The organism is Acinetobacter sp. YH18001 (assembly GCF_013416975.1).
GTDB lineage: Bacteria > Pseudomonadota > Gammaproteobacteria > Pseudomonadales > Moraxellaceae > Acinetobacter > Acinetobacter pseudolwoffii.
On the sequence record NZ_VPEU01000016.1, the window covers coordinates 1 to 57,256 of the forward strand.

48 protein-coding genes, 2 tRNA genes and 4 pseudogenes are annotated in these 57,256 nt (G+C 42.6%); 29 read left to right on the forward strand and 25 right to left on the reverse strand.

What is annotated here, in order from left to right; genetic code table 11:
• The 13 genes and pseudogenes from FTV48_RS07060 to galE form a co-directional block, all read left to right on the forward strand.
• A pseudogene (locus FTV48_RS07060) lies at nt 1–273 on the forward strand (hypothetical protein); the annotation flags it as partial.
• Between the two features lie 18 nt (nt 274–291).
• The gene (locus FTV48_RS07065) at nt 292–1,368 is read left to right on the forward strand and encodes a glycosyltransferase family 4 protein (RefSeq protein WP_179999804.1); all 1,077 of its coding nucleotides are present in this window, start codon (nt 292–294) and stop codon (nt 1,366–1,368) included.
• A gap of 46 nt (nt 1,369–1,414) precedes the next feature.
• Nucleotides 1,415–2,389: an EpsG family protein gene (locus FTV48_RS07070; protein WP_179999805.1), complete on the forward strand. Its 975-nt coding sequence runs from the start codon at nt 1,415–1,417 to the stop codon at nt 2,387–2,389.
• Nucleotides 2,390–2,402: 13 nt separating this feature from the next.
• A complete protein-coding gene (locus FTV48_RS07075) occupies nt 2,403–3,485 on the forward strand; it encodes a glycosyltransferase (protein WP_179999807.1) in 1,083 nt (360 codons plus the stop codon).
• Nucleotides 3,475–4,623 carry a glycosyltransferase family 4 protein gene (locus tag FTV48_RS07080; protein WP_179999810.1) on the forward strand — a complete coding sequence of 383 codons (1,149 nt, stop codon included), beginning with the start codon at nt 3,475–3,477 and terminating at the stop codon, nt 4,621–4,623. Before FTV48_RS07075 ends, FTV48_RS07080 begins: the two co-directional genes overlap by 11 nt.
• Entirely contained in the window at nt 4,624–5,235 is a 612-nt protein-coding gene (locus FTV48_RS07085) for a sugar transferase (RefSeq protein ID WP_179999811.1), read from the forward strand. It begins immediately after the preceding gene.
• Complete coding sequence (locus tag FTV48_RS07090; protein ID WP_179999813.1) at nt 5,228–5,884, forward strand: NeuD/PglB/VioB family sugar acetyltransferase; 657 nt, start codon at nt 5,228–5,230, stop codon at nt 5,882–5,884. The genes FTV48_RS07085 and FTV48_RS07090 overlap by 8 nt, the downstream gene beginning before the upstream one ends.
• A gap of 31 nt (nt 5,885–5,915) precedes the next feature.
• Nucleotides 5,916–7,085, forward strand: a complete 1,170-nt coding sequence (locus FTV48_RS07095; RefSeq protein ID WP_179999815.1) for a DegT/DnrJ/EryC1/StrS aminotransferase family protein — start codon at nt 5,916–5,918, stop codon at nt 7,083–7,085.
• 130 nt (nt 7,086–7,215) lie between these two features.
• Entirely contained in the window at nt 7,216–9,090 is a 1,875-nt protein-coding gene (locus FTV48_RS07100) for a nucleoside-diphosphate sugar epimerase/dehydratase (protein ID WP_179999817.1), read from the forward strand.
• Between the two features lie 13 nt (nt 9,091–9,103).
• Nucleotides 9,104–9,979, forward strand: coding sequence for a UTP--glucose-1-phosphate uridylyltransferase GalU (galU, locus tag FTV48_RS07105; RefSeq protein WP_179999819.1), 876 nt, complete (start codon nt 9,104–9,106; stop codon nt 9,977–9,979).
• A 25-nt stretch (nt 9,980–10,004) separates the two neighbouring features.
• The gene (locus FTV48_RS07110; protein ID WP_179999821.1) at nt 10,005–11,261 is read left to right on the forward strand and encodes a nucleotide sugar dehydrogenase; all 1,257 of its coding nucleotides are present in this window, start codon (nt 10,005–10,007) and stop codon (nt 11,259–11,261) included.
• Nucleotides 11,261–12,928: a glucose-6-phosphate isomerase gene (pgi, locus tag FTV48_RS07115; RefSeq protein WP_179999822.1), complete on the forward strand. Its 1,668-nt coding sequence runs from the start codon at nt 11,261–11,263 to the stop codon at nt 12,926–12,928. Before FTV48_RS07110 ends, pgi begins: the two co-directional genes overlap by 1 nt.
• The gene (gene galE, locus FTV48_RS07120) at nt 12,921–13,937 is read left to right on the forward strand and encodes a UDP-glucose 4-epimerase GalE (RefSeq protein ID WP_179999825.1); all 1,017 of its coding nucleotides are present in this window, start codon (nt 12,921–12,923) and stop codon (nt 13,935–13,937) included. The genes pgi and galE overlap by 8 nt, the downstream gene beginning before the upstream one ends.
• A gap of 72 nt (nt 13,938–14,009) precedes the next feature.
• Here galE and FTV48_RS07125 read toward each other — a convergent pair whose 3' ends face one another.
• The 10 genes from FTV48_RS07125 to FTV48_RS07170 all read right to left on the reverse strand — a co-directional run bounded on the left by FTV48_RS07125 (nt 14,010) and on the right by FTV48_RS07170 (nt 25,395).
• Nucleotides 14,010–15,380, reverse strand: coding sequence for a phosphomannomutase CpsG (locus tag FTV48_RS07125; RefSeq protein WP_179999827.1), 1,371 nt, complete (start codon nt 15,378–15,380; stop codon nt 14,010–14,012).
• 59 nt (nt 15,381–15,439) lie between these two features.
• Nucleotides 15,440–17,278 (reverse strand): glutamine--fructose-6-phosphate transaminase (isomerizing), encoded by a 1,839-nt coding sequence (glmS, locus tag FTV48_RS07130; protein WP_179999829.1) that lies wholly within the window; start codon nt 17,276–17,278, stop codon nt 15,440–15,442.
• A 12-nt stretch (nt 17,279–17,290) separates the two neighbouring features.
• Nucleotides 17,291–18,655, reverse strand: a complete 1,365-nt coding sequence (gene glmU, locus FTV48_RS07135) for a bifunctional UDP-N-acetylglucosamine diphosphorylase/glucosamine-1-phosphate N-acetyltransferase GlmU (protein WP_179999831.1) — start codon at nt 18,653–18,655, stop codon at nt 17,291–17,293.
• Nucleotides 18,656–18,675: 20 nt separating this feature from the next.
• Nucleotides 18,676–19,197, reverse strand: a complete 522-nt coding sequence (locus tag FTV48_RS07140; protein ID WP_159516583.1) for a phosphatidylglycerophosphatase A — start codon at nt 19,195–19,197, stop codon at nt 18,676–18,678.
• Complete coding sequence (gene thiL / locus FTV48_RS07145) at nt 19,175–20,092, reverse strand: thiamine-phosphate kinase (RefSeq protein WP_179999833.1); 918 nt, start codon at nt 20,090–20,092, stop codon at nt 19,175–19,177. Before thiL ends, FTV48_RS07140 begins: the two co-directional genes overlap by 23 nt.
• A gap of 18 nt (nt 20,093–20,110) precedes the next feature.
• A complete protein-coding gene (gene nusB, locus FTV48_RS07150; RefSeq protein ID WP_004728813.1) occupies nt 20,111–20,560 on the reverse strand; it encodes a transcription antitermination factor NusB in 450 nt (149 codons plus the stop codon).
• Between the two features lie 4 nt (nt 20,561–20,564).
• On the reverse strand, nt 20,565–21,035 hold the full coding sequence (gene ribE / locus FTV48_RS07155) for a 6,7-dimethyl-8-ribityllumazine synthase (RefSeq protein ID WP_004280926.1): 471 nt from the start codon (nt 21,033–21,035) through the stop codon (nt 20,565–20,567).
• An 18-nt stretch (nt 21,036–21,053) separates the two neighbouring features.
• Entirely contained in the window at nt 21,054–22,169 is a 1,116-nt protein-coding gene (gene ribBA, locus FTV48_RS07160; protein WP_100535343.1) for a bifunctional 3,4-dihydroxy-2-butanone-4-phosphate synthase/GTP cyclohydrolase II, read from the reverse strand.
• 404 nt (nt 22,170–22,573) lie between these two features.
• Nucleotides 22,574–24,085, reverse strand: a complete 1,512-nt coding sequence (locus tag FTV48_RS07165; RefSeq protein ID WP_005094691.1) for an aldehyde dehydrogenase family protein — start codon at nt 24,083–24,085, stop codon at nt 22,574–22,576.
• A gap of 347 nt (nt 24,086–24,432) precedes the next feature.
• Nucleotides 24,433–25,395 (reverse strand): alpha/beta hydrolase, encoded by a 963-nt coding sequence (locus FTV48_RS07170; RefSeq protein ID WP_179999835.1) that lies wholly within the window; start codon nt 25,393–25,395, stop codon nt 24,433–24,435.
• Nucleotides 25,396–25,761: 366 nt separating this feature from the next.
• Here FTV48_RS07170 and FTV48_RS07175 point away from each other — a divergent pair, with 366 nt between their 5' ends.
• Nucleotides 25,762–27,462 carry an NAD-dependent malic enzyme gene (locus FTV48_RS07175; protein ID WP_005094687.1) on the forward strand — a complete coding sequence of 567 codons (1,701 nt, stop codon included), beginning with the start codon at nt 25,762–25,764 and terminating at the stop codon, nt 27,460–27,462.
• Between the two features lie 269 nt (nt 27,463–27,731).
• On the opposite strand, the gene FTV48_RS07180 is transcribed toward FTV48_RS07175, so the two are convergent.
• Both FTV48_RS07180 and FTV48_RS07185 read right to left on the reverse strand, forming a co-directional pair.
• Nucleotides 27,732–27,968, reverse strand: a complete 237-nt coding sequence (locus FTV48_RS07180; protein WP_179999837.1) for a VF530 family DNA-binding protein — start codon at nt 27,966–27,968, stop codon at nt 27,732–27,734.
• 115 nt (nt 27,969–28,083) lie between these two features.
• Nucleotides 28,084–28,273 (reverse strand): annotated as a pseudogene (locus tag FTV48_RS07185) (type II toxin-antitoxin system HipA family toxin); the annotation flags it as partial.
• 346 nt (nt 28,274–28,619) lie between these two features.
• Here FTV48_RS07185 and FTV48_RS07190 point away from each other — a divergent pair.
• The gene (locus FTV48_RS07190; protein WP_074383713.1) at nt 28,620–29,711 is read left to right on the forward strand and encodes an ATP-binding protein; all 1,092 of its coding nucleotides are present in this window, start codon (nt 28,620–28,622) and stop codon (nt 29,709–29,711) included.
• Nucleotides 29,712–29,759: 48 nt separating this feature from the next.
• Here the strand turns inward: FTV48_RS07190 and FTV48_RS07195 are convergent, their stop codons facing one another.
• A complete protein-coding gene (locus tag FTV48_RS07195) occupies nt 29,760–30,068 on the reverse strand; it encodes a helix-turn-helix transcriptional regulator (protein WP_005173768.1) in 309 nt (102 codons plus the stop codon).
• 376 nt (nt 30,069–30,444) lie between these two features.
• Between FTV48_RS07195 and acnA the strand changes: the two genes are divergently transcribed.
• Nucleotides 30,445–33,201: an aconitate hydratase AcnA gene (gene acnA / locus FTV48_RS07200; RefSeq protein ID WP_179999839.1), complete on the forward strand. Its 2,757-nt coding sequence runs from the start codon at nt 30,445–30,447 to the stop codon at nt 33,199–33,201.
• 268 nt (nt 33,202–33,469) lie between these two features.
• Here acnA and FTV48_RS07205 read toward each other — a convergent pair.
• From FTV48_RS07205 to FTV48_RS07225, 5 genes and pseudogenes are all read right to left on the reverse strand, one after another.
• Nucleotides 33,470–33,732 (reverse strand): annotated as a pseudogene (locus tag FTV48_RS07205) (helix-turn-helix domain-containing protein).
• Nucleotides 33,692–34,054 carry an MbcA/ParS/Xre antitoxin family protein gene (locus FTV48_RS07210; RefSeq protein ID WP_179999841.1) on the reverse strand — a complete coding sequence of 121 codons (363 nt, stop codon included), beginning with the start codon at nt 34,052–34,054 and terminating at the stop codon, nt 33,692–33,694. The pseudogene FTV48_RS07205 and the gene FTV48_RS07210 overlap by 41 nt, the downstream one beginning before the upstream one ends.
• A 128-nt stretch (nt 34,055–34,182) precedes the next feature.
• Nucleotides 34,183–35,340 (reverse strand): annotated as a pseudogene (locus FTV48_RS14920) (site-specific integrase); the annotation flags it as partial.
• A 155-nt stretch (nt 35,341–35,495) separates the two neighbouring features.
• Nucleotides 35,496–35,571, reverse strand: a tRNA-Gly gene (locus FTV48_RS07220).
• Between the two features lie 48 nt (nt 35,572–35,619).
• Nucleotides 35,620–35,692: transfer RNA gene (locus FTV48_RS07225), tRNA-Gly, on the reverse strand.
• 233 nt (nt 35,693–35,925) lie between these two features.
• Between FTV48_RS07225 and FTV48_RS07230 the strand changes: the two genes are divergently transcribed.
• From FTV48_RS07230 to FTV48_RS07250, 5 genes are all read left to right on the forward strand, one after another.
• Nucleotides 35,926–36,234, forward strand: a complete 309-nt coding sequence (locus tag FTV48_RS07230; RefSeq protein WP_005094610.1) for a BolA family transcriptional regulator — start codon at nt 35,926–35,928, stop codon at nt 36,232–36,234.
• Nucleotides 36,235–36,243: 9 nt separating this feature from the next.
• Nucleotides 36,244–36,636 carry a SirB2 family protein gene (locus FTV48_RS07235; RefSeq protein ID WP_005094609.1) on the forward strand — a complete coding sequence of 131 codons (393 nt, stop codon included), beginning with the start codon at nt 36,244–36,246 and terminating at the stop codon, nt 36,634–36,636.
• A 96-nt stretch (nt 36,637–36,732) separates the two neighbouring features.
• Complete coding sequence (locus tag FTV48_RS07240) at nt 36,733–37,569, forward strand: ParA family protein (protein WP_005094607.1); 837 nt, start codon at nt 36,733–36,735, stop codon at nt 37,567–37,569.
• A 13-nt stretch (nt 37,570–37,582) separates the two neighbouring features.
• A complete protein-coding gene (locus FTV48_RS07245; protein WP_179999843.1) occupies nt 37,583–37,975 on the forward strand; it encodes a hypothetical protein in 393 nt (130 codons plus the stop codon).
• A 194-nt stretch (nt 37,976–38,169) separates the two neighbouring features.
• Nucleotides 38,170–38,763: a hypothetical protein gene (locus FTV48_RS07250; protein WP_005094603.1), complete on the forward strand. Its 594-nt coding sequence runs from the start codon at nt 38,170–38,172 to the stop codon at nt 38,761–38,763.
• Between the two features lie 21 nt (nt 38,764–38,784).
• On the opposite strand, the gene FTV48_RS07255 is transcribed toward FTV48_RS07250, so the two are convergent.
• Entirely contained in the window at nt 38,785–39,423 is a 639-nt protein-coding gene (locus FTV48_RS07255; protein WP_074383709.1) for a DedA family protein, read from the reverse strand.
• A 271-nt stretch (nt 39,424–39,694) separates the two neighbouring features.
• On the opposite strand from FTV48_RS07255, the gene FTV48_RS07260 reads away from it, so the two are divergent.
• Complete coding sequence (locus FTV48_RS07260; protein WP_005173783.1) at nt 39,695–40,057, forward strand: NirD/YgiW/YdeI family stress tolerance protein; 363 nt, start codon at nt 39,695–39,697, stop codon at nt 40,055–40,057.
• A gap of 191 nt (nt 40,058–40,248) precedes the next feature.
• Complete coding sequence (gene guaA, locus FTV48_RS07265) at nt 40,249–41,817, forward strand: glutamine-hydrolyzing GMP synthase (protein ID WP_005094597.1); 1,569 nt, start codon at nt 40,249–40,251, stop codon at nt 41,815–41,817.
• A 407-nt stretch (nt 41,818–42,224) separates the two neighbouring features.
• Here guaA and FTV48_RS07270 read toward each other — a convergent pair whose 3' ends face one another.
• Nucleotides 42,225–43,574 carry a GGDEF domain-containing protein gene (locus FTV48_RS07270; protein ID WP_179999845.1) on the reverse strand — a complete coding sequence of 450 codons (1,350 nt, stop codon included), beginning with the start codon at nt 43,572–43,574 and terminating at the stop codon, nt 42,225–42,227.
• Between the two features lie 511 nt (nt 43,575–44,085).
• Here FTV48_RS07270 and FTV48_RS07275 point away from each other — a divergent pair.
• A complete protein-coding gene (locus tag FTV48_RS07275) occupies nt 44,086–45,033 on the forward strand; it encodes a pirin family protein (RefSeq protein ID WP_179999847.1) in 948 nt (315 codons plus the stop codon).
• 163 nt (nt 45,034–45,196) lie between these two features.
• A complete protein-coding gene (locus FTV48_RS07280; protein WP_100358042.1) occupies nt 45,197–45,847 on the forward strand; it encodes a glutathione S-transferase family protein in 651 nt (216 codons plus the stop codon).
• Between the two features lie 39 nt (nt 45,848–45,886).
• Here the strand turns inward: FTV48_RS07280 and phoR are convergent, their stop codons facing one another.
• The 3 genes from phoR to FTV48_RS07295 all read right to left on the reverse strand — a co-directional run bounded on the left by phoR (nt 45,887) and on the right by FTV48_RS07295 (nt 48,908).
• Nucleotides 45,887–47,245, reverse strand: coding sequence for a phosphate regulon sensor histidine kinase PhoR (phoR, locus tag FTV48_RS07285; protein ID WP_005094591.1), 1,359 nt, complete (start codon nt 47,243–47,245; stop codon nt 45,887–45,889).
• Between the two features lie 25 nt (nt 47,246–47,270).
• Nucleotides 47,271–47,981: a phosphate regulon transcriptional regulator PhoB gene (phoB, locus tag FTV48_RS07290; RefSeq protein WP_005094589.1), complete on the reverse strand. Its 711-nt coding sequence runs from the start codon at nt 47,979–47,981 to the stop codon at nt 47,271–47,273.
• A 249-nt stretch (nt 47,982–48,230) separates the two neighbouring features.
• On the reverse strand, nt 48,231–48,908 hold the full coding sequence (locus FTV48_RS07295; protein WP_005173788.1) for a TetR/AcrR family transcriptional regulator: 678 nt from the start codon (nt 48,906–48,908) through the stop codon (nt 48,231–48,233).
• 223 nt (nt 48,909–49,131) lie between these two features.
• On the opposite strand from FTV48_RS07295, the gene FTV48_RS07300 reads away from it, so the two are divergent.
• A complete protein-coding gene (locus FTV48_RS07300; protein WP_074383703.1) occupies nt 49,132–49,980 on the forward strand; it encodes an SDR family oxidoreductase in 849 nt (282 codons plus the stop codon).
• A 97-nt stretch (nt 49,981–50,077) separates the two neighbouring features.
• Here the strand turns inward: FTV48_RS07300 and FTV48_RS07305 are convergent, their stop codons facing one another.
• Together FTV48_RS07305 and FTV48_RS07310 are read right to left on the reverse strand one after the other, a co-directional pair.
• The gene (locus FTV48_RS07305) at nt 50,078–51,442 is read right to left on the reverse strand and encodes an MATE family efflux transporter (protein ID WP_179999849.1); all 1,365 of its coding nucleotides are present in this window, start codon (nt 51,440–51,442) and stop codon (nt 50,078–50,080) included.
• Nucleotides 51,443–51,570: 128 nt separating this feature from the next.
• The gene (locus tag FTV48_RS07310) at nt 51,571–52,725 is read right to left on the reverse strand and encodes a methionine aminotransferase (RefSeq protein WP_179999851.1); all 1,155 of its coding nucleotides are present in this window, start codon (nt 52,723–52,725) and stop codon (nt 51,571–51,573) included.
• Between the two features lie 245 nt (nt 52,726–52,970).
• On the opposite strand from FTV48_RS07310, the gene FTV48_RS07315 reads away from it, so the two are divergent.
• From FTV48_RS07315 to FTV48_RS07325, 3 genes are read left to right on the forward strand one after another with little or no spacing between them, the layout of a single operon-like run.
• Nucleotides 52,971–55,874, forward strand: a complete 2,904-nt coding sequence (locus tag FTV48_RS07315; protein WP_179999853.1) for a type VI secretion system Vgr family protein — start codon at nt 52,971–52,973, stop codon at nt 55,872–55,874.
• Nucleotides 55,875–55,879: 5 nt separating this feature from the next.
• Nucleotides 55,880–56,416 (forward strand): hypothetical protein, encoded by a 537-nt coding sequence (locus FTV48_RS07320; protein ID WP_179999855.1) that lies wholly within the window; start codon nt 55,880–55,882, stop codon nt 56,414–56,416.
• The gene (locus tag FTV48_RS07325; RefSeq protein WP_257222933.1) at nt 56,413–57,252 is read left to right on the forward strand and encodes a hypothetical protein; all 840 of its coding nucleotides are present in this window, start codon (nt 56,413–56,415) and stop codon (nt 57,250–57,252) included. The genes FTV48_RS07320 and FTV48_RS07325 overlap by 4 nt, the downstream gene beginning before the upstream one ends.
• The last annotated feature ends 4 nt before the right edge of the window (nt 57,253–57,256 follow it).

Sequence of the window (57,256 nt, forward strand, 5' to 3'; positions counted from 1 at the left end):
CTTTATCATAGATATTTGCAAGGTAAAGAAATTAGTCCAACTTGGAAAGCAGGCTTAGATAATTTTATTAAAGAAAAAGAATTTGATGCCTGCCGAATGGAGGGTCTATCAGATTTATTCCATACGATTAATGTGAATAGAAAAACTAAAGAAATTTCATCTAATTTTGAAATTTCTGGGTTAATTGATGAAAATATTGTGCTAGAAAATAAACAAGACTATTTAATTTTAGCTAATGAGCTTAAGAAAAAAGTTAATAGTTTTATTAATTAAAAATTATAAGGTGTTATTTTGAAAAACATTTGCTTCTTAATCGGAAATTTAAATAATTCGGGCGGTACAGAACGTGTTACTAGTTTGGTTGCAAATGAACTTTCAAAAAGAAAAGGCTATAAAGTATCTATTGTAAGTTTAGTGGATGGTTTAGAGCCTTTTTTTAAATTAAATGATAATATCTCAATATATTCTTTATATGAAAAGAAAATTTCATTCAAAAAGAATTTTTTTGGTACAATATGGAGTATTCGAACTTTTATAAAGCAGTATGATATTGATACTTTAATAGTAGTTGATACGATCTCATGCTCATTTACAATTCCTGCATTATGGTGGACAGATGTGAATCATATTTGCTGGGAGCATTTTAATTTTAAAAATAATAATGGTGTAAAGTACAGAGAAACCGCTCGAAAATGGGCTGCTAAATATTGTGATTATGTTGTAACTTTAACGTCTAAAGATAAAAAATTTTGGCAGGAGGGTTTGGATACTATTAATGCTAAACTAATACATATTGCTAATCCTGCGACTTATCAGAAAAAATCTCCAAGTGCATGTTTAGACTCAAAAATAGTACTTGCTGTTGGGCGTTTAACGAAAGTTAAAGGTTTTGACTTATTACTACAGACATGGCAAAAAATATGTGAGTCGAATAAAACTTGGACTTTATATATTGTTGGGGGTGGGCCAGAAGAAGAAAGTCTAAAGCAATTAGCTTGTGATTTGGGTATTGAGAGTCAAGTTGTTTTTACTGGTATGACAACAGATGTAACCCCTTACTATGAAAAAAGTTCTTTGTTTTGTTTAAGTTCACGAAATGAAGGTTTGCCAATGGTTCTTTTAGAAGCGCAATCGTATGGTTTACCAATCGTTACTTTTGATTGTGATACAGGACCAAGCGATTTAGTTCAACATAATGTGAATGGTTTTTTGGTGGAGCCAGAAGATATTACATCTATGCAATTTTACTTAGAAAAAGCAATGAACCTTAATGATTCGGAGTATCAAATGATGGTTAAAAAGTCACTTGATAATGTTAAGAATTTTGGTATACAAAATATTGTAAATGAATGGTGTGATATAATTTAAAAAATTATTTTTGATTTTTATTTAATTCTTAAATACAGGCTTTGGTATGGTTTTAGTTGAAAAATCAAAAGTTAAATCTATATTTTATATTTTTTTAAGTATTATTTATGGATATATTTTTACCCTAATACCACATTTTTACTTTAAGGATCGGGTTAATTATCTGTCATATGCAGAGAATTATGATTTTTTCCTTTTTTTAAAATCGGGTGCTTCACTTTTAACAGGTGAGTCTTTATTTTTGTACATGAATAAATTTTTAGCTCTATTTTTTGTTCCTGAAAATATAGTTTATTCTTTTGTTTTTTTTATTAATTTTACACTTTGTTTTTTATTTTTTAGTTATAGTAAAAAAACTATACTTCCGTTATTAGGGTTGTTGGCATTCTTTTTATTACCTTTTGGCTTTTCTTACCAATTAGGCTCCTTGAGGCAAAGTATTGCAATTTCTTTGTTTTTATTTGCTATTTATTATATTAAGAATGTTAATGTGCTTTTAATTTGTATTTCTATATTATTAGGATTAATTCATACTTCGTTTTTAATAGTAACGCCTTTTTTAATTGCAGACTCTGTTTTTCTAAAGTTTTTTTCTGATCGTGATTTATTTTATAGATTGACTTTGCAGTTATCATTGGCATTGTTTTTTGGTTTACTTTTGTCAATTATTTCAGCTATATTTTCTGTAGATAAATTGGATGATTATTTACAATACGAAGCAGGTTCAGGTTGGTTCTTTTTATTTTTTATTCCATTTCTTGTTGCAAATATTTATAGATATTATGTTAATAAAAAAGTTGATTATATTACCTTTTTGGCAATTATTGGAGTTATGATTTATGTTGTTTTTTATTTTCTTACCCCAATCTCTGGTCGTGTAATTACCATCTTTTTCCCATTTATATTTATGTCTATTATTAATAGACTTGATTTCATTAATATATGTTTGCTCGTATATAGTATTTTAGTGGGTGCTTGGTTATTTTATCATGAAAGTTACTTAGCTATTATGACAATATAGATAGGAGTTTTTAATGAATTTATTATATTTAATTACAGGTTTAGGTATGGGAGGGGCTGAAAAAGTTATCACCAACTTAGCTGATAATATGGCAGATTTAGGTCATGATGTTACATTAGTATATATGGTTGGTGAAGTTGTCGTTGTTCCTCAGTCAAAAAAAATAGAAATTATATTTTTGGACTTTAAAAAAAATCCAATTTTTGCTTTTATTAATTTTATTAAAATAATAAGTAAAAAAAATCCAGATGTTGTACATAGCAATATGTATCATGCAAATGTTTTTTCTAGAATTGCACGATTATTTAGTTCATTTCCTAAATTAATTTGCACGTCGCATAGTGATTTTGAGGGGGGGCGTTTAAGAATGTTAATTTACGCGTTAACAAGCCCTTTAATGACGATTTCTACAAATGTAAGTGAGCAAGCAAAAAATAAATTAGTTGCAGCTGGTGCCGTAAACCCGAATAAGATATTAGTAGTTAATAACTCAGTTGATATTAATAAGTTTAAAAAAAATGATGATTACAGAGCACAATATAGAAAACAATTTAATTTAAAAAAAGATGATGTCTGTCTATTAGCGGTTGGACGTTTTCATCCAGCAAAAGACTATCCTACGTTGATTAGAATTTTTGATCAGTTACGATATAAAGAAAAAAATATTAAGTTATTTATTGTTGGAGATGGTGAGCTTAGAGCTTCTATCGAAGCGGAAATTAAGACTTTTGCTTTAGAAGATAAAGTTATTTTATTGGGTATTAGGCAGGATATTCCGCAGCTGATGAATATGTGTGATATTTTTATTTCTACATCTGCGTGGGAAGGTTTTGGTTTAGTACTGGCGGAAGCTATGGCTTGTTCTAAGCGAGTGATTGTTTCTAAGAATGCTGGTTTTACGGAAATTTTGGGAGAAGACTCAGAATACTTAATTGAGGCTGGTAATGTAAATGAGTTTTGCAAAGCGATTGATAGCTTAATTCATTTAAATCAAGAGCAAGTTGAATTTATCGAAGATGAAAATCGTAGAATAATTGAAAATCGTTTTTCATCTGATACTATTATGAGTAAGTGGCTTCAATTGTATGAAAACTAAATTTTTAATAGTTTCTAGCTTCCTCCCTTCCGTCTTAAACTTTCGTGGAAAGTTACTCGAAGCGATCCATCAGCAAGGCTATGAAATCCATATTATTGCACCTGATCTGACGTCTTTCCCTACCGAACATGAAAAACTCCTAGATTTAGGTTATTTCATACATGAAGTTTCCATGCAACGCACAGGCACTAATCCGGTAGCAGACTTAAAAACCTTAGGAAGCATGTATACGCTTATAAAAAAAATCAAACCTGATTATGTTCTATCTTATACGATCAAGCCAGTGATCTATGGAACACTCGCTGCGTGGCTAGCAAAAGTACCGAATCGGTATGCCTTAATTACAGGTTTGGGCTATGCATTTCAAAATGTAGAAACTCAGACTAAGCGTAGTATTTTCCAGAAACTGGTTCATGGTTTATACCACCAGGCATTGTCGCGCAGTCATAAGGCATTTTTCCAAAATCCGGATGACTTAAAACTTTTTCAGGATTTAAAGCTTTTAACCGTTCAAACGCCTACAGTGGTAGTGAACGGTTCTGGAGTTAATGTTGCCGAATTCAATGTATTGCCTTTGCCTCTAACTGCTGATCAAAAAAATAAAATATCCTTCTTGCTGATTGCACGTTTACTGGTAGATAAAGGTATCCGTGAATATGCCGAAGCAGCAAAAATTATCAAACATAAATATCCGCATGTAGAATTTAATCTGGTGGGATGGATTGATGAGAATCCTTCAGCTATTGACCAGCAAGAATTAGATCAATGGGTAGCCAGTAATACATTAAAATACTGGGGAAAATTATCCGATGTTCGTCCTGCAATTGCAGAAAGCTCGGTGTATGTGTTGCCGTCGTATCGTGAAGGCACACCCCGTACTGTCTTAGAAGCCATGGCTATGGGGCGGGCAATTATTACTACAGATGCACCTGGTTGTCGTGAAACTGTTACCGATGGCGATAACGGCTTTCTGGTTGAAGTAAAATCCGTGGAAAGTTTAGTAAAAGCAATGGAGAAACTGATTGTTCAACCAGAGCTTATCGCTAAAATGGGAAGTCGCTCCCGAGAAATCGCACTTCATAAATACGATGTACATCAGGTAAACGCACATATGATGCAAGAAATGGGTCTGATCTAAATGCTAAAACGCCTTCTCGATATTATTATTGCGTCCATCGCCCTGATCCTGCTTTCTCCACTTTATGCATTTGTTGCCTACAAAGTGAAAAAAAATCTGGGTTCTCCGGTGTTGTTTCGCCAGGTGCGTCCCGGTTTACATGGCAAGCCTTTTGAGATGATCAAGTTTCGGACCATGAAAGATGCTGTGGATGAACAGGGTAAACCGTTGCCGGACAGTGAACGCTTAACGCCTTTTGGACAAATGCTGCGCTCCACCAGTCTGGATGAAATGCCAGAACTCTGGAACGTGATTAAAGGCGATATGAGTATTGTTGGCCCACGCCCCCTGCTGATGGAATACCTGCCACTTTACAGCCCTGAACAGGCCAAACGCCATAATGTTAGACCGGGCATGACAGGTCACGCACAGGTCAATGGTCGTAATGCCATTGGATGGGAAGAAAAATTCAAGCTGGATACCTGGTATGTCGAAAATCAGTCGATTTGGCTCGATTTCAAAATCATGTTTAAAACGGTACATAAAGTTTTAGCAAAAGATGATATCAGTGCTGAGGGTGAAGCCACCATGACCAAGTTTACTGGCACAAAAACGGACAATCTCCATGACTGAAATCTATGCAGTGTATGGTGCTTCAGGTTGTGGTCGGAGCTTGATGCCAGTCGCCCGCCAGCAATTACAGCGTCAGAATATAAATGCCGAAATCTATTTTATAGATGACAGTCTGATCGAAGAAACGACGGTTAATGGGCATAGAGTATTAAATTATGCAGCATTTAAAAATCTAAAGGCTGATAGAAAGTCAGTTCTCATTGCGATTGCCAATAGTCAGATCCGTGAAAAAATAGCGATAAAACTTGAACAAGATGCAATTGAGCTATGGACGGTTCAGGCAGATAATGTCGTACGTATGGATGCAATAGAAATTGCCCCCGGTGCTGCTTTAAGTCCGTTTGTGACTCTCACTTCTAATATCAAGATTGGCAAATGCTTTCATGCCAATTTATATAGTTATGTTGAGCATGACTGTGTCATTGGTGACTATGTCACTTTTGCTCCCGGCGTGAAATGTAATGGCAATATTCATATTGAAGACCATGCCTATATTGGTACGGGTGCCGTGATCAAACAGGGCACACCAGATCAACCTTTAGTGATTGGCAAGGGAGCAGTGGTGGGCATGGGCGCTGTCGTCACCAAAAGTGTGCCACCGGGCGTGACGGTCGTTGGTAATCCGGCACGGATTTTAGAGAAAAAATAAGTTTTTAAATTTTAAAAATTCAGGAAACATCATGTTAAATACTGCATTTGAACCATGGCCAAGTTTTACCCAGAAAGAAGCGGATGCGGTTTCCCGGGTTTTATTGTCGAATAAAGTCAACTACTGGACAGGGCAAGAATGCCGTGAGTTTGAAAAAGAATTTGCCCAGTTTGCAGAAACCCAGTATGCAGTGGCTTTAGCTAATGGAACCGTGGCACTCGATGTTGCTTTAAAAGCCTTAGGCATTGGCGCCGGGGATGATGTAATTGTCACCTCACGCACCTTTCTGGCATCGGCCAGTTCGATTGTGACGGCTGGAGCAAATCCTATTTTTGCTGATGTTGAGCTGGATTCACAGAATATTTCTGCTGAAACCATCCAAGCAGTACTGACCCCAAATACCAAAGCGATTATTTGTGTGCATCTGGCTGGCTGGATGTGTGACATGGATCCGATCATGCAGCTGGCTGCCGATAAAGGCCTGTATGTGATTGAAGACTGTGCACAGGCACATGGCGCAAAATACAAAGGCAAGTCGGCTGGTTCCATCGGTCATATCGCAGCCTGGTCGTTTTGTCAGGACAAGATCATGACCACAGGCGGTGAAGGCGGTATGGTCACCACCAATGATGAAGAGCTGTGGAAAAAAATGTGGTCTTATAAAGACCATGGCAAGAATTTTGATAGCATCTATAACAAGCAGCATCCACCGGGATTCCGCTGGTTACATGATTCATTTGGTACCAACTGGCGCATGATGGAAATGCAGGCGGTGATTGGACGTATTCAGCTCAAAATGATGCCGGAATGGACTGCAAAACGCATGGCCAATATGGAAAAAATTTATGCTGCATTTGCAGACAGTCCATATTTTAGCGTGCATCGCCCATCCGATGACTATGTCCATGCCGCATATAAATGTTATGTGCAGGTCAATACAGATCGGTTGCCTGAAGGCTGGTCACGTGACCGGATTATGACAGAGATGAATGCCTTGGGTGTGCCATGTTTTAGTGGATCTTGTTCCGAGGTGTATTTGGAGCATGCTTTTGATGGTACAGCATGGCGACCGACACAGCGTTTGCAAAATGCGCAAAAACTGGGTGAAACCAGTTTGATGTTCTTGGTCCATCCGACATTAACAGAAAATAATATTCAAACAACTGAATCTGCCATCCAGCAGATCATTAGTCGCATATAATCTAATCATGATTCAATCACGTAGAATGCACCAACAGGTGCATTTGATAAATTTACCCAAGTTTCAATTTAGTCATTCTAATACCTAAATTGGATTGAAACTTATAAGTACTATTGAGAAGACATATCACGTGAAGTCCATCATCCTGCCTTTAGTCGAATCTCCACGTTCAGCAAAACTCGCATTTTTAGTCATTTTAGACTTTTGTATTTTCCCTGTTCTAATCTGGCTGTGTTATGCCATCCGCCAGTTTGACCTCGGCGCAGAAGTTGTACCCAATATTCCTTTTGGCTCGATTTGGGTCAGTACGATAGCAGTCCTTATGCTGTTTATTTGTGGTGTATACCGTTTTATTGTACGGACTTTTAATGAGTTTTTTATTGTTAAATTGGGTCTCGCGACGATATTAAGTGTGATCGGATTGTACTTGCTGGCTTATGGCACCCATGCTTTCATCCCGACCTCTATCCCCTTGATGTTCGGCTTTATGATGTTTGCCTGGGTCTGGTTTAGTCGGGGTGTGATTCGTTTTGTCGTACAGTCCTATTTAAAGTCAGGTGTACCTAAAAAACGCATTGCGATTTATGGGGCAGGTTATGCCGGGCAGCAGGTGGCAGCCACTTTAAACCGCTCTAATGAGCATCTACCGATTCTATTTATTGATGATGATCCGTCTTTAAACGGCCAGAATATTGGGGGTATTCAAGTTTATTTGCCAGATATAGCGCTGAAATATCTGACTAAATTAAAAATTAGTGAAATTTTGATTGCACTGCCCTCAGTCGGGCGGATACGTAAAAGTGAAATCGTTAAATTTTTAGAACCGGCACATCTTAAAATTACCGAGATTCCCGGCCTGACTAAACTGGTCGATGGTGAAATTCGCATTTCCGATATTCAGGAAGTGGATATTATTGACCTGCTAGGCCGCGATCCGGTACCGCCAGTTGCAGAACTTTTAGCCAAAAATATTCAAGATAAAGTGGTGATGGTGACAGGCGCAGGTGGCTCAATTGGTTCTGAGCTTTGTCGCCAGATTATTAAAAACCAGCCGGCCAAAATTATTATTTATGAACTGACAGAATTTGCTTTATATAGTATTGATAAAGAATTACGTCTCACAGCATCATGTGACATTATTCCGATCCTGGGTTCAGTGTTGGATGAACGCAAGCTGGAGCGGGTGATTGAACAATATGAGATCCAAACAGTTTATCATGCAGCGGCTTATAAACATGTACCTCTGGTGGAGTGTAACCCATTAGCAGGCCTGAAAAATAACGCGGTGGGAACGGCATTTAGTGTCAATGCTGCGGTGAAAAAAGGCGTCGAAACCTTTGTACTGATTTCAACCGATAAAGCGGTACGTCCGACCAACGTGATGGGTGCGACCAAGCGGATGGCAGAGCTGTATTGTCAGGCCATGGCAGAAGCTCAAGATCAGACCCAGATCAGTATTGTCCGCTTTGGTAATGTACTGGGTTCTTCGGGCTCGGTGGTACCGCTGTTTAAACAGCAGATTGCCAAGGGTGGGCCAATCACGGTAACCGATCCCGAAGTGACCCGTTTCTTTATGACCATTCCGGAAGCCTCGCAGCTGGTGATTCAGGCTGGTGCCCTCGGTACCGGTGGAGATGTGTTCTTGCTGGATATGGGTGAACCGGTACGGATTCAGGATCTGGCACGACAAATGATTTCACTCAGTGGACTTAAAGTCCGTGAAGAAAAAAATCCAAATGGCGATATTGAAATTCAATATACCGGCTTACGTCCGGGTGAAAAGCTGTATGAAGAACTGCTGATTGATGAAGAAAATACAGAAATTACCTCGCATAAGCGTATTTTGAGATCAGTCGAGAAGCATTATCCATTGGCAGAAATCCTGGAGGTCTTTAACCGGATGCATGAACTTTCAGCGACCCAATCCGATATTGAATGGGCATTGGCGCAGCTGGAATACTATGTCGATGGTTATGTCCGTGGTAATGACATTCAAGTGAACTAGGTTATTTATAGATATGATTAAGAAAGCAATTCTTCCTGTGGCAGGCCTCGGTACACGTTTTTTACCGGCCAGCAAATCGATTCCCAAAGAAATGGTCACGGTGGTCGACCGTCCGGCGATTGAATATGTGGTACGTGAAGCCGTGGCTGCCGGAATTGAACAGATTATTCTGGTGACGCATTCTTCCAAGGCATCAATTGAAAATTACTTTGATCGTAACTTTGAGCTGGAAACCACGCTTGCGCAAAAAAACAAAACCGATTTACTCAAAGAAATTACTGAAATTCTGCCTAGCGGTGTAAGTATTATTAGTGTACGTCAACCGCAACCTTTGGGCTTGGGTCATGCGGTACTGTGTGCCAAAGCCGTGATTGGCGATGAAGATTTTGCAGTATTATTACCAGATGTGCTGGTCAAGGATCAGGATCCGGAAAATGATTTGTCTCGCATGATTCAGCGTTATGACGCGTCTCAAGCAGCACAAATCATGGTTGAAGCGGTGCCTGACCATCTGGTGGATCAATATGGGATTGTCGATGTGGCCGCATCTCCGGCCGAAGGCGAAAGCATTGTCATGCAAGGGATTGTTGAAAAACCGGCAGTCGGCACTGCACCATCGAATCTGTCTGTGGTTGGACGTTATATCCTGCCAGCGAAAATCATGCAGCTTCTGGAACAGACACCACGGGGTGCTGGCAATGAAATTCAGCTCACCGATGCGATTGCCATGTTACAGCAGACTGAAGCGGTGGAAGCTTATCGTATGAAAGGTCAAACTTTTGACTGTGGCAACAAGCTCGGCTATCTTAAAGCTGTATTACATTATGGGGTTGATCATCCCAAGCTTGGTCGCGAGTTTAAAGTGTTGATCCAAGAACTCGCTTTATAATAAAAAATAATAACAAAGGAATACTATGAAAGTCGCAGTACTGGGGAAAACCTTATTTTCCGGGGTCATTTCGGCCCTTTTGTCTGAATGTGGTCATCAGGTGGTGTGGTGTAACAGCTTCAGTGCAGATGAGCCGGCCCGGACTTATTTTCAGGATGAATCCTTGCAGTCATTGCTGCACAAACAGGAAAAATCTGGTTTTTTAAACTGTTGTGATTTTCAGCATCTGGATTTTAATCAGGATGTTTTTTTCTTTAGTTTTAATGCCACCGAAGAGCAGCAGGCATTTCAGATGCTGGATACCCTTCGGCATGCCTGTTTTGCTCATCCGAAGCTGATGATTAATGCTTCGACTTTTGGCTTGCATGGCACCCAACGTTTTCAACAACTGCTGCCGAATGATGACTGGATTTATCTGCCCGATATTATTCAGGAAGGTAATGCCCTGCGTAGTTTTGTTCAGGCCACCCAGCTGATCGTGGGCTGTGATCATGCAGATACACAGGCTAAAATCAGAGAGCTGTTACGTCCCTTATTTCCGCGTGCGCAGCAGTATCTGTTTATGCCGGTACTGGATGCCGAATTTACCAAACTCAGTATTTCCGGCATGCTGGCCACCCGGATCAGTTATATGAATGATCTGGCCAGCGTGGCAGAAAAACTCGGGATTGATATTGAACAGGTACGCCAAGGCATGGCGGCGGATAACCGGATTGGTTCCGCCTATTTGTTTCCGGGAGTCGGTTTTGGTGGAGAGAACTTCTCGCATGATATCCGCACCTTAACGCATGCGGTAGCAGATTCGGGGGTGAAAAACCAGTTACTGGAACAGGTCTGGGAGATTAACGAACAACAAAAAGAATTACTGTTCCGCAAACTATGGAATTATTTCCGTGGCGATTTACAGGGAAAAGTGGTGGCGATTTGGGGTGCAGCCTTTAAAGAAAATACCCCGAGCATCCAGCAATCTCCAGTGCATGCCATGCTCACTGCATTATGGGCGCAAGGGGTGACGGTCAAACTGCATGATCCGCAAGCATTGGCCAATATTAAAAAAGTCTATGGGACACGGCAGGATCTAATCCTGTGTGAAGATCAATATCAGGCAGTTGAGGGGGCAGATGCCTTATGTTTGATGACTGCCTGGAAGCAGTATGGTAGTCCAGATTATCCACACCTCATTAAACTGATGCAGCATCCCCTGATTTTGGATGGTCGTAATCTGTATGATCCGGCCTATATCAAGGCGCGTGGTTTTAATTATATTGGGGTGGGACGTTAATGTTAAGTCAGCTTAAACCAGATCTAAATACTGAAACTGTGTGTCAAAAACTCGCCTCGAGCAAAGAACAACTTGATGCGGTGCATCTACGAGAATTGTTTGCTGCAGACCCCCAGCGTTTTAACAAATATTCAATTCAGTTTGAACAGCTGGTCTTCGATTATAGTAAACACAGAATGAACAGCACGGTGATGCAGGGCCTGATTGAATGGGCAGATGCACAAAACCTAAGATCCTGGATCGGGTCTTTATTTTCAAATCAGGATATTAATTATACCGAGCAACGTGCTGCCATGCATTGGGCATTACGCTTGCCAGCACAGGATCAGCAGCATGCGGATCTGGCCGCTGATGTGCATGCTCAACTTGAGCGCATGTATGCCTTGGTCGAGCAAATTCATGCCGGGCAGCGTCGTGGTGCCACCGGGGAAGTGATTCAGGATGTGGTCAATATTGGCGTGGGCGGATCAGATCTTGGGCCCTTGATGGTCACCCATGCCTTATCGGATTTTAAATACCAGTCTGCCCAGCCACTCAATGTGCATTTCGTCTCGACCATGGATGGCAGTCAGCTGTCCGAGTTGTTGCATCAGCTGCGTCCGGAAACCACGCTATTTATCATTTCGTCCAAATCATTTGGCACGATTGATACCCTGACCAATGCCCAGACAGTACGCCTGTGGCTGGAAAAAGCCTTGGGTCAGCATCCCTATATTCTGAAGCATCATTTTATTGGAGTTTCTACCAAGCCGGAGAAAATGACGGCCTGGGGAATTGCTCCGGAAAACCAGCTCTTATTATGGGATTGGGTCGGCGGTCGTTATTCACTGTGGTCCTGTATCGGATTGCCGATTGCACTGAGTATCGGTATTGAAGGTTTTAAGCAGCTGCTGGCTGGTGCCTATGCGGTCGATCAGCATTTTCAGTATCAGCCTTTTGAGCGCAATATTCCGGTGTTGATGGGCCTGTTGGGGGCCTGGAATAACAATTTCCTGGATATTCAGACCCATGCCATCCTGCCTTATGATGGCCGGCTAAAATACTTTGCTTCCTACTTGCAGCAGCTGGAAATGGAATCGAATGGCAAGTCGATCCAGCGCAATGGTGAAAAAGTGCAGCTGGATACCTGTCCAATTATTTGGGGAGAGGTTGGCCCGAATGCGCAACATGCTTTCTATCAACTCCTGCATCAGGGCACCCAGTCAGTCAGTTGTGACTTTATTGCACCGGTCAAGCGCTATAACAGTCAGCAATATACCTATGCCGATAGTGCTGAGGCATTAATCGAGCAGCATCATTTGGCATTGTCGAATTGTCTGGCGCAATCGCGTTTACTGGCTTTTGGTAATGAAGCGCTGGATCAAAACGAATTGGCTAGCTTGCCGGCTTATAAGCAGTATGAAGGCAATCAGCCGAGCAGTACCTTGTTACTGCAAGAGCTGAATCCCTATAGTCTGGGGATGCTGATTGCTCTATATGAACATAAGGTCTTTGTGCAATCGGTGCTGTGGAATATCAACCCATTTGATCAATGGGGCGTAGAAAAAGGCAAGGAAATTGCCAATCAGTTATTGCCGATCCTCAATGGCGAACAGAGCGATCTGGATAGTCTGGATGGTTCAACCCAAGGTTTAATTAAAATTCTGTTAGGAAAGTCACATGGCTAAAATTCTGGTCACCGGTGGGGCAGGCTATATTGGTTCACATACCTGTGTGGAATTATTAAATGCCGGGCATGAGGTCATCGTTTTAGATAATCTCTGCAATAGCGCTGCTGAGTCTTTAAATCGGGTGCAACAGTTGACCCTGAAAAGCCTGACCTTTGTTGAAGGGGATATCCGGGATGTCCAGTTACTGGATCAAGTCTTTCAGCAAAATAGTATTGATGCGGTAATTCATTTTGCCGGGCTTAAAGCAGTTGGAGAAAGCCAGCAAATTCCCCTAGCTTATTTTGACAATAATATTGCCGGTTCAATCAGCCTGGTTCAGGCCATGCAGCGCGCGCAGGTTTTTAAACTGGTGTTTAGTTCCTCAGCCACGGTCTATGGCGAAAATAATCCTTCACCTTTAAATGAAGAGATGCCTACCGGAATGCCGACCAATAACTATGGCTATACCAAACTTATTGTTGAGCAGCTCTTGGAAAAGTTGTCTGTGGCGGATGAACGTTGGTCGATTGCCTTATTACGTTATTTTAATCCGGTCGGCGCGCATAAAAGCGGGCAGATCGGTGAAGATCCACAAGGTATTCCGAATAATTTAATGCCTTATGTAACTCAGGTGGCAGTAGGGCGACGTGAAAAACTGTCGATCTTTGGTCATGATTATGACACTGTCGATGGCACGGGTGTACGGGATTATATTCATGTGGTAGATCTGGCCAATGCACATTTATGTGCCCTCAATAATCGTTTAACTGCACAAGGGTGTCGGGCCTGGAATATTGGTACTGGCAATGGCATTTCAGTGCTACAAGTTAAAGATACTTTTGAACGGGTCAATGGTGTTGCAATTCCATTTGAATTAGCACCACGTCGTGAAGGTGATGTGGCGACCTGTTTTGCAAATAATAGCCGTGCAGTACAAGAGTTGGACTGGGCAGCACAATATGGTTTGGAGGATATGCTGGCAGATAGCTGGAACTGGCAGAAGCAGAATCCGAATGGCTATCGTTAAAATTTTTATAAGAATATAAATATAAAACGGGAGCAAAATTGCTCCCGTTTTATTGTACTTAATACAGCAGCCTTAACTCTGGATCAGCTGGGTCAACTCATCGACATAGTCCTGCATCGGTCGTGGATTGCGGTCCCGACGGCTTTCAATATTCAGACGCAATAAAGGTTCAGTATTGGATGCACGCACATTAAAACGCCAGGTGCCAAAGTCCAGACTGACACCATCGGTCTGATCAATTGCAGGATTTTGATCGGCATAGTGATCAAAGAGTTTTTGAATCGTGGTTTGGGTATCGGCGACTTTAAAGTTGATCTCACCACTACACGGGAACTTGGCGATCATCTCCTCCACCAGAGAAGATAAGGATTTTCCTGTTTCAGACAGTACTACTATCGCCAGTAACCATGGAATCATGCCGCTATCGCAATAGGCAAAGTCACGGAAATAATGATGGGCACTCATTTCCCCACCATAGGCCGCATTATGCTCACGCATCACATCTTTAATAAAGGCGTGACCTGATTTTGACTGAACCGTGATCCCTTGGTATTGCTCTACAATATCCAGTGTATTCCAGACCAGACGTGGATCATGTACAATTTTTTCGCCAGATTGCTTTAGCAAGAAGGCTTGAGCCAGAAGGCCGACAATATAATAGCCTTCAATAAACTGGCCTTTTTCATCGAACAGGAAGCAGCGGTCAAAGTCACCATCCCAGGCAATGCCCATATCTGCGCCATGCTGAATGACCGCATCACGGGTGCTGTCACGGTTTTCAGTTAAAATCGGATTGGGAATCCCATTCGGGAAATTGCCGTCAGCTTCATGATGAATTTTGATAAATTCGACCGGAATATTGAGTTGTTGAAACTTTTGCTCAATCGCATCAATCACATGGCCTGCTGCTCCATTCCCGGCATTCATGACCAGTTTCATCGGACGGATTTTTGCCGGATCAATATAGCTCATCAGATGATTTACAAATTCAGGCAGAATATTGTATTTCTCAGTACGGCCTTTATTGCTGACGTCAATAAATTCATCTGATTCTGCTAAAGCCTGAATCTCTTTAAGACCAGTATCGGCACTGATTGGACGGGCATTTTCACGTACCAGTTTCATGCCATTATAGTCCATCGGATTATGGCTGGCCGTGATTTCAATACCACCTTGCACATCCAGATGGAAGGCGCCAAAATAGACTTCTTCCGTGCCGGTCATGCCCAGATCCAGAACATTGACACCCGCATCATTTAAACCGTGAATGGTGGCCTGTTTTAAACCTTCACTGCTGAGCCGGATGTCACAGCCAATGACCACCGTTTTTGGCTGATAAATCTGTCCATAAGCACGGCCAATTTTATAGGCAATCTCTTCATTGAGCTCGGTGCCGAGTTTGCCGCGAATGTCATAGGCTTTGAAGCAAGTCAGTTTGGTCATTTATAGGCTCTCCATTCAGAAGAAAAAAGGCCGGTTCCCCAGCCCTGATTCAATTTTAATTATTCTACCGTAACCGATTTTGCCAGATTACGTGGCTGATCGACATCTGTACCACGCAGCACTGCCACATGATAAGACAGTAACTGCACCGGGATGCTATATACAATCGGTGCCAGCACTGCATTGACTGCCGGAATATGTACCACATGCTGACGCTCTTTGGCTTTAATGCCGCTGTTTTCATCGGCAAAGACAAACAGTTCGCCACCACGTGCCTGAACTTCTTCCATATTGGATTTCAGTTTATCCAGCATGTCATCTTGCGGTGCCAGAATCACCACCGGCATGTCATTGTCGACCAGTGCCAATGGACCATGTTTCAGCTCACCTGCAGCATAACCTTCAGCATGAATATAGGAAATTTCTTTCAGCTTGAGTGCACCTTCCAGTGCGATCGGGAAGTGCGTACCACGGCCCAGGAACAGGCAATGCTGCTTTTCAACAAACAGCTCAGACAGACCTAAAATTTCATTATCATGACGTAAAGTGTCCAGAATCACTTTAGGCAAATGCCAGAGTTCTGTGCTGATCTTCGTCATCTGTTCTGTAGAAATGCTATTTTTGACCGAACCAATTTTCAATACTAACAGCATTAAAGCAGCAAGCTGGGTGGTAAAGGCTTTGGTAGATGCCACACCAATTTCTGGGCCTGCCAGTGTCAACAGACTATGCTGGGTCTCACGTACCATCGATGATGTAGCGACATTACAGATGGTCATCGTAGTGATGTCCAGCCCTTTGGCCGCCGCACGTTTCTGTGTATCACGTAATGCAGCCAAGGTATCAGCAGTTTCACCAGATTGAGAAATACACACATAGAGTGTGTGATTCACAATCACTGGCGTACGATAACGGAACTCGCTGGCAATCTCGACCTGACACGGCAGATCAATCAGCTGTTCAAACCAGTATTTGGCGATCATGCCGGCATGATAGCTGGTACCACAGGCAATAATCTGGATTTGCTGGATTTTTGCGAAGTCCTGTTCCGCACTGGCAAGAAAGTCTTTGCGCAGGTCATTGCCATTTAAAGCCTGGGAAATGGTCTGTTTGATCGCTTCAGGCTGCTCATAAATTTCTTTGAGCATGTAGTGCTTATATTCACCTTTAGAGGCATTGCTGACCGCAGCATCCAGTTCCTTGACCGGACGATCGACCAGTTGACCATCGACGAAAACTTCAATCGTGCTGCGGGTCAAACGCGCAATATCACCTTCTTCCAGGTAGATAAAACGGTTGGTAATCGGGAGCAGCGCCAACTGGTCAGAACTGATAAAGTTCTCGCCAATCCCCACACCAATGACGAGTGGAGAACCTTCACGTACGGTAATAAGTTCATCCGGATGATCTGTATGCACGATACCTAGGGCATAAGCACCTTTGAGTTGTGGTACCACCTGGCGCACAGCTTCCATTAAGCTTGGGGTAGATTTAAGGGCGTCATTGATCAGATGTGCAACCACTTCTGTATCGGTCTGTGAAGTAAAGACATAACCCAAAGCTTCAAGATCATCTTTGAGTTCTTGATAGTTCTCAATGATCCCGTTATGGACCACTGCCACATTTTCAGAAATATGCGGATGGGCATTTTCTTCAGTCGGTTTGCCATGGGTTGCCCAGCGTGTATGCGCAATGCCAAGTGAACCGCTAATCTGTGATTCATTCACGGCCTGTTCAAGGTTCGTGACCTTGCCGACACGACGTTCACGTAGGACTTGGCTATTGTTGATGAGTGCCAAACCTGCTGAATCATAACCCCGGTATTCCAGGCGTTTTAAGCCTTCAATCAAAATATTGGTAATGCTACGTTCTGCAATGCCACCGACGATACCACACATATTTATTCCCCCTTATTTCTTGATTTTTTGCGGACGTGGATAGTTTTCTTTGGCAAATTGCTTAGAACGTTCTACCGCCAAACTGTTGTCTTCCACATCACGAGTAATCGTCGAGCCTGCACCCACTGTAGCACCATTGCCAATTTTCACAGGTGCAACCAATGAACTGTTCGAACCAATGAAAGCCTGATCACCAATGATGGTTTTAAATTTATTCGCACCATCATAATTGCAGGTAATGGTACCTGCACCAATATTAGAACCGGCACCGATTTCAGCATCACCGAGATAGGTGAAGTGGTTGGCTTTAGAGCCTACGCCAATCGTGGTATTTTTCACTTCTACAAAGTTACCGATATGCACCTCGGCAGCAAGCTTCGCACCCGGACGCAGTCGTGCAAAAGGGCCAATTTGCGTATCTTCACCAACGATGGCGCTGTCGAAAATGCTATATGGCTGAACCTTGGTGCCAGTTGCAATCTTGGTATTCTTGATAATACAGCCGGCGCCAATTTCAACGTTGTCGCCTAGCTCGCAATTACCTTCGATAATCACGTTGATATCAATGCGGACATCCTGACCGACAGTTAAATTGCCACGCAGGTCAAAACGGCTTGGATCAATCAGATGTACACCTTGTTGCATTAGCTGTTTGGCCTGAAATATCTGGAACTGACGCTCTAAAGCAGCGAGCTGAACACGGTCATTTACCCCTTCAACTTCAAAAGCCATTTCAGGTTCTACCGATGCAACTTGCATACCATCTGCCAAAGCCATCGCCACAATATCAGTCAGGTAATATTCACCTTGAGCATTGTCATTACTTAAATTTGGCAGCCATTGATGCAACTTGGCATTACTGACTGCATAAATACCGGTATTAATTTCTTTAATCTGACGTTGCTCTTCGGAAGCATCCTTGTGCTCAACAATGGCCTGGATCTGACCCTGTTCACGTACAATACGGCCATAACCATTCGCATCCGGCAGGGTAAGGGTCACCAGACCAATACCGGTTTCTGCGGTGGCATCGAGTAATTTTTGCAAGGTTACAGGATTAATGCATGGTACATCGCCGGAAAGAATCAGAGATACGCCATCGTGAGGCAGGACAGGCAAGGTCATTTGTACCGCATGGCCGGTACCCAGCTGTTCAGCCTGTTCTACCCATTTAATATCTTGTTGTGCAAATACTGTTTGAACACGGTCACCACCATGACCATAAATGGTAATAATATTATCTGCGTTTAATTTTTTTGCCGTTTCAATGACATGACCCAGTAAAGGACGTCCTGCAAGGGGTTGTAATACTTTCGGTAAGCTTGAACGCATACGCGTGCCTTTACCTGCAGCAAGAATAATAACAGTCGTTGACATGTTCTAATCCTAAATATGGCTTATGCCACGGTGAAGTAAAAATAAATCAAAATACAAAGAGCCGCCCACAGGCCAGCAATGATGTCATCCAGCATGATGCCAAAACCGCCGTCGACCTGACGGTCAATGACCCGAATCGGCCACGGTTTCCAGATATCAAATAATCTGAATAGCGCAAAACCGACCAGCAGCCAGAGAAAGTTCATCTGGCCGAGATAGATCAGGGGTAAAAATGTGATGGATTGTCCGGCGAATTCATCCCAGACAATACGGCCATCATCATGAACGCCCATGACCTTGGCAGTATGCCCGCAGATATATATGCCAATCAGGGACATGATGGCAATGGCAAAAAGACTGTTTAGAAAATCAAGATGCAGCCAAATCGGGATAAATAAAAGTGCAAAGGCCGAACCAAAGGTCCCCGGTGCTTTAGGCATCAGTCCTGAGCCGAAGCCAACGCCAATAAACACAATCAGTCGGTCGGTCCATGACATGGCTTTAAAATTGATCGCAGGTTTATGCAAAATGTTGATACCCATTAAATTGAAGCAAATGATCTACGCCATCTTTTTCAAAAGTTAAGCCGTCTTGCTGCTGAATTGTGCCGACTATACTAATCGAAACATCAAGTTGTTTTTGCAATAATTTTTCGTAATTTTGCGGGCTTATTGTAAAACATAATTCATAATCGTCGCCACCGGCCAGTGCATACTGCCATTTTTGTGCATCGCTTAAGGCCTGCAGGGCAGGACTGATCGGTAAGTGTTCCAGTTGCAGCTTGGCACCGACTTGCGAGGCTTTAAGAATATGTCCAAGATCTTGGGCCAAACCATCCGAGACATCAATCATGCTATGCGCCAGACCTTTTAAGGCGGCACCGAGCTGACAGCGTGGCGTCGGATAGTCCAGACGTTTCTGTAGCGGATGACCTAAATGATTTAAGGCAAAAGCAGCATCGCCGACAGTTCCACTGACACAGATCAGATCACCTGGTTTTGCACCTGAGCGTGGCACCGCTTGGCCAATATCGACCCAGCCTAAGGCTGTCACAGATAAAGTGAGATGCGGACTTTGGGTGGTATCACCCCCGATTAAACTCACGCCAAATTGATCGCAGCAATCATACAAACCCTGACTAAAGGCTTTGAGCCAGTCATGATCAATTTGGGGTAGGCTCAATGCCAGAAGAATACTATGCGGTTTTGCACCCATCGCGGCAATATCGGAAAGATTAACAGCAACCGATTTCCAGCCAATGGCATGCGGATTTGTATCGAGAGGAAAGTGTCGTCCAGCAACCAGTGTATCGGCACAGATGACCAGTTGTTGCTGAGGCGGAGGGGTGAGCAAGGCTGAATCGTCACCGACGCCTAAATCGACAGAATGGGTATTCTTGCGATTGAAATAGGTGTCGATAATCGAAAATTCAGCCATACAACAATTCGACTTTAATTAGTTGGCTTGTTGCTTTTCTGCTGCACGTAGAGTTGTCGCTAAACGATCCAATACACCGTTGATGTATTTGTGGCTGTCGGCACCGCCAAAATGTTTAGCCAACTCGATCGCTTCGTCTAGAACCACACGATATGGAATCTCAAGATGTTCTTTGAGTTCATACGCGCCTAGACGCAAGGTTGCGAGTTCAACACCATCCAGTGCTGAAAGTTCACGATCGAGTACCGGAATTAAGAGCGCATCCAATGCTTCATGATTGGCAACCACTTGAGTCAACAATTCATGATAATAGCTCAGATCCACTTTATGCATGGCATTTTCCACACGCGTACGTGCTTCAATCTCATGCACCGGATTGTGGCTCATTTGCCATTCATAAATTCCTTGTACAGCAAAGCGACGTGCTTTACGTTTTGCTGCATAAGTTGCTTGAAGTGTTTGCGACATAGCGTTAAATAGCCTTTAACAAGTTAACCATTTCAATCGCAGTCAGGGCAGCTTCGCTACCTTTATTGCCTGCTTTTGTTCCAGAGCGTTCAATCGCTTGTTCAATACTGTCCGTAGTGAGTACACCGTTAATGACAGGTAAGCCAGTGTCCAGGCCAACCACGCCTAAACCTTTGGCACATTCGCCTGCAACGAAATCGAAGTGAGGCGTGCTACCACGAATCACGGCGCCAAGCGCGATGATGGCATCGAAACGATCTGAAGCTGCCAGTTTTTTCGCAACTACAGGAAGTTCCCAGGCACCAGGGGCATGAACAACAGTGATATTATCCTCTGATACACCATGACGTTTCAATGTATCAATGGCACCTTCTAACAGATGTTCAACCACAAAGCTGTTAAAACGACCAACTAAAATCGCATAACGGTCTTCGTTCGCGAGATGTAACATACCTTCAATACGGCGAACTGCCATAGCAACCTCGATGATTTCTTAAGATGTTTGTTGTGCGGTGATGTATTCCACCACTTCTAAGTTAAAGCCTGATAGTGCATTGAAGCGCAATGGAGAGCTGAGCAGCTTCATTTTTTCAACGCCTAGATCACGCAAAATTTGTGCACCGACACCAATGGTCTGATACTGCTGAGACAGTGCAGAATTTGATTTTACATTTTTTGGTGCGTTTAAGGTATCTAAAGCCGGACCCAAATCCTGTAAATGACGTTGCCCAATCCAGACCAGTACACCACGATCACTATTGGAAATTTCTTTTAGTGCACGGTCTAAATTCCAGGCCGGTTCGCCGTCCTGTTTTTTCAGTTTGAGCAAATCACGGGTCGGATTAAAACCATGTACACGAACGGTAGTCACGCCTTCTTTAGGCTCGCCTTTGACCAGGGCCAAATGAATATCCGGGTTGCCCAGTTCACGATAACGATATAAATCAAATGTGCCGTATTCAGTGTCGAGTTTTTGATGATCGAGACGCTCAACAGTTTGCTCATTGGTCATGCGGTAATGAATCAGGTCGGCAATGGTGCCAATTTTCAAACCATGCTTTTCAGCAAAAACTTCAAGATCCGGACGGCGCGCCATCGTGCCATCTTCATTGATGATTTCACAAATCACCGAAGCCGGTTCCAGTCCTGCTAAACGAGAAAGATCACAACCTGCCTCGGTATGCCCGGCACGGTGCAATACGCCACCCGGCTGCGCCATCAGCGGGAAGATGTGTCCTGGCTGTACAATATCTGCCGGTTTGGCATGAGCAGCCACCGCAGTTTGAATCGTGTGCGCACGTTCAGCCGGTGAGATCCCGGTAGAAATACCTTTGGCTGCTTCAATTGACAGGGTAAAATTGGTTCCATGCTGGGCACCGTTTGCATCGACCATCAAAGGCAGATTCAACTGCTGGCAACGCTCTTTGCTTAAAGTCAGGCAGACCAGACCACGTGCATGGGTGATCATGAAGTTGATGTCTTCAGGACGTACGTGCGTGGCAGCAATCACTAAGTCGCCTTCATTTTCACGATCTTCATCATCCATCAGGATGACCATTTTTCCTGCACGGATATCTGCTACAAGCTCTTCAACAGTATTGAGCGGCATCAACCTTCACCTTCTTTTTTGATCTTGATCAGACCGAATCATGACATTATTGGGTACATAGTCTAACGCTTTTTAAGCAATTTTGCCTATGCTTATTAGTTTCCCTATAGTGGTTCAATGTTATACACAGTCTTGGGAATCATGAAAAGCCGACTTTAAATGAAAGCCAGGGCTTTATGCAGGTTTTTTGAACAGTCAAAATGCATAAAAAATGAAAAACTTAGGCGAAGTCCTTCTAAGTTAAAGTATTAATTTGTTTTTTATACAGTTTTATTCCTGTTTTTGTAATTTTCAGATTTTTATTTTGCTGGTCAACGATCAAGAGCAGAAAAATTTACCAGATATTAAAAAACTTGAATAAAACAAAAAAGCGAACCGCAGTTCGCTTTTGAGAAAATTCATACTTAGAAGAAACCAGCCGGTTTGGTTGAATAACTCACCAGCAGGTTTTTGGTCTGTTGATAATGATCCAGCATCATTCTGTGATTCTCACGGCCAATCCCTGATTTTTTATAGCCACCGAAAGCCGCATGTGCAGGATAAATATGATAACAGTTGGTCCAGACCCGACCCGCTTGAATCGCGCGTCCTGCACGGTAAGAGGTGTGTGCTGAACGTGACCACACACCTGCTCCTAAACCATAAATGGTGTCATTGGCGATTTTAATGGCATCATCAAAGTCCTTAAATGTCGCCACCGCCAGCACCGGCCCGAAGATTTCATCCTGAAAGGTTTTCATGTCATTGGTGCCTTTGAAAATGGTCGGTTCAATATAAAAACCTTGTCCCACTTCCTGACGTGCTTCACCGCCGGTCAGAATTTGCGCACCCTCTTCGCGGCCAGTGGCAATACAGCCTAAGATTTTATCCTGCTGTTCCTGCGAAGCTTGTGCGCCAATCATGGTGTCGGTATCGAGTGGATGACCGGTTTTAATGCGTTGTACCCGTTCTACCGCACGCGCCAGAAACTCATCGGCAATACTTTCCTGCACCAAGGCACGAGAAGGACAGGTACAGATTTCACCCTGATTCAGAGCAAACATGGCAAAGCCTTCCAGTGCCTTGTCCAGATAATCATCTTCCTGATCCATAATGTCGGCAAAGAACAGGTTCGGTGACTTTCCGCCAAGTTCCAGTGTTACCGGAATAATATTCTCGGTGGCGTATTGCATGATTTGCTGACCGACTGCGGTTGAACCGGTAAAGGCAATCTTGGCAATGCGCGGATTGGTCGCGAGTGGACGACCGACTTCGATACCATAACCATTGACAATATTCAGTACACCCGGCGGCAAAATGTCCTGAATCAGTTCAGCTAAAACTAAAATGCTGACCGGGGTTTGTTCCGCAGGTTTCAGCACGATACAGTTGCCTGCTGCCAAGGCAGGTGCGAGTTTCCAGGCCGCCATCAGGATCGGGAAGTTCCACGGAATGATCTGACCCACCACACCCAATGGTTCATGGAAATGGTAGGCAATGGTATCTTCATCAATCTCGGAAATGCCGCCTTCCTGAGCGCGGATACAGCCGGCAAAATAACGGAAATGATCAATACATAGCGGAATATCGGCCGCTAAGGTTTCACGGATCGGCTTGCCGTTGTCCCAGGTTTCTGCCACCGCCAGCAGTTCCAGATTTTGTTCCAGACGATCTGCAATTTTTAGCAGGATATTGGAACGGGTGGTGGCTGAGGATGTATTCCACTGTGCTTTGGCCTTGTGCGCTGCATCCAAGGCCAACTCAATGTCTTCTACAGAAGAGCGCGGCACTTTGGTAAAGACTTTGCCATCTACCGGAGAGATATTGTCAAAGTATTCGCCTTTAACTGGAGCGACCCATTCGCCGCCAATGAAGTTGTCGTATTGGGCTTTAAATTGAATTTTTGCACCGTCAGTATTGGGGTCTGCATAACGCATAATCTATTCCTTTATATGATTGTTATTGGTACATGCTGACCCTATTTTCTCAATTGAAAATGCTACAGTTTCAGCAGTCAGCTCTACTATAAAGAGGGAAAAAGACAGGTGGTGCTTTGATTACACGCTTGCTACAAAAGACAACATTTGGAATATGAAGTATAGGAATTAAATTTTATATTTAATCGAAGCTTATCGTGAGAAATAAGCATTTAACTGGCGCTTAAAAAATCGAAGGATTCATGTATTTCTGATGGTTGCGGATTACATTCAAGAGGGCCATTTTATTCAATCAAAACACTTAACAGAAAACAGGAGCCTAAAATCATCTTTCCTGTTTGCCGGCATTATAGTCCTTTGCTGTTGAGCCATTGAAACAGCTGCTGATAAACCTGTTCACGTACAGATTTGTCTGAAAGCACCAGATCGTGTAAACCATTCTGAATGCTTTGAACCGTGACATCAGCTTTAATTTTTTTGGCATATTTCTGAATGTCTTTAACTCCCAAAATCACATCACTAGTTTGCGCTGCCTTGCCCCATTTTTTTGGATATAAAGTCTGATGCGAATGCATGACCAGAACCGGAATATCGAGTTCGATGCCGCGATGAATTTCTTTTTGTGCTTCATAGATGGCACGAATAAAACTGATCCGTACCCTTGGGTAGCGGGTCTTTTTCCAGTCCAGACTGAAGTCCCATTCCCCTTTTAAATCCTTGTGCAGACTGGTGGCATACCATTTATTTAACTCACTCGGAAATTTAAGGTCGGGAAAAATTTTCGCCAGTTTGCTTAACTGCGGGATGCCGAGCGCACGTTTTATCGGATTCATATTAAAGTTATAAAATGGACTGTTGACCCAGAGTGCTTTGATTAACCGATGATTAGGGTGATGTGCCGCGAACAATGTGGTGATGAGGCCGCCGGTAGAATGACCACAGAGCAGGGCAGCATCATGGCCCTCGCTTGCGATAATATCCAGTGCCTGGCTAATTTCTGCATCATATTCAGACAGCTCATGCACATTATAATAGTTCTGATGCGGCAGAATCGAACGGCCATATTTTCTTAAATCCAGCGCATAAAAATCAAAACCTTGCTGATTAAAGCGTTCCGCCATTTCAGTCTGGAAGAAATAATCAATAAATCCGTGAATATACAAAACTGCTTTAGGAGTAGGCTGCGCTGCTTTTTTACGTATCAGGGTTGCTACAACTTTGCCCTCATAGTCATCTGGAAAGCTCAAGGTGGCTTGCTCATAGCCGATGCCTAAAATATCAGCTTGATAAAGGGGCTGGAATTCACTCATTTTTATACTCATTTATATTATTGAATTTATACTTTATCCTTGATGAGCTTTAACTTTTTGTCAAATCAATCTTCTGCCTTAGCAGTATGAAAAAGATCAACACTATTTAAATAGGCCATAACCCATTTTAAATCAGTGAGATTTTAAAATAGAACAAGCATTTTTGATGGATAAAAGAAATTTATTACAAAATTAACCAAAATCTCTCCTATCACGCTACGTTATCAGATTATAAAATCCTGCTAAAAGCATTATCAATTTACTAAATACCCCAAAAGGCTAAAATCAGGATAGGCTATATAAAATAACGATAGTGATGTCATTGTTTTCGGCGAAGTGCCGAGGATTGATTAGAAGAGTTAAATAATGCCCAGAGAAAATTTGAACAGTAAACGCCCTTTATATATTCCGTATGCCGGAAATACCTTATTAGAACTCCCGTTACTCAATAAAGGTTCTGCATTTACTGAAGAAGAGCGCAGAAGCTTTAATTTGCATGGTTTAATTCCTCATGTGACCGAGACCATCGAGGAGCAGAGTCAGCGCTCTTATCAGCAATATTGTGCTTTTAATAGTGATATCAACAAGCATATTTATTTGCGTAATATTCAGGATACCAATGAAACCCTGTTTTATCACCTGATTGAAAATCACCTTAGCGAGATGATGCCGATTATTTATACCCCGACTGTGGGGGAGGCATGTCAGCGCTTTTCTGATATTTATCGCCGTCATCGCGGAATCTTTATTTCCTATCCGGATCGCGATCAGATCGAACAGATTATTCACAATATTAATAAAAAGAACGTGAAAGTGATTGTGATTACCGATGGCGAACGCATTTTGGGTTTAGGCGACCAGGGGATTGGCGGAATGGGGATTCCGATTGGTAAATTGGCACTCTATACTGCCTGTGGGGGAATCAGCCCGGCGTATACCTTGCCGATCACTCTCGATGTCGGCACCAATAATCAGCAATTGCTGAATGATCCAATTTATATGGGCTGGCGTGAACCGCGGATCAGCGGCGATGAATACTATGCTTTTGTCGAAATGGTAATTCAGGCCATTCAGCAGCGCTGGCCGGATGCATTGATTCAGTTTGAAGACTTTGCGCAGAAAAATGCCATGCCTTTGCTGGAAAAATACCGTGATCGCATTTGCTGTTTTAATGATGATATTCAGGGAACCGCTGCGGTTTCGGTCGGAAGTTTAATTGCCGCTTCACGTGCAGCAGGTAAGCAGTTGAAAGATCAGGTGGTGGCATTTCTGGGGGCTGGTTCAGCTGGTTGCGGGATTGCGGAACAGATCATTAAACAAATGATTGCGGAAGGCTTGAGCGATAGCGAAGCACGTGCACGAATCTTTATGGTCGACCGCTTTGGTCTGATCACTGAAAATCAGCCGAATTTACTAAATTTTCAGCGTAAATTGGCACAGCCTGCTGAACATGTAGAAAGCTGGGCAGATGCTGAAGCCATGATTTCATTAACAGATGTCGTGAAGCATGCTAAGCCAACAGTACTGATTGGGGTTTCGGGGCAACCGGGATTATTCACACAGGAAGTGGTTGAAGCTATGGCTGAGAATAGCGTGCAGCCAATTATTTTCCCTTTATCCAATCCGACTTCACAGGTAGAAGCAGTACCGGCAGATATTTTGCAATGGACTAAGGGTAGAGCGCTGATTGCCACAGGTAGCCCCTTTGCACCGGTGAATTATCAGGAAAAAATCCATCATATTTCACAGTGCAATAATTCTTATATTTTCCCCGGAATTGGGTTGGGGGTGATTGCTTCGGGTGCGAAGCGTGTTACAGATAATATGCTGATGGCTTCTAGTAATGCTCTGGCGGATTGTTCGCCTAAGTTGCAAGACCCACAAGCGGATTTATTGCCGAGTCTCGATTATTTGCAGTCTATTTCAAAGCAGATTGCGTTGAAAGTCGCCCTTGCTGCCATTGAGGATGGGGTGGCGCCTAAAGTAAGTATTGAGGACTTGCAGTTAGCGATTGAGCATAATTTCTGGACACCGCAATATCGTGATTATCAGCGGGTCACTTTCTAATTTTAAATGAAGACAAACTCTGACTAAGCACTCGTTTCGGGCTGGTCAGCGTTTATTGGTTAAAATAGGCAATGCCTAAAAAAAGCCCCGATCTTTCGATCAGGGCTTTTTTGAATCTGGAGCGGGAAAGGAGACTCGAGCTCTCTGATTCCAATCTCGATAAAGTCGCTGAGATTTATTTTATTAAATAATATTAATTTTAAATATATGATTTAATGTAAAATATTTTACTGACTGGTATAATTTGATGATGAGAGAGGGGCCTGGGTCTACGGTTTCTGTTTTGCCTTTTGGCGTAAGACGTACAAATATAAGCTTTCTACTTTTTCACGTGCCCATGGTGTGGTACGCAAGAATCGCAATGATGATTTAACACTTGGGTCTATGCAAAAACATCTAATTTCAATTTTATGACTTAAACCTTCAAAGCCACCGTAGTAATCCAATAATTCATCCAAAATGTCAGCAAGTTTTTTGCCGTGTAAAGGGTCATTGGGGGTGTTCATAATAGATCAATCGTATTTTGGGTGACCATTATTATAACCTGAGCTAATTGGAAAACTAGAGCGTTTGAATGTAGGTAATGATGGACTGAATAACCATCAAAATTCTGGAGCACGCCCAGCAATCGGGTGAGGCATCATATATATGACTTGGTAATCCCATGTGCTGTGTAGGAAAGTTTTTTCTTAATGGGTCACCTTCTTAATGGGAGTAGGTACGAGGAGCGTTCTAAACCTTTACGGATCGCTTCAGCACTGTATTCAAAGGCAATTAATGGTCGACCTGTGATTGCTGTTGAGGAGACCAGTGTACCCCAAAGCCAATATTCACCCCATCAATTATAGTAAGCATTAAGTTTTTTGAGCGTGGATTTATTTCCAGATAAAGTCGTTCTTTACGAAGCCTCTCACATAAAACGCAACAACTTCTTCAGGTTTTTCTGAATCTTAAATCCATAATATTGGGTCTTATGTTTAGATATGGCTATTAAGCCACAAAATAATGGAGTTATAAAATGTGTCGGTTGATCGGTGCAAAGGTGCTTTATTGGATGATTAGATCCTATTAGATTAAAGAAGTCTAATTAGACATTTACAATCTAATGGAATCTAATACAATCTATAGCAATAAAGAATCATTGCTGAGTAATTAAAATGAGTAGCATCTCCAATGACCCTTGGCATTTTCCACGTACAGAACTAGCTAAACAAATTTTAGGCATGTTTGAGACTGGACTAGCTAGTTCTCTGACTTTTTTTGCCCCACGCCGGATGGGAAAAACTGAATTTTTACGAAAAGATATTACGCCCTTAGCAGAACAGCTTGGATGGCGCGTTTTTTATTTCAGTTTTTTAGATGCAGGCCTGCATAGTGAAGGACAGTTTGTAAAAGCTCTTGATGAGTTTTCACAGCAAAATGGCTTGATTGGTAAAGCCAATCATTGGATTAAAAATATTGGCTCTTTAAGTACAGAGGTGGCAGGTGTAAAAGCCGAAGTGACTCTTGCACAAGGGCAAGTGAATTCCAGTATTTTATCTAGTATTACAAAACTGGCTCAGCAGGGTAAACCTATTTTATTGCTACTTGATGAGATTCAGGCTTTAGCTAGTTCAAAATATAAAACAACTATTGCCAGTTTGCGTACTGCTTTAGATATGCATAAAGAAACGATAAAGGTAATTTTTACTGGTTCAAGTCGAGAGGGCTTGAGACAAATGTTTTCTGTGAGTAGTGCTCCATTTTTTCATTATGGGCAGAATTTACCTTTTCCAAATCTAACAAAAGCATTTACAGATCATCTGGCAGATGTATTTAATCAAACAACAGGACGTAGTTTGGATAAAGAAATTTTATGGTGTGCTTTTTTAGATATGAAGCAAAGTCCTCAACTGGTGAGGTCATTGGTTGAGCGTTTAGCATTAAACCCAATGCTGGCTATAGATTTTGCAAAGGAACAGCTTATAGCCGATACAATGGGGCACCGTGACTTTTCAGGATTATGGGGAGAGTTTAAGTTATTAGAACAGCTGCTCTTAAAAGCCATAGCTGAATCACAAGTTGAACTTTATAGTATTCAATTTAGACAGCATCTTGCTGACTCCATCGGTGTAGACAGCATTGCAGTATCAAGTATTCAATCTGCCCTACGTTCTTTATCAAAAAAACAAATTATTTTTAAACCAGAAAATGGTACTTATGAAATCGAGGATGCTCTTTTTAAAGAATGGATTATGGATGAAGCATAAATTTTTTAATAATGGTCAGTACCCGGTAAAATACCTCGTTAAGAGGATTCATGATTCCTCATCTCCGAGAAGACCCTTCCATGGGTTGGTCATTAAGTCATCCTGATCTTCGATCGTGATTTTAATTTCATCATTCAATAATTGTCTGATTAAATGAACTTTATCATCTGGAATGAGCATCAGTTGAGCATTTAATCCTGCCGCGATAATTTCTAAGGTCTCTAATCGTGGATTGCCCTGACTTTCCAGTTTTTGGTACTGCTGTCTTGAAATGCCGGTACGGGATTGCATATTAACTTGCTTTAAGCCCAATAGGGTTCGTCTTTTTTTGATTTGCTGAAGTAAAGATTCATTCATTGTAGACACATTTATTTCTTTTAGGTTCTATAAGAAACATATTAGTTTCTTTTTTTTGAAAAGCATTTATGATTTTATTATTTCGATCTGTAAAACAGCCCTAGCTACGTAGTGATCTGAAATCATTCTGAAAATACAGTTAAAATACGCGGTTCAATTTAACTTATCTCCTTACGGAATTGGCAGAAAGATTGTCGATGCCGGATCTGAACTGTCGACAACTCTCTGGCAAAAATTCCTGGCAGCCCTGCATTTAACTGCCTAGCACAATCCGATAATAAATAATAACAACCCCGCCGCGCAGTTGGCATACAGTAAGTAAAGAAGTGGTGGACTGTGATCATAAAAATAACATCTCAAGCCGGAGGTAAACTAGATGGCCAAGTATAGTGATATCAATAGTTTTAATACCTTAGAAACATTGACCGTCGGTTCAGAACACTATCAGATTTTCAACCTGTCCAAATTGCAAGCGCAATTGGGCGACCTGTCCCGGCTGCCAAAATCTTTAAAAGTCTTGCTGGAAAATTTACTACGTTTTGAAGATCAGCTCACGGTGAAAACCGAGCATATTCATGCGCTGGCAGGGTGGTTAAACAACCAAATCTCAGAACAGGAAATCCAGTATCGTCCGGCACGGGTGCTGATGCAGGATTTTACCGGTGTTCCCGCAGTGGTTGATCTTGCCGCGATGCGTGCAGCGGTGGCCAAAGCCGGTGGTGACCCGGAAAAAATTAATCCATTGTCACCGGTGGATTTGGTCATCGATCACTCGGTGATGGTCGATTACTTTGCCAGCCCGCAAGCTTTTGAGCAGAATGTCGCCATTGAGATGCAACGCAATGGCGAGCGCTACCAGTTTCTACGCTGGGGGCAGGCTGCGCTCAATCAGTTTCGCGTGGTGCCGCCAGGAACCGGGATTTGCCATCAGGTTAATCTGGAACATCTGGCACAAGTAGTTTGGAGCAATGAGGTCGATGGGCAGCGCTTTGCCTTTCCTGATACCTTAGTCGGTACCGATTCACATACCACCATGATCAATGGCTTAGGCGTGTTAGGTTGGGGAGTGGGCGGCATCGAAGCGGAAGCGGCCATGCTGGGCCAACCGATCTCCATGCTGATTCCAGAAGTGATCGGCTTTAAGCTCATAGGTAAACTCAAAGAAGGTATTACAGCAACTGATCTGGTGCTGACCATTACCCAGATGCTGCGCCAAAAAGGCGTAGTTGGAAAATTTGTCGAATTTTATGGCGATGGTCTGGCCGATTTACCCTTGGCTGACCGTGCCACTATTGCCAATATGGCACCCGAATATGGCGCTACCTGTGGCTTTTTCCCGGTTGATGAGGTAACGCTTTCCTATTTACGTTTAACCGGACGTCAGCCGGAAAGAATTGCCTTGGTAGAGGCCTATAGCAAGTTACAAGGATTATGGCGTAATCCGGGGGATGAACCCGTCTTTACCGACACTCTGGCTTTAGATATGTCGACAGTAGAAGCCAGTCTGGCGGGTCCGAAACGCCCGCAGGATCGTGTGCTATTGTCGCAAGTGCCAAAAATCTTTCATGCCTTCATGGATCTGACCTTGAAACCGGTCAAAGAAGAAAAAGAGCGTCTGGAAAATGAAGGAGGGGGAGGTACGGCTGTTGAAGCGAAACAGGCCAACCTGCCACATGAAAATGCTTTTTGTATGATTGATGGTGAAAAATATCCGTTGCAGCATGGTGATGTAGTGATTTCAGCCATTACCTCCTGTACCAATACCTCGAATCCCAGTGTCATGTTGGCAGCAGGCCTATTGGCCAAAAAAGCAATCGAAAAAGGTTTGCAGCGAAAACCTTGGGTGAAAAGTTCACTGGCTCCAGGTTCCAAAGTGGTCAGCGATTATCTTGATGCAGCAGGGTTGACGCCTTATTTGAATCAACTGGGTTATAACCTGGTGGGTTATGGTTGCACTACCTGTATTGGTAATTCGGGACCTTTACCTGAAGCGATTGAAGAAGCTGTGCAATGTTTTGATTTGAATGTAGCCTCAGTGCTTTCCGGAAACCGTAACTTTGAAGGACGGGTGCATCCTTTGGTGAAAACCAACTGGCTCGCCTCGCCACCCTTAGTAGTTGCCTATGGTCTGGTCGGGAATATTCGAACTGATCTCACTGCTGAGCCGATAGGTGAAGGCTTTGATGGCCAAGCAGTTTATTTAAAAGATATCTGGCCGACACAGATGGAAATTGATGCCGCACTACAGAACGTGAATACCGAGATGTTCCAGAAAGAATATGCGGAAGTGTTTGAAGGCGATGCCAAGTGGAAAGCGATCCAGATTCCACAAAGTCAAACCTATGCTTGGGATGAACAATCAACCTATATCCGGCATCCTCCCTTTTTTGCAAAAATTGATCAGCCGGTGCGACCAATTCAGCCGATCAAACAGGCACGGATTTTAGCTATATTAGGCGATTCAGTCACGACGGACCATATTTCCCCGGCGGGTAATATCAAAAAAGATAGTCCGGCCGGCCGATATTTGCAGCAACAGGGGGTTGAGGTAAAAGACTTTAACTCTTATGGTTCCCGCCGTGGCAACCATGAAGTGATGATGCGAGGTACCTTTGCCAATATCCGCATCAAAAACGAAATGCTGGGTGGCGAGGAGGGTGGCAATACCCTGCATATTCCAAGTGCAGAAAAACTCTCGATTTATGATGCGGCAATGCGCTATCAGGCAGAACAAACCCCACTCGTAATGATTGCTGGGAAAGAATATGGTACCGGTTCTTCACGTGACTGGGCGGCCAAAGGCACCAACCTGTTGGGGGTGAAAGCGGTGATTGCTGAAAGTTTTGAGCGGATTCACCGTTCCAATCTGGTTGGCATGGGGGTGTTACCTTTACAGTTTGTAGAGGGTCAAAACCGGCAGATCTTGAACCTGACCGGACATGAAACACTGTCAATTTTAGGCTTGTCGGATGATATTCATCCGCATCAAATGCTGAAAGTAGATGTGCAACATACCGATGGTACGTGTAGCCATTTTCAAGTGTTGTGTCGTATTGATACCTTGAATGAGGTGGAGTACTTTAAGGCCGGTGGTATCTTGCACTATGTCTTGCGCAATTTACTCGCTTCCTAAATTGAATGATGAAAGCCCGATACCTACCATAATGCCGGTCAGTTAAGAATTGAAAAACTAAAATTATGCTCAATTAAGACATAAATTTAGATCAATTTAAATTCAAATATAAGGAAATTTAGATTTGTTTTTCATCCAAATTTCCTTAACTGACTGGTATTAATCTTTTGATGAGCCTTTTCATAATCTAATGGAGAGCGCTGACCATTGGAACTATGCCTACATTATTAGGTGTAGATATCAAATGTGAACATAGATCTAATCTAATTTATTCATCATATTCCGCAAATATTTCTTCAATTTCATCCCATTGGGGCAAGTTAAACTTTTTTTATTCATTTCGAATTGTAAACCCATGCCATCAAGCACACGTTCAAATATGTCAAATGAACCTGTAAAATGGCCATTCTCTATCTCTGAAATTGTTGTTTTATTCACTTTAGTCTTTTCTGAAAGACTTTTCTGTGTATAGCCTAATAATTTGCTTATCTTAAAGTTTAGCCCGAAGACCTTCCACCAATTGTAAAACAGAGGCCAATCCCTGAGGGTTCTGAATCTGTTCTATTGGAATGCCATTCATCAATTTATTGGGTGATTTCATAAAATGCTGCATCCAGGCTGTATCCCCACCTGTCAGAGCATCTAATGATGTGGTAATACGGATTAAAGTGAGGGCGATTTCTCCCTGTTTTGAAGTAGGATCTAATTCAAGAGAAGTTAAAGTTTTCACCGAATCTATACTGAGTATTAAGGCTAGTTGATCCTGTGCAAGACCAAGTCGTTCAGCAGCAGCTAAGACTGCCTTAGCTAATATCATTTTCTGTTTTGCAGTTTTTTCTGATGTTGTATGCATGATCGATCCCTGTTCCAGACGCTGCTAATTCATAGAGTTTATACTATTTAATTATCGTTGATCAGATACTCAATTTTTACTAAATATATTAAATTTGGCTTTACATAAAGAAGCAACGGTTAAATTATTTAACAGCATGTAGTTATTTTTAGACCTTCAGCTTTAAGTTCAAGAGATCGTGGTCTACCGATACAGGCTAAATGTAAACAGAATTTAAATGCGGCCAGTGCTTTGGCATCTTTTGTTGAGTAAAGCTGGAGACGAACATAATCTTCTTGAGTCTTAGGATGCTCTGTTGTGCTCGATTTAGCCAGCTTCAGTAATAAAGGCTGTTTCTTTTTATCTAGCAATTGTACCAAGTCTTGTCCAAGCAAATGCCAAAATTGATGGGGAAACAGGTCTTTTACCTTGGAATAAAATGATTCCAATTGATCGATTTTATTCCATCGATAATGAATGCCAGTATGCGAAACCGTAACACGACTTAAAAATGTCTCAAGCACCGCTTTTATTTGATCTGGTTTTTTTTCAAAGATATTTTAAATATTTTCAAAGAAATAGTTCCTTGCTGTGCACTCTTCAATGGTATCAATCATGGCGGGTTTTAAAGGTTTATCAAGATGATTCGTGTTGTTGAGATCAAATAACCTTGGGTTGTTTTTTTGAGACTTGAGTTGGCCCAGTTGTTTGGCATTTTTATACCAGTACTCAACCAGTTCTATAGGTAAGCTCATTTCCTGTGAGACCTGATCTGGATCATGATGAATTTCCAGTAAATTTAGGCACTTAAAAAACCATGCAAATGAGATTTTGGATTCCTTTGTTCCTGCGAAATATTTAGAAAAATCATGAGGCTGTGAGTTAAATGAAACCTCATCCAGAATGTCTTCTATGTTGCTTTTTAACCAGTCAGTTTGGTCGTTGAGTAACTCCTGACTTAAATGAATAGCATGCTTTTCAAAATTGAATGGAGCAGTATCTTTTACTGTGTTTAAAAATTTGAAAGAAGGTAGGTAGCCCATCATCTTCTTTACTAATTGAGTATCTATGTCTGGATGATATTGCAGTATTTTATGCCCAGCGATCAGGTAGCTCAGATGAATATAGCTTTTAAAGGTTTCTGTAGGGTCAATGTGACCCAGTAAATGGGCAATCATAAACCAATGATTTTGACCATGCGTATTACGGAGTAACTCTGTCCGAATGGACTGATATTCTTCTTCGGTATAATCCGTCACATTCTTGACCAGTGGAGCGTAATTACAGTTCAGAACAACGGATAAGGTCGTGGGCACGCCATGGTCACATCTTGGTCACAAAATATAAATTACATTAAGAATATTTTTTATTGAATTGAATAACAAAGGAAGGGGGATTTTTAAAAATATAATAAAATCAACAATAAAAAAGCCCCCATCTTTCGATGAGGGCTTTTTGAATCTGGAGCGGGAAAGGAGACTCGAACTCCCGACCCCAACCTTGGCAAGGTTATGCTCTACCAACTGAGCTATTCCCGCGGAGTCTATAAAGTTTTTTAAATGAAAAAACTAAATAAAAAAATTTTGAGCGGGAAAGGAGACTCGAACTCCCGACCCCAACCTTGGCAAGGTTATGCTCTACCAACTGAGCTATTCCCGCATGCCGTGTATAATACAGCATGAAAAAATGTGGTCAACACCTTTGTTAAAAATCTTGTATCAATTGCATAAAATAAAAGCAAAATACTTTGGGCCAGACAATAAATCGCCAATATTCATGTGGGAATTCATGAAACTTCGCCACAATCAACTGATTGCGCTGTGACAGATTACTAAAATACTCAGCAGAACAAGGTATACTGACTTTATATTTTCAAAGATTGGAGTCAGGCCATGAGCTTAGAACAACAACTGAAAGATCGTTTAGCACAATTATCTCCAACCCATTTAGACGTGGTGAATGAGTCTTCGGGTCATGGCGGTTATTTCCCTGGAAAAGAGTCTCATTTTAAAACTGTGATTGTCAGTCAGGCCTTTGCCGGTTTACGTCCAGTCCAGCGTCATCAGAAAGTCTATGCTGCTGCTGGTGATTTACTGGCCAAAGACAAGATTCATGCGCTGGCAATCCATGCATTTTTGCCTGAAGAATGGGCAGGGCAGGACACGACCAGTCCAGCTTGTGCACATGCACCAAAAAACTAAGAGGAAATGATGGAAACTCAACTTTTAGTCAAAATTATTCATATGTCAGCAGCAGGATTGGCGATTGTCGCCATTCTTGCCCGTGCCTTGACTTTGTTTATTGGTACACAAGGCAACCTACCGAATCCAAAGGCACGAATTGCGCTGGTGGCTTTACAGCATCTGGCCATTACGGTGATCGCGTTTACAGGTATTGTGTCATTGGTGATCAAGGATTTTGATGTGCAACCCTGGTTTTATGCCAAGGTTATTTTATTTTTTGTGCTGGTATCCTCTTTAGCTAAAGCCTATAAAAAAGATGATTCAATCTTGCTGGCACAACGCCGGGCTGGCTTATTTATTGCGGTAGTTTCATTGGTTTCTATTTTGATCTTGGTGATGATCAAGCCGAATTTTGGCTAAAAACAAGCAGGCTGTGACTTCAAGCGCAGTCTGTCTATGTGAATAATTAAAAAATACAAGTGTGATAAAAGTAGTTAAAAAATAACAGGAGGGGACATGCATACACGTGTGGTATTTAATCAAAAAGGTGGGGTGGGTAAGTCCAGTATTACCGTTAATCTGGCCGCGATCAGCGCACATCAGGGTTTAAAAACTTTACTCATTGATCTGGATCCACAAGCCAATTCCAGTCAATACGTATTAGGTGACGATGCGACCTATTCAAGTGACAAGCCGGCATTAGAACCGAATATTGAAAACTATTTTGAAAATGTGCTGGGCAATCAGCAAAGTAAAGGCTTGCTCGGCAATGCAATTGGCTCGATTTTGAAAAGCCGTAGCAAAGGTCTGGAAAGTTATGTGCATCAGTCTCCCTTTAAGTATCTGGATGTGATTCCAGCCAGCCCGACACTGGGCGCCTTGGCACATGCACTGGAGTCCAAGCATAAAATCTACAAACTGCGAGATGCTTTACAACAATTGTCCGGGCAATATGATCGGGTGTTTATTGATACCCCGCCGGCATTTAATTTCTTTACACTGTCGGCTTTGATTGCTGCAGACCGCGTGCTGATTCCATTTGACTGTGATGTGTTTTCTAAACGCGCCTTACAGACCCTGATTGAAAATGTCATTGAAACCCAAGATGACCATAATGAAAGACTGGAAATTGAAGGTATTGTGGTGAATCAGTTTCAGGCACAGGCCAGATTACCGCGTGAAGTGGTGCAGCAACTGAAAGATGAAGGATTGCCCGTACTCAATAGTATGTTACCGCCCTCCATCTTAATGAAAGAATCTCATCATAAAAATCAGCCCCTGATTCATTTGGCTACTGATCATAAATTGACTCAGGCCTATCAATCGTTGTTCAATGAGATAGAGCAGAACTAAGATCGAGTTAACTATGAAACTTGTGAAATTAAGCCTGAGTATTGCAGCACTTGCATTGCTGAGTGCTTGTGCAACAACGGTGAAACCCACCTATGTGTCCCCGACCCATTATCAGACCTTGGGTTGTCAGCAGCTGCAAGGCGAATATAACCGTATTCAGCAATATATCGACAATGGTGTGGAAGCACCAAAACGCACGGGTGTAGGTCTGGGCGTCGGTCTGGGTGGTGGCTGGGGCAGTCGCGGTGGTTGGGGAATTGGTCCGAGTGTTTCCGTCAATATGGGACAGTCATCCAATACCAAGCGAACCGAACTGGCACGGCTTTTAGGTGAACAGGAAGCGATTGTTCAGGCCGCCCGTTACAAAAATTGTCCGATTGTGGTTCGTCAGAATATTGCTAAATAACCAATTCCTGATCTCTTCATAAATGCTGATCTTGGGTCAGCATTTTTTATGCTTTTTTCAAAATAGCCGAGCTGATATTCCGCTTAATATCACTTGAAATGGCGCGTATCGTCTCAGCATTCTAGATTTATAGACCTGTTCTGGCATGAGAATATTGATTAAGCTATAAGCTAGGCCCGGAATAGTTCATCACGATGATTGAAAATTGGTTATTTGTATTGGGGCTAATCGCCGTTCTGATGATTCCAGGGCCGGCGAATGCCTTGGTCGCCAGCTCTGCGTATCAGCAGGGTCAGGCCAAAACCAGCCTTTATATTCCTGCCATTCTGATGGGCTATTTTTATGCGATTAATGTCTGGGCTTTGTTAATTCATCTGGCTTTACCGATCTGGCCAAACTTCAAAAGCTTGCTGTATGTCCTGAGTACCATCTGTGTGGGCTGGATGACGCTGCATTTATATAAGGCCCAGCAGTTAGAACGCTATAGCAAAAATCATCCGCAGATTCGTCCCTGGCAAATGTTTACTGTCACCTTAAGCAATCCTAAAGCAGCATTGTTGGCCTCCGGGATTTTACCCATGGAAACCTGGCAAAGTCCGACCAACTTTGTTCTGGTGTTTGCTGCCTTTTGCTTGAGTACCGTTCCAGTAGGGATTTTCTGGATGGTCTTTGGTCAGGCAATTTTGAGCAGTCACTCTGAAAAAATAAAAGCCGGCCTTATTTATAAAGGCTCGGCTCTGTTTGTACTGCTTTGTCTGATCCCATTACTGATCAAGCTCTGGGATTAAATGCACAGGCTATAAAAAATCTTAAGCTGTTTTACTTTTTTTGAGTCTTTGTTGAATAAAGCCGATCACACCTGGCAAGACACTTAAAATAATAATACCGAAAATCAAATAGGTGAAGTTATCTTTGACGATCGGCATATTACCGAACATATAGCCCAGAATGACAAATGAGCTGATCCAGATGAATCCACCCACTACATTATAGCTCAGGAAATATTTGTAATTCATGCTGCCAGCACCAGCGACAAAAGGTGCAAAGGTACGAGCAAAAGGCACAAAACGCGCAAAAATAATGGTTTTACCACCATGTCTGGCAAAGAATTGCTGAGTTGCCAATAAATGTTTTTTATTGATAAAGCGCGATTCAATCTCGAAAACCCGCGGCCCGATATATTTGCCAATATGGTAATTCAGGGTATCGCCCAATACTGCCGCAACAAATAAAAGCGGAATCAGTACCCAGGGATCCATCACACCTGTAGACGCTGCCAAAGCACCTGCTGCAAATAGCAAGCTGTCGCCGGGCAAGAACGGCATCACCACCAAACCTGTTTCCACAAAGATAATCAGGAAAAGAATGGCATAAATCCAGATCCCGTAATTGGTGATAAATTCAAGCAAGTGATCATCAACATGCAAGATAAAATCAATCAGTTCCATGAGCCCAGTACAAGCAAAAGTGTGCTCAAATCCTAACAGCGATCACCTATAAAGTCAGTAATAAAAGTCGACTATTTTGCGGCTTATTTTTCTGCTGTCGGGCGAATCCCTTCACTTTTAAAGTGGATGTATCAGCGTATAAACATATTTTTATTGGGGCTTTTTGAGCAGATGACACAAGTTCATCATGGCGTTACACAACGTCTGCGGCATCTATTTCGGCTTTCTGTTTAGATCATAGAATCATCATAAAAATGGCAGGTCAACACACATGAAAAAATATATTCTGGCGACACTGGTTCTGGCAGCTGCCAGTCCGGCACTTTGGGCTAAATCAGATCAGGCTATTCTGGAGGAAGCAAAACAGAATGTAGTCAGTATTGCTCAGGCACATAAAATGAAAGATGAAACCGGCGTGACCTTAAGGGGGCAGATCGTCAAACAGCGTGCAGCACAAAGTGACGAATTTGAATTAAGAGATAAAACCGGCAGCATCATGATTGATGTGGATGACGACCACTGGAAAAGATTAAAGCTCAAAGCAGGCGATCGGGTAGAAGTCTGGGGCGAGGTCGATACGCACCGCAACAAACCCACCGATATTGAAGTGATTCAGATTGAACGCGTGAAATAAACCATTCATTTGGCTGGAACAGGAAAGCAGCGAAACTCTGCTCTCCTGTGAACCAGTCAAAAATGAGGGCATTATTTTCTGAAATTTCTTAACTGTTTAATATTTAAACCAATTGGAATAGTGTGCTTAAACACAAGAAAAATGCTAGAATACGGCGCTTATCTTTCGTTTGCCTTTCATAGTTGTTCGTCATGACTACCAATACTCAAATTACTGAAGATCGTATCCTGATTCTGGATTTCGGTTCTCAATATAGTCAGCTCATTGCACGCCGTGTCCGTGAAGCTGGTGTATATTCTGAAATGTATGCCTATGATATGTCTGAAGAAGACATTCGTGCATTTAATCCAAACGGTATCATCTTGTCTGGTGGACCTGAGAGCGTTCACCTTGAAGGCAGCCCGCGTGCGCCACAAGTGGTATTCGAGCTCGGTGTACCGGTATTGGGTATTTGTTATGGCCTGCAAACCATGTGCGAACAGCTTGGCGGTAAAGTCGAGCCAGGTACTGTGCATGAGTTCGGTTATGCAGAAGTTGATATCGTGGTACGTGACAAGCTGATCGGTAATTTACAGGACCGTGAAAACCAGTTGCATGTCTGGATGAGTCATGGTGACAAGGTTGCCCGTATTCCAGAAGGCTTCCAGATCACTGCACAAACTCCAAGCTGTCCAATTGCGATGGTGTCTGACGAAACTCGTGGTTTCTATGGTATTCAGTTCCATCCTGAAGTGACACATACCTCTAAAGGGGCAGAATTACTGTCGAACTTCGTTCATCAAATTTGTGGTTGCCGCGGTCTATGGACGCCAGAACACATTATTGATCTACGTGTAGAACAGCTTCGCCAACAGATCGGTGATGAAAAAGTATTACTTGGTCTTTCAGGTGGTGTGGATTCATCTGTCGTTGCAGCGCTGTTGCATAAAGCGATTGGTGATCAGCTGACATGTGTGTTTGTCGACAATGGTCTGCTTCGTTTGAACGAAGGTGATCAAGTGATGCAAATGTTTGCTGACAATATGGGGATTCGTGTCATCCGTGCTGCTGCAGAAGAGCGTTTCTTGACTGCACTTGCAGGCGAAGTTGATCCTGAAGCAAAACGTAAAATTATTGGCCGTGAGTTTATTGCAGTCTTTGCTGAAGAAGCACGTAAATTAGATGGGGTAAAATTCCTGGCTCAAGGTACGATTTATCCAGACGTGATTGAATCTGCTGCAAGCAAACAGGGCAAGGCACATGTGATTAAATCGCACCACAACGTGGGTGGTTTACCAGCAGACTTGGCTTTTGAACTGGTTGAACCATTACGTGACTTGTTTAAAGATGAAGTACGTAAATTGGGTACCACTTTGGGCTTGCCACACAGCATGATTTACCGTCATCCATTCCCAGGCCCAGGTCTAGGTGTGCGTATCTTGGGTGAAGTGAAAAAAGAATATGCAGACATTTTACGTCTTGCTGATGACATTTTTATGCAGGAACTTCGTGCCAGCGGTTGGTATGACAAGACTGCTCAAGCATTTGCGGTATTCCAGCCGGTGAAATCTGTCGGTGTTGTCGGTGATGGTCGCCGTTATGCATGGGTAATTGCACTGCGTGCAGTAGAAACTGTGGACTTTATGACTGCTCGTTTCGCGCATCTTCCTTATGATCTAGTCGATAAAATCTCGACTCGTATCATGAATGAAATTAAAGATGTTTCTCGTGTTGTGTATGACGTATCGTCTAAACCACCTGCAACTATTGAATGGGAGTAAAATCGGGATTTCTAAAAGCGATAGCTTTTAGCCGATTTTACGCCAAGAGCTATGCTCGCGGCAGTGAGGGATTTCACGAAGCACGGCTTCTTGCCTAAATTACGGCAAAGGCTATGGTTGCGCCAATCAGGATTTCAAGGAGTACGGCTTTTGCCTAAATTACGGCAAAGGCTATGCTCGCGGCAGTGAGGGATTTCACGAAGCACGGTTTCTTGCCTGAATGATGCCAAGCGCTATGCACGTAGTAAATATCTGGTTGATCGGAGATATCCCGATAAAAAAAGAGCGCTTCGGTGCTCTTTTTTATGAGTTTTTATGAGGATTTTTTCTTCGTGATAGAATATGTAACTTTTCCATGTAAAGTTTATAAAAATTTAAGCTTTCACTAATATTCCTGATTTCATTATTTAAAGGGCAGACCAGAATTGCTTGGTTTGATTGGCCTTTGAATGATCTTGCTGGGTCACGGGCTTAAAGGCATTCCAGGGATTGGCTGGAGCAGGTTTGGGCTTTTCCAGCATTTTGGAATGATAAACTTCAATCCGATTTCGGCCTGATTTTTTTGCCTGATATAAAGCGATATCGGCTTGCTTGATCAGCTCCTCCAGCTTTTGCGTAGGCGACTCCAGTTCTGCTATACCAATCGAAATGGTAAAACGAATGGGCTGGTTCGGTTTGGCATAAACAAATTGTTTCTGAATTGCACAACGAATTCGCTCTGCAATCACCAGACTGTCTGGCAGCTGGGTATCTTCCAAGAGAGCAATAAACTCTTCACCACCAAAACGTGCCAGTACATCGCTATGGCGCATTTCTTTACGGGTGACTTCAGCAATCAGTTGTAGTACGCGATCGCCGATGTCATGCCCATAGTTGTCATTGATCTTTTTAAAATGATCGACATCAAACATCAGCAGGCAGGTGCTGGCATGTTTGGGCCATTGATGAATAGAACGTTCAGCCATATCGACAAAATGGCGGCGGTTGTATAACTGGGTCAAATCATCCGTATGTGCCAGATTTTTTAAGGTTTGATAGTTCCATTCGTCCAGCAAAGAGCGCAGGAAAGAGCGCCGTACATTCAGAATATTATTCCAGTTAATATAAATGCTAAAAAACCAGAGTGGACTAAACACGACAGTAAAAATAAAGGCTTGAGATGCGCTCATTAACTGGGTCACTCCAATCATGATAAACAGGGCAATCAAGATGGAACAATAGACCGCAACTTTAAATTGGGTCTGTATACACAGATTGGCGATGAGAATAAAGATCGCAGAGGCATAAATATAGGTAGCAACATGGGGGCTGCTTGAAAGCACCAGCAGGCCAATCCATGCAGCTGCAGCCACAGTAGTGGCGATCGGCAGGATTCTATCTAGAATCTGAATATTTTTATATGTTTTAAACAAGTAATAACAGCAAAGCATAGCGCCTAGAACCAAGATGACGCGCATCAGACCAGAAATAAAAAACATGTCTGGAATAATCAGAATATCGGCAAAGAAATACAGCAAAAAGGCAATTTGTGCCAGATAGTTGATTTGACGTAAATTAGTATGACTATGCGTATAGACATAATCGTGAAAATATTGCTGAAACGGGGCAGGAATACGGGCATGAGAGTCTGTCAGCGCCTGTTCGATCAGCTGACGGTTCTGCAGATCACATTCAGATAATTTCAGTGATTTATCGGTCGTCGAGTTTTGAAAAGATATATTCGCCGTTGAATATATATTCTCATGCTGAGCAGACATGTCCTGGTCCAGTATTATTTTTATAGGTGCCTATTATGCCGTGATTGGATGAAAAATAACCTCCCTAAAATTGGGTATCTGACTTAAATTTGACTTTAAAACGTAACAAAAATTATATTTTTTAGCTGCAAAAGTGATTGAAATCCATAAAAATAATTTTTAATTGCTTTAATTTTTAAATTAAAATCATTCGTTTCACGTGAAACATTGGGTAATTGGGCCAGCAATGTCGAAATGGCTTCTAGCGCAGGCTTGAGAGCACCCTAATCAGCATTGAGCCACTTCCACTCAGGCTGTTACACTGCGAAATTCAGGTTTTATCGCTTGAACAGGAGTTAGATCGATCAAGCGATGTTAAGGGTTTTATACGTATCTAAATATTTCCAAAGATAGATTTTGCAAATAGACCCTGTAAATTGTCCTGAATAGGGAGACATCTTGCAGCAGTCCAAGGGAAGAATGTTTCATATAATTTAAGATTTAGAATGAAAATGCCGAGGTGAGCTCAGCCATGTCGAATAATAGTGATATTGAACTGTCCAATTCGGATGATTGTGAAAAATATGTCAATCAGTTTATTCAGGAATTCCCTTTACGCCGTGCCGAAATCGGACAGGGTACCGTAATCAAACGTGCCTTGCCCAGCCGGCATAAACGCATGATTGGTGCCTGGTGTTTTCTGGATCATGCCGGTCCGGCCAGCTTTCCACAAGGAGATGGCCTAGATGTTGGGCCACATCCCCATATTGGTCTGCAGACTTTTACCTGGATGCTGCAAGGCACCATGATGCACAATGACAGTTTAGGTACTCAGCAGCTGATTCGTCCCAAACAGGTCAATCTGATGACCTCGGGCTATGGCATTTCACATACGGAAGTTTCTCCAGAAAGCGAAACGCATATGCATGCAGCGCAGTTATGGATTGCCTTACCGGATGACAAGATCAATATGGCACCGGCTTTTGAGCATTATCCTGAATTGCCTGTGGTTAATGATCAGGGCATCGAATTTACCGTCTTAGTCGGTGAATATTTAAAAACCGTTTCACCGGTAAAAGTGCATAGTGAACTGCTCGGGGTAGACCTGTATGCAGCAGAAAGTACCAGTGCGCGCTTAGCCCTGAATCCAAAATTTGAATATGGTTTTATGGTACTTGAGGGCACGGCCAGCATTAATGGACATGAACTGACGGAAGATAACATGCTGATCCTTGAACCGGGATTAGAGCAGGTTAATGCTGATATTCATGCCGGGAGCCGTGTGCTACTCATTGGTGGTGAACCATTTGAAAGCCCGATTTTACTGTGGTGGAATTTGGTCGGACGTACCACCGAGGAACTTAAAATTGCGCGGCAAGAATGGATTGAAGGCCATGAACGCTTCGGTTCGATTCCGGCCTATGATGGACCACGTTTAGAAGCTCCCGCATTTCCAGACCGGATGCGTGCTTCCAGATAAATGATCAGAATTGCAGGGGTGGATGGAACCCTGTCGGATTTGAACTGAAAATGGCAAATCTGCAACCTATGGAACAGATCATTACAGTCATCAAAAATTGCGCTACATTCCGCTGCTTTTTGCTATGCTCAGCAAGCAAGAACAATAAAATCATGAGACTAATATGCGTGTTTTACATCATCTCGAACAATCACGATCGTTTCGTATTCTCTGGGCCATGGAAGAGTTAGGACTGGATTATGAAGTGCAATATTATCAGCGCCAGCCTAATCTTTCCGCGCCACCCGCTTTAAAACAGATCCATCCCTTGGGTAAGGCACCAATTCTGACCGATCAGGAGCAGGTACTGGCGGAATCTGCGGCGATCCTGGAGTATTTACAGGAAAGCTATGATGAACAGCAGCAGTTTCGCCCAAAAGATCCTGCCGATAAGGCCCAGTACCGTTACTGGATGCATTATGCAGAAGGTTCATTAATGCCACTGCTGGTGATGCAACTGGTGATGACCACTGTACCGAAACATACCCCTTTGCTGATTCGGCCTGTGGCCAAGAAAATATGTGATGGGGTGAAAAAACAGTTTGTACAAAGCCGCTTAAAAGATCATATCCAGTTTCTGGAACGTTATTTGAGTGAGCATGATTATTTTGCCGGACATTTCAGTTTTGCCGATATTCAGATGAGTTTTCCTTTGGAAGCCATGCAAAGCCGGACTGGCCAAAGTTATCCAGCGATTCAGGCTTATCTGAAACGGGTATCGCAACGTGCAGCCTATGCGCGTGCACTGGCCAAAGAAAAACAGATAGCATCCTGAAAAAAAAGCTGCCGATGGCAGCTTTTTTAATGGGGGATATCAGTCTGGAAAGCTAAGGCGCTCTTTAGGGAAAATTACCTTAAAAGTGGAACCCTGGTTTTCCTTGGATTCAATTTCGAGATGTGCCTGATGTTGCATCAGGACATGCTTAACAATTGCCAATCCTAAACCGGTGCCACCGGTGCGCCGGCTACGGTCTGAATCGATCCGGTAAAAACGTTCGGTCAGACGTGGCAAGTGTTTGGGATCAATTCCGATGCCGTTATCTTCCACTACAAAATAGGCAGATTCACCATCATCATGCCACCCCATGGTAATGATTCCACCTTTAGGCGTATATTTAATCGCATTGGTGATCAGGTTGCTAAAGGCGCTGGCCAGTTCCATATCTGAACCGATCAGATCGCAATGACTGTCAATGTCCAGATTCAGGGTATGCCCATAGTCGATATTATAGGCCTGTGCATCATCAAATAGCTGATTCATCAGACTTGGCATTTCGATGATCTGGTTTTTGGCAATATTCTTGTCATTTTCCAGACGTGACAGCAGTAGCAGGTCATTCACCAGCGCGTTCATGCGTCGGGTCTGCGACTGCATCTGATCAAAGGCGCGTTTCCAGCGCGGATTGATATCTTCCTGGTCGGTAAAGGTTTCAATATAGCCACTGAGTACGGTTAAAGGCGTGCGCAGCTCATGCGAAATATTATCGACAAAATCTTTACGCATCTGTTCCAGATTGTGCATCCGGGTCACATCATAGGCGACCAGTACCCGGCTTTCACCGCCGAAACGGGTCATTTTGACCTGGACATAATGATCTTCGAACAGCGAAGATCGCATTTTCAGGCCATCTGGTGACTCATCAATATGATGATAATATTCAATAAAACTCGGTTGGCGCAGCAAAGTTAAAATATTACGGCGACGGTCATCACTGGAAATTCCGAGCAGACGTTCGGCGGCTGGATTCCACCATTCAATCTGCTGGTTTTCATCAATTAAAACCACTGCTTCTTGCAAGGCCACCAGTGAAGACTGCGCTCGATCGATCAGTTCCACCATTTCTGCCTGCACAATCCGTTCCTGCCGCTGAGCGCGATAAACATTGAATAACAGTGCGCCCCAAATCCCGCCGATATTCGGCGGAACATCATAAGGGCGATTAGAAATCCATTCATTGACCAGATATAAAGAGCGCATCTGGGTGCTAAAGAACGCCACAAAGGCAATGACGATACAAATCCAGAAATACCCAATCCCAAAACCGATAAGGCTGGCGATGATCAGGAAAAAAGCCAGTAAGCGTAAATCCTGTTTGGCAAAATCCCATAAACTGCTGTAACGGATTCTTTTGTGCTCACGTGCCAGTTCGGGGACAGGGTAGGGTTCATACATAAAACAAGATTTACCTTAAAAGACGTTAACCTAAAGCCACATCTGCACGGGTTGAAAAACGGTAACCGGTTCCACGTACGGTTTGTACATAGCGGTTTGCGCCATAAGGTTCCAGCACTTTGCGCAAACGGCGTATATGGACGTCAATAGTACGGTCTTCAATATAGACGTTGCCGCCCCAAACCTGATCCAGTAATTGCGCACGGGTATAGGCACGTTCCGGATGGGTCATAAAAAACGCCAATAGACGGTATTCAGTGGGTCCCATTTCCAGAATTTTATCGCCAAAATTAACCCGCTGACTGACCGGATCCAGAATCAGGCCATTGGCATCAATGGTTTTTTCACCGCTGAGTGCATTGGCACGGCGCAGGACAGCTTTAATGCGTGACACCAGTTCCCGGGTCGAGAACGGCTTGGTCATGTAATCATCGGCACCGGCATCCAGACCTTGTACTTTGTGGTCTTCTTCACCGCGTGCGGTCAGCATGATCACCGGAATTTCTGACAGGCTTTCATCACGTTTCAGACGACGACATAGATCTACACCGCTGATCCCGCCCGGCATCATCCAGTCCAGCAAAATCAGTGCCGGACGTTGATCCACAATCATCTGATGCGCCTGCTTGGCATCTTCGGCCTGTAAGCATTGAAAACCGGCCATATCCAGAGAGGTATGGATCATTTCCCGAATCGGGAGTTCGTCATCGACGATTAATATGTAGTCATCTTTCACAACGCAATACCCTATTTCATGTAAACGGTGAACCGTTTTATATTTATGACAGGCTTATTACAAAGACTAATTATGACAGTATCATTGCAGAAAGGGAAAAACTGCTGAAATTCGCAAAGATTTGTGACAATTTTAGTAAAGAAACTTGTTAAAAAATCATAAATTAATTTTACTTTTATCGGTGCTTCAGCAGAAATTAGCAACCTGTTTTAGAATGCAGAAAATCTGATTAAACCTTCGATTTAACAGCTATTTTTTGTCGGAAAATGACTCCAATAATGCCAAAAATACCACACTGCATGATGATAAAACTTCCTCAAGTGACTGCTTGAATCCACTCATGACCCAGCGAATGGCAATTTGGGTGACATAGCCATTTAAACCGGTCGACACCAGTGAAATTTCCTGCTCACTACGATTTAACTGCGGCATCATTAACATGACAAAGGCATGAATCATGCGGTCGAAGCGCGACATGGTTTCATGAATGGTGGCCTGATTATGCAACTCCTGCACCAGCATGGCATCAATATAAATGATCCGTGCCATACGCGGATTGTCACGCAAGGTGCTCAGCAAGGCGGTTAGCCCCGCTTCAATCATTTTTTTCGGATCAGTGGATGCCTGCATCATGGCCTGCATGACATTCTGTTGCAGTTCATCAATCAGTTTTAAAAAGATGGTCTGAAACAGGTGCTCACTTTTTTTAAAAGATTCATAAAAATAACGTTCAGTCAGTTTGGCTTCATTGCAGATATCTTTCACGGTTACTGAAAAAAAGCCATGGCTGCCATAAGCTTCAATGCCGGCTTCAATCAGCTTTTCACGACGTACCTGCTGTCGCTCAGCCATCGACAGGCCTTTAAACTGACGTTCCTTGCTTTTGGGTGGTCGTGATGGTGCTGCTGCATTGATTGAATCGGTCATAAGGCCTGGCTACTCATCTGCATGAAGATTTTGAATATCTTAGCAATAAATCACGCTTTGACCTATGTCGAAATTCAGCAGAGAAATTTGGCCGCTAAGGACATCGGATAATTATTGACAATATATATTGTCAAAATTATATTGAGGGTCTGTGCTAACTCCTGAAACAACAGAACAAGATCCTGCTGTCATGGAAGAGCAGTTATTTACATAAGGAAATTCAATGAAAAATTTTAAGAATAAAGTCGCTGCCATTACCGGTGCCGGTTCAGGGATCGGTCAGCAACTGGCAGTTTTGCTGGCACAGCAAGGCTGTCATCTGGCACTAAGTGATATTAATGAACAAGGACTGGCACAAACGGTTGAATTGTTGCAGGGCAGTGATGTTCGGGTGACGATTCAAAAAGTTAACGTGGCCAAGCTACAAGAGGTACGCAGCTGGGCAGCACAGGTGGAGCAGGATCATGGCAGTGTCAACATGATCTTTAACAATGCCGGCGTGGCACTTGGCTGCACCGTAGAAGGTGCGAGCTATGAAGATCTGGAATGGATCGTCGACATTAATTTCTGGGGCGTGGTGTATGGCACCAAAGAATTTTTGCCTTTAATCAAGAAAACCGGCGATGGTCATGTGATTAATATTTCCAGTCTGTTTGGTTTAACCGCGCAGCCGACCCAGTCGGCATATAACGCGACCAAGTTTGCAGTGCGTGGTTTTACCGAATCCTTGCGTCAGGAACTGGATCTGCAAAATTGTGGTGTGAGTGCACTTTGTGTACATCCGGGGGGAATTCGTACCAATATTGCCAATGCTGCGAAAATGAATGACAGTATGCTGACCTTGGGCATGAATCCGGAAAAAGCCGCCCGTAATTTTAATAAACTGCTGCGTTGCCCGCCAGTAGAAGCCGCTCGTCAGATTCTGGAGGCGGTACAGAAAGACAAACGCCGTTTATTAATTGGTAACGATGCCAAAGCAGTTGATTTGATTCAACGGATCTTACCAAGCGGCTATCAGCATGTCACTGCACTGGCAAGCCAATTCGGCAAAAAGAAGAAAAAATCTGCTTAAATCATTGGATATTAAACCCGCAAAAGCGGGTTTTTAATCTTTTATTGTAGATCAGGAGTGAGTTGCTGTAAGGCTGTAGGCATGTAAAATAATGAAGCTAAACCAATATTTTAATGGTTTTTTTCTTCCAGACCAACTGATAATACAGTCCCTGCAAAATACACATGCTGACAAAGGCCAATGCATAGGCATACCAGATCCCTTCCAGCCCCCACCACCGGCTAAACAGATAAGCGGCAGGAACTTCAATACAGAGAATTGCAAAAATATTGATCAGCATCGGTGCAGTTACCGTACCACTTGAACGCATAATTGACGCAAAAATGGCGCTGGCACCAAAGAATAAAATAGACCAAAGCACAATGAATAAAAGTTGCTGACCCAGCACCACGACCTGAGGATCAGTAATAAACAGTGCCATTAAATATTTTGAGAACAGATAGGCCAAACCCACCAAACCGCCAGTAAACAGAATATTCATACTGAGTGCAGTCCGTGTGACTTTATTCAGCAAATCGGATTTTCCTGCACCAATCGCTTGTGCACCAAACACAGAAGCTGCAATCGCAATCGACAGAGCAGGAAACTGGATATAATTTAACACCTGGTTGACCGCACCATAGGCAGCCGTTGCTTCTGCGCCATAGCGGTTGACCAAGCCGACAATCACCAGACCGGCGACAGAAGTCGTGATCATCTGTATTCCAGTCGGAACGCCCAGACTTAAAATAATTTTGCTTAATTTAGGCTGATGGCGGATATGTTTTAATAATGCCCAGTCGAGCCTGAGCGGATGTTGTTTATAATTTAAATACAGGACTAGAAACAACAATACGGCCAGATTACCCAAAATGGTGGCAATTGCCGGCGAGATAATGCCCATTTGGGGAAAGCCAAAATATCCGGCAATTAATATCGGGGTGACTACCAAGCCCACGCCAATGGTGAGTGCGGAAGCAAACAGCGGTGTGGTGCTGTCGCCTACACCGCGCAAGATAGAGGTATAAATAATATAAATAAAAATTAGGGGACTACCTGCCAGCATCCATTGCACATAGGGCAAGGATAAATGCATCACCTCCGGATCTGTACCGAGCGCCAAGAGGATATTTTCGGCAAAAATCACGCCAAACAGCGCGATCAAGCTTCCGCCAATCAAGGTCATAAATAAAGTTGAACCGACCACACAGCGCACTTTTTCGATATTTTTTGCGCCCCAGGCCTGTCCAATGAGTACAGTAGAACCGGCAGATAAGCCAATGACAAAAGCCATCAAACAAAACAGGATCGGGAAAAATACCGCAACCGCAGCAATGGCATTGACTCCCAGCATTTGCCCGACAAAAACCGTATTAATCGTGCCTGAAAGGCTTTGCAGGATATTGGTTGCAATTAATGGCAACAGAAATACCAGAAAGGCCTTCCATAAATTCTGTTGTTGGATCAGTGATTGCTGTACCATGCCCTATCCTGTTATTGATTTTTCATCTATTTAATTATGTTGCTATTATTGAATAAAGCAGGAATAAAGGCCTTAGCTTTTAAGTAACTAAGGCATTTATTTTATAAGAATTTTAGTTAAAATTTGAATTAAACCTTTGAAAGAATTTGACCTGCCTGAATCAGGGTCTGTTCTTTTTTTGCAAAACAGAACCTGAGCAGGCGTAAATCGGCAGGCGCTTGCTGGTAGAACACAGAGACTGGAATTGCCACGATCCCGTGTTGCTCTGCCAGAAAATGACACATCTCTACATCATTTAAATCAGGCCGGATAGCCGAATAATCGAGATTCTGGAAATAAGTTCCTTGAGAGGGCGTCCATTTAAAACGTGATGTTTCTATTGATGAATTAAATAGATCACGTTTGTTTTGATAGAACCGGGAAAGTTCGCGTATATGTTCAGGATGCTGTTGCATGTATTCCGCCAAAGCCACCTGAATCGGAGTCACGCCACAGAAGCTGGCAAACTGATAAATCTGTCTGAACATTTTCATGAGTGGCGGTGCCGCAATACAAAAACCGGTTTTCCAGCCGGTGACATGAAAGGTTTTACCAAAAGAACCAATCACGAAGCTACGCTCGCGCAGTTCAGGAAATGACCAGGCTGAATGGTGCTGAACGCCGTCGAAAACCAGATGTTCATAGACTTCATCGGATAACACCACAATATTGCGCTCACGGATCAGCTCAATCAGATGTTGCCAGTCTGCTCTGGACCAGACACTACCGCTGGGGTTGTGAGGAGTGTTGACCACAATCATGCGGGTACGCTTATTGATGGCATCTTTCACCTGATTCCAGTCCACAGAAAACTCTGGATGCTGTAATGCAATATGTACAGGCGTTGCACCAGCCAGCTGTACTGCAGGTGCATAACTGTCATAGCTCGGATCGAAAATAATCACTTCATCACCCGCACGAACTGTGGCCTGAATCGCACAAAAAATCGCAATTGTGGCGCCGGAAGTAATCGTGATCTCTTCTAGCGGGTCAATGCTCAGCTGATCGCGCTGTCGATACAGATCGGCCACCAGCCCACGCAATATCGGCAAGCCATCTCCAGGTGCATACTGGTTAAATCCGTTATGACTGGCTCGGCTCAAAGCCTCAATCAATGCCGGTGGCGCAGGAAAGTCTGGAAATCCCTGTGAAAGGTTCAATGCGCCGAGTTTTTGTGCCAGGGTCGACATGGTGCTAAAAATCGTGATGCCTAGATCAGGCAGTTTAGAGGGGAATTCCAGCATGTCCTTGGCCTTGAAAATAAGATTGAATCCAGTGTAGCAGCAAGTTCTACTCTGGATAATCAGAAAATTCTGAAATATTTGGCATTATTTTTACTTCTATTTTTCAGAGATTTATTGAATAGGTGCAATTGAATTACTGAAAATCAAATGCCTAATTATGTGAAATGCACACTGAGCTGGACGAAATGGACAACTTTTCCTAGAATTTGCTCCACAATAATAATGCTTAAAACTATAACTATAAAATGCCAAAACATATTCATCTGCTACTGGAGCAACTTGGGCTGAACCGGCAGCATCGTGTGCTGCATCTGCAGTTTTCACATCTGCCCTTAAATCATCAGGTCTTGATTCAGCGGATTGATGGCCAGCATCAGATTAATCAGGGTCTGCAGGCAGAACTGATCTGCCTTTCTACGCAGGCCAATCTTGCTTTAAAGCAATTTATAGGCTGTCAGGTGGCAGTAGATCAGGTAACAGATCGTGGCGAACTTTTTCGAACCAGTGGCATTATTACCGCAGCCAGTCAGGGACACAGCGACGGTGCCTTGAGCTTGTATAAATTAACTATGCAGGATGCTACTGAACTCTGGCACAAACGCCGTAATAGTCGGGTGTTTATGAATAAGAGCGTGCGCAAAATCAGTGAAATATTATTTAGTGAATGGCAAAGCAGAAGTGCATTATTTGCAGCCAGTCTTAGTCTGGACTTGACCGGATTAAATCGGGATTACGATGTACGCCCTTTTGTGATGCAGTCCAATGAGTCGGATTATGATTTTTTAACACGTTTATGGCGTAGTGAAGGAATAAACTGGCTGGTTGATGAAAAGCACTCCATTGTTCCGGTGTCCGCTACTGAGATTCAGCCGCAGATCCTGCGTTTAATCGATCATTCTCAAGCCTTTTCAGCTTTAAAACGCCGTTCAATCCGCTTCCATCGCAGTCATGCCACCGAGCAGTTTGATACGCTGACCAGTCTGATTGCCGTACGTCAGCTTAATTCCAACAGTACCCATACCCAGCGCTGGCAAGCGCAGCACCTTGCGCAGGATCAAAGCCAGTCCTTATTAAATACTCATCAGCAAAGTAGCGTGCAGGATACGGCCAGTCTGAATCTTGAGGATGCCTGGAACATTAGTCCGGCCTGGACAGGTGATTTGAATGCCGAGGATCAGGTGACGGCATCTGGTACGGCACAACTGGAACGACTGAATCAGCAGCTCAATCATTATCATGCGCTGCAATCCAAATATTTTAAAGCCAGCAGCAGTGTACGTGATGCTCAGGTCGGGTATTGGTTTGAATTAAAACAGCATGCTGAAATTGATCAGCATCCCGTGCATGAGCGTGAATTTTTGATTTTGGGTAAACGCTTCTATAACCAGAATAATTTACCTAAAGATATTTTATTGCAGCTAGACAGCTTGCTCGGCCAAAGTGATTGGCAAATTTCGGAGGAAGAACGGCAGGGCAATCAGCTGTATATCGTCCGTCGTGACATTCTGGTCGTACCTGAATATCAGCCTTTTGTGCATCGCCCCGTTGCATATCCGCAGCGAGCTCGAGTGGTCGGGCCTGAAGGTGAAACAATCCATGTCGATGCTTGGGGAAGAGTGAAAGTTCGTTTTCTATTTACCCGAAGTGATGACCATCAACATGATGCCGGTGCAGGCAGCAATGACAATGATAGCGATTCGGCCTGGATTGATGTATTAACCCCTTGGGCTGGTGAAGGTTATGGAGTCAGATTGCATCCACGAGTTGGTGAAATGGTGGTGATTGATTTTTTTGAAGGCGATATCGATCGGCCCTTTGTTATGGGACGGATTCACGAAGCAGAACGACATCCAGTGATGTTTGATGCGAAGGGACAATTACCAGCCACCAGAAAACTCAGTGGGATCCGTTCCCAAGAAGTGGATGGCGAGGGTTTCAACCAGCTGCGTTTTGATGATACGACGGATCAGATTAGTGCGCAGTTACACAGTAGTCATGGTGCTAGCCAATTGAATTTAGGAAATCTCAGTCATCCTAAAGAAACCGAATCGAGTGAAGGTCGTGGGGAAGGGTTTGAACTAAGGACAGATCAGTGGGGGGTGGTACGAGCAGGGCAAGGCTTACTGATTTCGACCTATTCGCAAGATACAGCAGCAGGTAATCACCTGGATGCTAAGCCTGCCAAGAACCAGATGGAATCAAATCTGAATAACACCAAAGTTCTGAGTGACATGGCAGAAGCTCAGCAAACTGATCCGCTTGAGCTTTTTAATAGCTTAAAACAATTTCTGAATCAACTTGAAACTGAAGATGCGAACAAAGCCACTGCATTTAAACAGGCTGTTATGGTATTAACGGCACCACATTCGATTGTGCTGAGTACAAATGAAAATATTCATTTATCTGCAGACCAGCAGATAAATTACAGTGCAGGGGAAAATATCCATCTATCGACTCAACAGTCTCTGATTGCACATGCGCAGCACAAGATCAGCCTATTTGCTGCCCAGAACGGAGCACGCTTATACGCAGGCAAAGGTAAAATTGAAATACAGGCCCAAGATGATGCCATCGAAGCAATTGCACGGAAGGTGATTAAGTTGATTTCAACTGAAGACAAGATTGAGATCACCAGTCCGAAAGAGATCCTGCTAACCGCGGGAGGGTCTCAAATAAAGATTAATAGCAGTGGAGTGTGTGTCACAACTGGTGGGAAATTTGAGTGTAAGGCGGGGCAGCATTTGTTTGAAGGTGGAGCAAGGGTAAACTCTCAGCTTCCAAAAATGCCGAAGAATGGTACATTTAGTAGAAGATTTGATTTTAGTGATATCTTTAATCTAGAAAATTTAAAAGATCAGATTAAGTTTAAAATAATAAATAAAACAAAGAATTTTGAATATATTGGAGTATTAGATGAAATGGCTAGAACACCAAGAATATTTAGTGATTCATCAGATAATATAGAAATTCAATTTATTGGTAATATTGATGATAAAAGTATTATGTCTATCAAGGAGTTAAACGAGGATATTTACAATTATGACACGGGTGACTCAGTGGATGATGGAATCAATATTCATAGTGAAGAAAAGTCGGATGATGAATATAAGGATAATTTAAAAGATGATTTTAATAAGTTTGGAGCTTAGAAAGTATGAAGAAAGATATTGCTTTACTTTTACTTGTGTTTATTTCAGTGCAAGCCTTTGCTAAAGAAAATGTTTGTGAAAAAATATGGAATAATCGGCAGGATAATATAGAAGTTATAAAAATAGAAAAAAATAATATCCCATGTACTCAAATTTGGGAAGATGTGAATAAGTTGGAAATTTTAAAATTGATTGGTTTAAATCCTAAAGATAATCAATGGATGTCAACAGGTGAATGTCAGGTTGTAGAAGTTGATAAAAATAAATATCAAGTTTATTATGCTTATTTAAAAAATGATCACAGTGATATAAGAATCATCAATGATATTAAGGGTAATTATTTTTCATATTTTAGAAATTTAGGTCATTATGATGTATTTGAAGATAAATTTTTCCCAACAGAAAAAGCAAATAAAAATGGTGTAGAGTTAAGTTGCCCGGGTTTAGGTGATTTTGAAAAGTTAAAATCTATTTTAAATTCATATATAAGTAGTAAAAAAATTGATATTAATAAATTTAGTTTTGAGGACTTAAATAAATGAGGAGTGGTAAGTTAATAAATAGAAAAAGTTATCCATTAACACGATATGGATTTATATGTGCTGTTTCAAGAAAAGAATCTTCGTCAGATTTAAGTTTATCTTTAAATGAACCTTTAAATATTAATGCAAGTAAAATAAAAAACTCTCTAGGCTATATTGGTCTTTTCCAGTTTGGTGAAGCCGCACTTATTGATCTTGGATATTATAAGCATTGGAATGCTAATTCTGATAAAACTAAAGCAAATGATTGGACAGGGAACTGGGTTGGAAAGAATGGTATAAATTCTCTATCAGATTTTTTGAAATCCCCCTCTAAACAAATTCAAATTATTGGACAATGGATAGACTTTCTTTGTGAAAGATTAAGGAACAGAAATTTCAATGAATATTATGGAAAAATAATTAACGGCATTGAAATTACTGAATCTGGTGCTATTGCAGGTGCTCATTTAGTTGGGGATGGTGGATTAGGTTCTTTTTTAGGTGTGCCAGGTTTTAAAGGGAATTATAAAGAGTCAGATGGAAATAATGTTCATATTAGTAAATATATTGATCTGTTTAACTATTACGATCTAGAAAGTTGTTGTGATAGGAAAATATATATATTATTAAGAAATCAAATAGGACAGATAGTAAAAAATAAAAAACTAACTATTCAATCTGAATATAATGGTAAGTTCGAACAATCTAAATTCACTGTAGATACAGAATCGGATGAAGTACCAACAGTTGTTGTACCATTTTTTAGGTTCACAACAACATTACCTGTTAGCCACTGTCCAAGATTAGCTATACTCGTGTTATCCCCTAATAATAAGTTAAAGTTAATGGCCTGAACAC

What these genes read in the sequence shown, in the direction of transcription:
- FTV48_RS07070 (WP_179999805.1), top strand. Translation starts at nt 1,415, where the DNA reads ATGGTTTTAGTTGAAAAATCAAAAGTTAAATCTATATTTTATATTTTT.
- FTV48_RS07075 (WP_179999807.1), top strand. Translation starts at nt 2,403, where the DNA reads ATGAATTTATTATATTTAATTACAGGTTTAGGTATGGGAGGGGCTGAA.
- FTV48_RS07080 (WP_179999810.1), top strand. Translation starts at nt 3,475, where the DNA reads ATGAAAACTAAATTTTTAATAGTTTCTAGCTTCCTCCCTTCCGTCTTA.
- FTV48_RS07085 (WP_179999811.1), top strand. Translation starts at nt 4,624, where the DNA reads ATGCTAAAACGCCTTCTCGATATTATTATTGCGTCCATCGCCCTGATC.
- FTV48_RS07090 (WP_179999813.1), top strand. Translation starts at nt 5,228, where the DNA reads ATGACTGAAATCTATGCAGTGTATGGTGCTTCAGGTTGTGGTCGGAGC.
- FTV48_RS07095 (WP_179999815.1), top strand. Translation starts at nt 5,916, where the DNA reads ATGTTAAATACTGCATTTGAACCATGGCCAAGTTTTACCCAGAAAGAA.
- galU (WP_179999819.1), top strand. Translation starts at nt 9,104, where the DNA reads ATGATTAAGAAAGCAATTCTTCCTGTGGCAGGCCTCGGTACACGTTTT.
- FTV48_RS07110 (WP_179999821.1), top strand. Translation starts at nt 10,005, where the DNA reads ATGAAAGTCGCAGTACTGGGGAAAACCTTATTTTCCGGGGTCATTTCG.
- pgi (WP_179999822.1), top strand. Translation starts at nt 11,261, where the DNA reads ATGTTAAGTCAGCTTAAACCAGATCTAAATACTGAAACTGTGTGTCAA.
- galE (WP_179999825.1), top strand. Translation starts at nt 12,921, where the DNA reads ATGGCTAAAATTCTGGTCACCGGTGGGGCAGGCTATATTGGTTCACAT.
- FTV48_RS07125 (WP_179999827.1), bottom strand. Translation starts at nt 15,380, where the DNA reads ATGACCAAACTGACTTGCTTCAAAGCCTATGACATTCGCGGCAAACTC.
- glmS (WP_179999829.1), bottom strand. Translation starts at nt 17,278, where the DNA reads ATGTGTGGTATCGTCGGTGGCATTGCAGAACGTAGCATTACCAATATT.
- glmU (WP_179999831.1), bottom strand. Translation starts at nt 18,655, where the DNA reads ATGTCAACGACTGTTATTATTCTTGCTGCAGGTAAAGGCACGCGTATG.
- FTV48_RS07140 (WP_159516583.1), bottom strand. Translation starts at nt 19,197, where the DNA reads ATGGGTATCAACATTTTGCATAAACCTGCGATCAATTTTAAAGCCATG.
- thiL (WP_179999833.1), bottom strand. Translation starts at nt 20,092, where the DNA reads ATGGCTGAATTTTCGATTATCGACACCTATTTCAATCGCAAGAATACC.
- nusB (WP_004728813.1), bottom strand. Translation starts at nt 20,560, where the DNA reads ATGTCGCAAACACTTCAAGCAACTTATGCAGCAAAACGTAAAGCACGT.
- ribE (WP_004280926.1), bottom strand. Translation starts at nt 21,035, where the DNA reads ATGGCAGTTCGCCGTATTGAAGGTATGTTACATCTCGCGAACGAAGAC.
- ribBA (WP_100535343.1), bottom strand. Translation starts at nt 22,169, where the DNA reads ATGCCGCTCAATACTGTTGAAGAGCTTGTAGCAGATATCCGTGCAGGA.
- FTV48_RS07165 (WP_005094691.1), bottom strand. Translation starts at nt 24,085, where the DNA reads ATGCGTTATGCAGACCCCAATACTGACGGTGCAAAAATTCAATTTAAA.
- FTV48_RS07170 (WP_179999835.1), bottom strand. Translation starts at nt 25,395, where the DNA reads ATGAGTGAATTCCAGCCCCTTTATCAAGCTGATATTTTAGGCATCGGC.
- FTV48_RS07175 (WP_005094687.1), top strand. Translation starts at nt 25,762, where the DNA reads ATGCCCAGAGAAAATTTGAACAGTAAACGCCCTTTATATATTCCGTAT.
- FTV48_RS07180 (WP_179999837.1), bottom strand. Translation starts at nt 27,968, where the DNA reads ATGAACACCCCCAATGACCCTTTACACGGCAAAAAACTTGCTGACATT.
- FTV48_RS07190 (WP_074383713.1), top strand. Translation starts at nt 28,620, where the DNA reads ATGAGTAGCATCTCCAATGACCCTTGGCATTTTCCACGTACAGAACTA.
- FTV48_RS07195 (WP_005173768.1), bottom strand. Translation starts at nt 30,068, where the DNA reads ATGAATGAATCTTTACTTCAGCAAATCAAAAAAAGACGAACCCTATTG.
- acnA (WP_179999839.1), top strand. Translation starts at nt 30,445, where the DNA reads ATGGCCAAGTATAGTGATATCAATAGTTTTAATACCTTAGAAACATTG.
- FTV48_RS07210 (WP_179999841.1), bottom strand. Translation starts at nt 34,054, where the DNA reads ATGCATACAACATCAGAAAAAACTGCAAAACAGAAAATGATATTAGCT.
- FTV48_RS07230 (WP_005094610.1), top strand. Translation starts at nt 35,926, where the DNA reads ATGAGCTTAGAACAACAACTGAAAGATCGTTTAGCACAATTATCTCCA.
- FTV48_RS07235 (WP_005094609.1), top strand. Translation starts at nt 36,244, where the DNA reads ATGGAAACTCAACTTTTAGTCAAAATTATTCATATGTCAGCAGCAGGA.
- FTV48_RS07240 (WP_005094607.1), top strand. Translation starts at nt 36,733, where the DNA reads ATGCATACACGTGTGGTATTTAATCAAAAAGGTGGGGTGGGTAAGTCC.
- FTV48_RS07245 (WP_179999843.1), top strand. Translation starts at nt 37,583, where the DNA reads ATGAAACTTGTGAAATTAAGCCTGAGTATTGCAGCACTTGCATTGCTG.
- FTV48_RS07250 (WP_005094603.1), top strand. Translation starts at nt 38,170, where the DNA reads ATGATTGAAAATTGGTTATTTGTATTGGGGCTAATCGCCGTTCTGATG.
- FTV48_RS07255 (WP_074383709.1), bottom strand. Translation starts at nt 39,423, where the DNA reads ATGGAACTGATTGATTTTATCTTGCATGTTGATGATCACTTGCTTGAA.
- FTV48_RS07260 (WP_005173783.1), top strand. Translation starts at nt 39,695, where the DNA reads ATGAAAAAATATATTCTGGCGACACTGGTTCTGGCAGCTGCCAGTCCG.
- guaA (WP_005094597.1), top strand. Translation starts at nt 40,249, where the DNA reads ATGACTACCAATACTCAAATTACTGAAGATCGTATCCTGATTCTGGAT.
- FTV48_RS07270 (WP_179999845.1), bottom strand. Translation starts at nt 43,574, where the DNA reads ATGTCTGCTCAGCATGAGAATATATATTCAACGGCGAATATATCTTTT.
- FTV48_RS07275 (WP_179999847.1), top strand. Translation starts at nt 44,086, where the DNA reads ATGTCGAATAATAGTGATATTGAACTGTCCAATTCGGATGATTGTGAA.
- FTV48_RS07280 (WP_100358042.1), top strand. Translation starts at nt 45,197, where the DNA reads ATGCGTGTTTTACATCATCTCGAACAATCACGATCGTTTCGTATTCTC.
- phoR (WP_005094591.1), bottom strand. Translation starts at nt 47,245, where the DNA reads ATGTATGAACCCTACCCTGTCCCCGAACTGGCACGTGAGCACAAAAGA.
- FTV48_RS07295 (WP_005173788.1), bottom strand. Translation starts at nt 48,908, where the DNA reads ATGACCGATTCAATCAATGCAGCAGCACCATCACGACCACCCAAAAGC.
- FTV48_RS07300 (WP_074383703.1), top strand. Translation starts at nt 49,132, where the DNA reads ATGAAAAATTTTAAGAATAAAGTCGCTGCCATTACCGGTGCCGGTTCA.
- FTV48_RS07305 (WP_179999849.1), bottom strand. Translation starts at nt 51,442, where the DNA reads ATGGTACAGCAATCACTGATCCAACAACAGAATTTATGGAAGGCCTTT.
- FTV48_RS07310 (WP_179999851.1), bottom strand. Translation starts at nt 52,725, where the DNA reads ATGCTGGAATTCCCCTCTAAACTGCCTGATCTAGGCATCACGATTTTT.
- FTV48_RS07315 (WP_179999853.1), top strand. Translation starts at nt 52,971, where the DNA reads ATGCCAAAACATATTCATCTGCTACTGGAGCAACTTGGGCTGAACCGG.
- FTV48_RS07320 (WP_179999855.1), top strand. Translation starts at nt 55,880, where the DNA reads ATGAAGAAAGATATTGCTTTACTTTTACTTGTGTTTATTTCAGTGCAA.
- FTV48_RS07325 (WP_257222933.1), top strand. Translation starts at nt 56,413, where the DNA reads ATGAGGAGTGGTAAGTTAATAAATAGAAAAAGTTATCCATTAACACGA.